This window comes from Embleya sp. NBC_00888 (assembly GCF_045207655.1).
Taxonomy (GTDB): Bacteria; Actinomycetota; Actinomycetes; order Streptomycetales; family Streptomycetaceae; genus Embleya.
The window spans coordinates 288,358-346,028 of sequence record NZ_CP108785.1 but is presented as its reverse complement, the minus strand read 5'-3'; the positions used below and the strand labels follow the sequence as shown (position 1 = coordinate 346,028).

At 70.3% G+C, this 57,671-nt stretch carries 48 protein-coding genes and 4 pseudogenes (2 of these 52 only partly in view); 27 read left to right on the top strand and 25 right to left on the bottom strand.

The annotated features are described in order from the left end of the window. The 3 genes from OG948_RS35600 to OG948_RS35590 form a co-directional block, all read right to left on the bottom strand. A protein-coding gene (locus tag OG948_RS35600; protein ID WP_331769127.1) for an ABC transporter ATP-binding protein crosses the window boundary here: on the bottom strand, positions 1–252 show its beginning. It extends 537 nt beyond the left edge of the window; only the first 252 of its 789 coding nucleotides appear in the window; it begins with the start codon at positions 250–252; the stop codon falls past the left edge of the window. After that, positions 249–1,274: an ABC transporter substrate-binding protein gene (locus tag OG948_RS35595; protein WP_331769126.1), complete on the bottom strand. Its 1,026-nt coding sequence runs from the start codon at positions 1,272–1,274 to the stop codon at positions 249–251. Before OG948_RS35595 ends, OG948_RS35600 begins: the two co-directional genes overlap by 4 nt. A 156-nt stretch (positions 1,275–1,430) precedes the next feature. Continuing rightward, positions 1,431–2,891, bottom strand: a complete 1,461-nt coding sequence (locus OG948_RS35590) for an aldehyde dehydrogenase family protein (protein WP_331769125.1) — start codon at positions 2,889–2,891, stop codon at positions 1,431–1,433. A 139-nt stretch (positions 2,892–3,030) separates the two neighbouring features. Here OG948_RS35590 and OG948_RS35585 point away from each other — a divergent pair, with 139 nt between their 5' ends. Beyond that, the gene (locus tag OG948_RS35585; protein WP_406300446.1) at positions 3,031–3,687 is read left to right on the top strand and encodes a GntR family transcriptional regulator; all 657 of its coding nucleotides are present in this window, start codon (positions 3,031–3,033) and stop codon (positions 3,685–3,687) included. A 600-nt stretch (positions 3,688–4,287) separates the two neighbouring features. Here the strand turns inward: OG948_RS35585 and dmpG are convergent. From dmpG to OG948_RS35570, 3 genes are read right to left on the bottom strand one after another with little or no spacing between them, the layout of a single operon-like run. Then, the gene (gene dmpG / locus OG948_RS35580; RefSeq protein WP_331769123.1) at positions 4,288–5,310 is read right to left on the bottom strand and encodes a 4-hydroxy-2-oxovalerate aldolase; all 1,023 of its coding nucleotides are present in this window, start codon (positions 5,308–5,310) and stop codon (positions 4,288–4,290) included. After that, positions 5,307–6,254: an acetaldehyde dehydrogenase (acetylating) gene (locus OG948_RS35575; protein ID WP_331769122.1), complete on the bottom strand. Its 948-nt coding sequence runs from the start codon at positions 6,252–6,254 to the stop codon at positions 5,307–5,309. The genes dmpG and OG948_RS35575 overlap by 4 nt, the downstream gene beginning before the upstream one ends. After that, positions 6,247–7,080, bottom strand: a complete 834-nt coding sequence (locus tag OG948_RS35570; protein WP_331769121.1) for a fumarylacetoacetate hydrolase family protein — start codon at positions 7,078–7,080, stop codon at positions 6,247–6,249. The genes OG948_RS35575 and OG948_RS35570 overlap by 8 nt, the downstream gene beginning before the upstream one ends. Before the next feature lie 139 nt (positions 7,081–7,219). Between OG948_RS35570 and OG948_RS35565 the strand changes: the two genes are divergently transcribed. After that, positions 7,220–8,041 carry an IclR family transcriptional regulator gene (locus OG948_RS35565; protein ID WP_331773401.1) on the top strand — a complete coding sequence of 274 codons (822 nt, stop codon included), beginning with the start codon at positions 7,220–7,222 and terminating at the stop codon, positions 8,039–8,041. A 393-nt stretch (positions 8,042–8,434) separates the two neighbouring features. Here OG948_RS35565 and OG948_RS35560 read toward each other — a convergent pair whose 3' ends face one another. The 3 genes from OG948_RS35560 to OG948_RS35550 all read right to left on the bottom strand — a co-directional run bounded on the left by OG948_RS35560 (position 8,435) and on the right by OG948_RS35550 (position 12,033). Continuing rightward, on the bottom strand, positions 8,435–9,460 hold the full coding sequence (locus tag OG948_RS35560; RefSeq protein ID WP_331769120.1) for a hypothetical protein: 1,026 nt from the start codon (positions 9,458–9,460) through the stop codon (positions 8,435–8,437). 1,078 nt (positions 9,461–10,538) lie between these two features. Further along, positions 10,539–10,853, bottom strand: coding sequence for an integrase core domain-containing protein (locus OG948_RS35555; protein ID WP_406300445.1), 315 nt, complete (start codon positions 10,851–10,853; stop codon positions 10,539–10,541). Next, positions 10,834–12,033: an IS30 family transposase gene (locus OG948_RS35550; RefSeq protein WP_331773381.1), complete on the bottom strand. Its 1,200-nt coding sequence runs from the start codon at positions 12,031–12,033 to the stop codon at positions 10,834–10,836. Before OG948_RS35550 ends, OG948_RS35555 begins: the two co-directional genes overlap by 20 nt. Before the next feature lie 527 nt (positions 12,034–12,560). On the opposite strand from OG948_RS35550, the pseudogene OG948_RS35545 reads away from it, so the two are divergent. Next, positions 12,561–12,821, top strand: a pseudogene (locus tag OG948_RS35545) (tyrosine-type recombinase/integrase); the annotation flags it as partial. Between the two features lie 523 nt (positions 12,822–13,344). On the opposite strand, the gene OG948_RS35540 reads toward OG948_RS35545, so the two are convergent. Further along, a complete protein-coding gene (locus OG948_RS35540; RefSeq protein ID WP_331769119.1) occupies positions 13,345–13,704 on the bottom strand; it encodes a hypothetical protein in 360 nt (119 codons plus the stop codon). A gap of 14 nt (positions 13,705–13,718) precedes the next feature. Between OG948_RS35540 and OG948_RS35535 the strand changes: the two are divergent. Then, a pseudogene (locus OG948_RS35535) lies at positions 13,719–14,021 on the top strand (transposase); the annotation flags it as partial. A 183-nt stretch (positions 14,022–14,204) separates the two neighbouring features. On the opposite strand, the gene OG948_RS35530 reads toward OG948_RS35535, so the two are convergent. Beyond that, a complete protein-coding gene (locus OG948_RS35530; protein ID WP_406300867.1) occupies positions 14,205–15,245 on the bottom strand; it encodes a LacI family DNA-binding transcriptional regulator in 1,041 nt (346 codons plus the stop codon). Between the two features lie 448 nt (positions 15,246–15,693). Between OG948_RS35530 and OG948_RS35525 the strand changes: the two genes are divergently transcribed. Further along, entirely contained in the window at positions 15,694–19,236 is a 3,543-nt protein-coding gene (locus tag OG948_RS35525; protein ID WP_331769118.1) for an endo-alpha-N-acetylgalactosaminidase family protein, read from the top strand. A gap of 97 nt (positions 19,237–19,333) precedes the next feature. Here the strand turns inward: OG948_RS35525 and OG948_RS35520 are convergent. After that, positions 19,334–20,017, bottom strand: a pseudogene (locus tag OG948_RS35520) (tRNA (adenosine(37)-N6)-threonylcarbamoyltransferase complex transferase subunit TsaD); the annotation flags it as partial. Between the two features lie 92 nt (positions 20,018–20,109). Here OG948_RS35520 and OG948_RS35515 point away from each other — a divergent pair. From OG948_RS35515 to OG948_RS35505, 3 genes are all read left to right on the top strand, one after another. After that, complete coding sequence (locus OG948_RS35515) at positions 20,110–20,646, top strand: hypothetical protein (RefSeq protein WP_331773661.1); 537 nt, start codon at positions 20,110–20,112, stop codon at positions 20,644–20,646. A 97-nt stretch (positions 20,647–20,743) separates the two neighbouring features. Then, a complete protein-coding gene (locus OG948_RS35510; RefSeq protein WP_331769117.1) occupies positions 20,744–20,965 on the top strand; it encodes a hypothetical protein in 222 nt (73 codons plus the stop codon). 539 nt (positions 20,966–21,504) lie between these two features. Continuing rightward, positions 21,505–22,002 (top strand): GNAT family N-acetyltransferase, encoded by a 498-nt coding sequence (locus OG948_RS35505; protein WP_331769116.1) that lies wholly within the window; start codon positions 21,505–21,507, stop codon positions 22,000–22,002. An 89-nt stretch (positions 22,003–22,091) separates the two neighbouring features. Here OG948_RS35505 and OG948_RS35500 read toward each other — a convergent pair whose 3' ends face one another. Beyond that, entirely contained in the window at positions 22,092–22,700 is a 609-nt protein-coding gene (locus OG948_RS35500; RefSeq protein WP_331769115.1) for a hypothetical protein, read from the bottom strand. Here OG948_RS35500 and OG948_RS35495 point away from each other — a divergent pair. Together OG948_RS35495 and OG948_RS35490 are read left to right on the top strand one after the other, a co-directional pair. Then, positions 22,699–23,157, top strand: coding sequence for a TIM barrel protein (locus tag OG948_RS35495; protein ID WP_331769114.1), 459 nt, complete (start codon positions 22,699–22,701; stop codon positions 23,155–23,157). The genes OG948_RS35500 and OG948_RS35495 overlap by 2 nt on opposite strands. A gap of 1,117 nt (positions 23,158–24,274) precedes the next feature. Then, positions 24,275–24,826: a hypothetical protein gene (locus OG948_RS35490; RefSeq protein ID WP_406300444.1), complete on the top strand. Its 552-nt coding sequence runs from the start codon at positions 24,275–24,277 to the stop codon at positions 24,824–24,826. Positions 24,827–25,092: 266 nt separating this feature from the next. Here OG948_RS35490 and OG948_RS35485 read toward each other — a convergent pair whose 3' ends face one another. From OG948_RS35485 to OG948_RS35460, 6 genes are all read right to left on the bottom strand, one after another. Continuing rightward, a complete protein-coding gene (locus OG948_RS35485; protein WP_331769113.1) occupies positions 25,093–25,935 on the bottom strand; it encodes a MaoC/PaaZ C-terminal domain-containing protein in 843 nt (280 codons plus the stop codon). Then, on the bottom strand, positions 25,932–26,843 hold the full coding sequence (locus tag OG948_RS35480) for an SDR family oxidoreductase (RefSeq protein WP_331769112.1): 912 nt from the start codon (positions 26,841–26,843) through the stop codon (positions 25,932–25,934). The genes OG948_RS35485 and OG948_RS35480 overlap by 4 nt, the downstream gene beginning before the upstream one ends. A 41-nt stretch (positions 26,844–26,884) precedes the next feature. Beyond that, positions 26,885–29,059, bottom strand: a complete 2,175-nt coding sequence (locus tag OG948_RS35475) for an acyl-CoA dehydrogenase (RefSeq protein ID WP_331769111.1) — start codon at positions 29,057–29,059, stop codon at positions 26,885–26,887. A 47-nt stretch (positions 29,060–29,106) separates the two neighbouring features. Then, positions 29,107–30,279 carry an acetyl-CoA C-acyltransferase gene (locus OG948_RS35470; RefSeq protein WP_331769110.1) on the bottom strand — a complete coding sequence of 391 codons (1,173 nt, stop codon included), beginning with the start codon at positions 30,277–30,279 and terminating at the stop codon, positions 29,107–29,109. 53 nt (positions 30,280–30,332) lie between these two features. Further along, positions 30,333–31,115, bottom strand: coding sequence for an SDR family NAD(P)-dependent oxidoreductase (locus OG948_RS35465; RefSeq protein WP_331769109.1), 783 nt, complete (start codon positions 31,113–31,115; stop codon positions 30,333–30,335). Between the two features lie 86 nt (positions 31,116–31,201). After that, positions 31,202–32,026: a crotonase/enoyl-CoA hydratase family protein gene (locus OG948_RS35460; protein WP_331769108.1), complete on the bottom strand. Its 825-nt coding sequence runs from the start codon at positions 32,024–32,026 to the stop codon at positions 31,202–31,204. A 214-nt stretch (positions 32,027–32,240) separates the two neighbouring features. On the opposite strand from OG948_RS35460, the gene OG948_RS35455 reads away from it, so the two are divergent. The 7 genes from OG948_RS35455 (at position 32,241) to OG948_RS35425 (ending at position 40,457) form a co-directional block, all read left to right on the top strand. Further along, positions 32,241–34,145: a class I adenylate-forming enzyme family protein gene (locus tag OG948_RS35455; protein ID WP_331769107.1), complete on the top strand. Its 1,905-nt coding sequence runs from the start codon at positions 32,241–32,243 to the stop codon at positions 34,143–34,145. Further along, a complete protein-coding gene (locus OG948_RS35450; protein ID WP_331769106.1) occupies positions 34,142–35,134 on the top strand; it encodes a phosphotransferase family protein in 993 nt (330 codons plus the stop codon). Before OG948_RS35455 ends, OG948_RS35450 begins: the two co-directional genes overlap by 4 nt. Beyond that, a complete protein-coding gene (locus tag OG948_RS35445; RefSeq protein WP_331769105.1) occupies positions 35,134–35,610 on the top strand; it encodes a DUF6285 domain-containing protein in 477 nt (158 codons plus the stop codon). Before OG948_RS35450 ends, OG948_RS35445 begins: the two co-directional genes overlap by 1 nt. 1 nt (position 35,611) lies before the next feature. Beyond that, on the top strand, positions 35,612–36,820 hold the full coding sequence (locus OG948_RS35440) for a cytochrome P450 (RefSeq protein WP_331769104.1): 1,209 nt from the start codon (positions 35,612–35,614) through the stop codon (positions 36,818–36,820). A gap of 83 nt (positions 36,821–36,903) precedes the next feature. Next, positions 36,904–37,992 (top strand): NAD(P)-dependent alcohol dehydrogenase, encoded by a 1,089-nt coding sequence (locus tag OG948_RS35435; protein WP_331769103.1) that lies wholly within the window; start codon positions 36,904–36,906, stop codon positions 37,990–37,992. 123 nt (positions 37,993–38,115) lie between these two features. Continuing rightward, positions 38,116–39,582 carry an aldehyde dehydrogenase gene (locus tag OG948_RS35430; RefSeq protein WP_406300443.1) on the top strand — a complete coding sequence of 489 codons (1,467 nt, stop codon included), beginning with the start codon at positions 38,116–38,118 and terminating at the stop codon, positions 39,580–39,582. A gap of 164 nt (positions 39,583–39,746) precedes the next feature. After that, positions 39,747–40,457 (top strand): TetR/AcrR family transcriptional regulator, encoded by a 711-nt coding sequence (locus OG948_RS35425; RefSeq protein ID WP_331769102.1) that lies wholly within the window; start codon positions 39,747–39,749, stop codon positions 40,455–40,457. A 66-nt stretch (positions 40,458–40,523) separates the two neighbouring features. Here OG948_RS35425 and OG948_RS35420 read toward each other — a convergent pair whose 3' ends face one another. After that, on the bottom strand, positions 40,524–41,477 hold the full coding sequence (locus OG948_RS35420) for an enoyl-CoA hydratase-related protein (RefSeq protein ID WP_331769101.1): 954 nt from the start codon (positions 41,475–41,477) through the stop codon (positions 40,524–40,526). Between the two features lies 1 nt (position 41,478). Then, the gene (locus OG948_RS35415) at positions 41,479–42,585 is read right to left on the bottom strand and encodes a hypothetical protein (RefSeq protein ID WP_331769100.1); all 1,107 of its coding nucleotides are present in this window, start codon (positions 42,583–42,585) and stop codon (positions 41,479–41,481) included. Between the two features lie 290 nt (positions 42,586–42,875). Between OG948_RS35415 and OG948_RS35410 the strand changes: the two genes are divergently transcribed. From OG948_RS35410 to OG948_RS35400, 3 genes are all read left to right on the top strand, one after another. Beyond that, positions 42,876–44,582 carry an MFS transporter gene (locus OG948_RS35410; protein ID WP_331769099.1) on the top strand — a complete coding sequence of 569 codons (1,707 nt, stop codon included), beginning with the start codon at positions 42,876–42,878 and terminating at the stop codon, positions 44,580–44,582. A gap of 50 nt (positions 44,583–44,632) precedes the next feature. Beyond that, positions 44,633–44,833, top strand: a complete 201-nt coding sequence (locus tag OG948_RS35405; RefSeq protein WP_331769098.1) for a hypothetical protein — start codon at positions 44,633–44,635, stop codon at positions 44,831–44,833. Positions 44,834–44,944: 111 nt separating this feature from the next. Next, positions 44,945–45,403 (top strand): hypothetical protein, encoded by a 459-nt coding sequence (locus OG948_RS35400; protein ID WP_331769097.1) that lies wholly within the window; start codon positions 44,945–44,947, stop codon positions 45,401–45,403. Between the two features lie 169 nt (positions 45,404–45,572). On the opposite strand, the gene OG948_RS35395 is transcribed toward OG948_RS35400, so the two are convergent. Both OG948_RS35395 and OG948_RS35390 read right to left on the bottom strand, forming a co-directional pair. Then, on the bottom strand, positions 45,573–47,669 hold the full coding sequence (locus OG948_RS35395) for a SpoIIE family protein phosphatase (protein ID WP_331769096.1): 2,097 nt from the start codon (positions 47,667–47,669) through the stop codon (positions 45,573–45,575). 565 nt (positions 47,670–48,234) lie between these two features. Continuing rightward, on the bottom strand, positions 48,235–50,019 hold the full coding sequence (locus OG948_RS35390) for a helix-turn-helix domain-containing protein (protein WP_331769095.1): 1,785 nt from the start codon (positions 50,017–50,019) through the stop codon (positions 48,235–48,237). Between the two features lie 796 nt (positions 50,020–50,815). Here OG948_RS35390 and OG948_RS35385 point away from each other — a divergent pair. The 6 genes and pseudogenes from OG948_RS35385 to OG948_RS35360 all read left to right on the top strand — a co-directional run bounded on the left by OG948_RS35385 (position 50,816) and on the right by OG948_RS35360 (position 55,157). After that, entirely contained in the window at positions 50,816–52,345 is a 1,530-nt protein-coding gene (locus OG948_RS35385; protein ID WP_406300442.1) for an APC family permease, read from the top strand. Positions 52,346–52,725: 380 nt separating this feature from the next. After that, positions 52,726–53,550 (top strand): annotated as a pseudogene (locus OG948_RS35380) (transposase); the annotation flags it as partial. A gap of 12 nt (positions 53,551–53,562) precedes the next feature. Beyond that, positions 53,563–53,964, top strand: coding sequence for a transposase (locus OG948_RS35375; RefSeq protein WP_331773397.1), 402 nt, complete (start codon positions 53,563–53,565; stop codon positions 53,962–53,964). Beyond that, complete coding sequence (locus OG948_RS35370) at positions 53,873–54,133, top strand: transposase (protein ID WP_331773396.1); 261 nt, start codon at positions 53,873–53,875, stop codon at positions 54,131–54,133. Before OG948_RS35375 ends, OG948_RS35370 begins: the two co-directional genes overlap by 92 nt. Before the next feature lie 55 nt (positions 54,134–54,188). Continuing rightward, the gene (locus OG948_RS35365; protein ID WP_331769094.1) at positions 54,189–54,842 is read left to right on the top strand and encodes a hypothetical protein; all 654 of its coding nucleotides are present in this window, start codon (positions 54,189–54,191) and stop codon (positions 54,840–54,842) included. Between the two features lie 174 nt (positions 54,843–55,016). Then, entirely contained in the window at positions 55,017–55,157 is a 141-nt protein-coding gene (locus OG948_RS35360) for a hypothetical protein (RefSeq protein ID WP_406300441.1), read from the top strand. Positions 55,158–55,440: 283 nt separating this feature from the next. Here the strand turns inward: OG948_RS35360 and OG948_RS35355 are convergent, their stop codons facing one another. Both OG948_RS35355 and OG948_RS35350 read right to left on the bottom strand, forming a co-directional pair. Then, positions 55,441–55,665: a hypothetical protein gene (locus OG948_RS35355; protein WP_331769092.1), complete on the bottom strand. Its 225-nt coding sequence runs from the start codon at positions 55,663–55,665 to the stop codon at positions 55,441–55,443. Positions 55,666–56,033: 368 nt separating this feature from the next. Further along, on the bottom strand, positions 56,034–56,870 hold the full coding sequence (locus OG948_RS35350; RefSeq protein WP_331769091.1) for a PhzF family phenazine biosynthesis isomerase: 837 nt from the start codon (positions 56,868–56,870) through the stop codon (positions 56,034–56,036). Between the two features lie 337 nt (positions 56,871–57,207). Here OG948_RS35350 and OG948_RS35345 point away from each other — a divergent pair, with 337 nt between their 5' ends. After that, a protein-coding gene (locus tag OG948_RS35345) for a helix-turn-helix transcriptional regulator (RefSeq protein ID WP_331769090.1) crosses the window boundary here: on the top strand, positions 57,208–57,671 show its 5' end (the start). Its footprint extends 2,008 nt past the window's final position; 464 of the gene's 2,472 nt are visible here — the first part of the coding sequence; the start codon lies at positions 57,208–57,210; its stop codon lies beyond the right edge, outside the window.

Genomic DNA, 57,671 nt, shown 5'->3' with positions numbered 1-57,671 from the left:
GGCTGGGCGCTGGAACATCACCGAGACGTCGGGTCGTGGCGCGGTGACGAGCTCCCCCGCCACCTGCACCCTGCCCTGTGTCGGCGTCAGCAGTCCGGCCATCAGCCGCAGCAACGTCGACTTGCCGCAACCCGAGCGGCCGATCAACGTGACGAACTCCCTTTCCCGGACGTGCAGGTCGATGCCGTCGAGCGCGTGCACCGACCCACCGCGCGACGCGAAGACCTGGGTGACGTTCTCCACCCGGATCACGAGGCCGACCCCCTTGGCAGCAGATCGAAGGAGACGTAGTCGTTGATGCCGAACGCGTCCTTCTTGATCGCCGTCGAGTCCTCCAGGATGCGCACGATCGTCGACACGCGATTGCGGTCCATCGAGCCCAGAGGCTCGGTGAAGCCCGGCGGCTTCACGTAGTCCGCCATCAGCCTCAACTCCGCGGCGGCGACCTCGACGTCCTGTGTGGGGTTGTACTTCTTGAGGGTCCGCGCGGCGGCCTCCGGGTCGGCGACGGCATCGGCCAGGCCCTTGAGCAGGGCGGCGCTGAACTTCTTCACCTGGTCCGGGTGCTTGTCCGCGATGTCCTTGCGGGTGAAGAGGGTGTTGCTGTACAGGTCGGGCAGCAGATCGCCGTACCGCAACACGACCACCTTCTTGCCCTTGGTGGCCTTCTCGATCAGGGGCTTGCCGACCGCGAACTGGCCGATCCCGTCGACCTGGCCGGACACGAGCAGTTGCGGCAGTGCCGCCGGCGCCGACGGCACGAACTCGACCTTGTCGGCGGGGATGCCCGCAGCCTTGGCATAGACGGGAAACATGACCTGGTTCGTCGACCCGGGCTGATCGGCGATCTTCTTCCCGACCAGATCACCCGGCTTGCCGATGCCGCTGCCCTCCAGGGCCATGATCCCGGCCAGTGACCGCTGGTGGATCGCTCCGACCACGGTGAGCGGGAACCGCTCCTTGGCGGAGGTGATCGCGTAGGTGGTGAAATCGCCGACGCTGTAGTCCGCCCGCCCGCCGGCGACCATCTTCATGTCGTCGACCGTGCCGCTGCCCACGGCGATGGTGACGTCGAATCCGGCCTCGTCGAAGTACCCCTTCTCCAGCGCGACGTAGGCGTAGGCCTCGCGGCCGAACGTGCCGAAGGACGTGAGGTAGGTGACGTTCTCCTTCTTCCCCCCGCCGCTTTCGGAAGCGGATTCGGTCCCGCCGCATCCGCTGACGACGAGCGCCACGGCCACGGCCAGCGGGGTGACCAAGCGTCTGGGTCTCATTGATCCTCCTGATATTTGATATACCAAATTGTTGACACGGCCGGACTCGTCGCCGGCGATGGAGAAGTGCTTCAGCCCGTCACGGGGCCTGCCTGGAGCCGGTCACCGCAACACCGTCCGGCCGCGGTGATCTCCGCGGGTGTTCCCGCCGGCCGGTCAGAAGGGATAGGTGGGGGCCTGGCCGCGCACGGTCACCCACCGGGTTTCGGTGAAGGCCTCGATATTGGCCTCCGCGCTGCCGAACCGGCCACCGGTGCCGGAGGCTCCGACACCGCCGAAGGGCACGTTGGCCTCGTCGCTGACGGTCTGATCGTTGATGTGCACGATGCCGGTCGACACGCGGTCGGCGAGCGCGAGACCCTTCATGACGTCCCGGGTGACGATGCCGAGCGACAGCCCGTACTCGGTCGCGGTGGCCAGGCGGACGGCTTCCTCGACGTTGGAGAACCGGGCCACCGGGGCGACCGGTCCGAAAATCTCCCGCGCGAACGCGGGAGTGTCCGCCGAGACGTCCGCGAGGACGGTCGGGGCGTAGAACAGTCCGTCGAAGCGGCCGCCGGCCGCTATGCGCGCTCCGTGATCGGTACTGGCGGTGACGACGGCGTGGACCCTGTCGCGCTGCGCGGCATCGATCAGCGGCCCGAGGGCGACCTTGTCGCGGGCCGGGTCACCGACCGCAAGCCCGGCGGCCTTGGCCGCGAGCCGCTCCACGAAGTCGTCGTGGAGCCGTTCGTGGACCAGATGGCGGCCGGTGGTCATGCAGATCTGGCCCTGGTGGAGGTAGCTGCCCCAGGCGGCCAGGTTGACGGCCCGGTCGAGGTCGGCGTCGTCGAGGACGATCAACGCGGAGTTTCCGCCGAGCTCCAGGTGCGCGCGCTTGAGGTGCCTGCCCGCCAGCTCGCCGACCCGGCGTCCGGCCTCGGTGGAACCGGTGAAGGCGATGACCCGGACCAGAGGGTGGGTCACCATTGCCTCGCCGACGCCGGCCCCACCCGGCAGCATCTGCAGCACGCCGGCGGGCAGCCCCGCCTCCTCGAAGATCCGGGCGATGGTGACACCACCGGTCACCGCTGTTCGCGGGTCGGGCTTGAGGATGACGGCGTTGCCGAGCGCCAGCGCGGGTGCGACCGCCCTCACCCCGAGAATGATCGGCACGTTGAACGGCGAGATCACCCCGACCACACCCACCGGAACCCTGCGGGTCATCGACAGCCGGGGCTGCTCGCTGGGAATCAGCGCGCCGTGCGGATGGCCGGGCAGTGCGGCGGCTTCGTAGCACTCCTGCTCGCCGACGTGCAAGGCGAACTCGGCCATCGCGGGTACGGCCCCCACCTCACGGATGTTCCACCAGGAGACCTCGTCGGCGTGCTCGACCCAGAGCGCGGCCGCACGGCGCAGCACCGCCGCCCGCTCCACGTGGGAAGTGGCGGCCCACTCGAGCTGCGCGGCCGCGGCGCTCTTCGCTGCCCGGGCGAGGTCGCTGGCGTCGGCCAGACCGATCCGGCCGAGGACCGCACCGGTTGCGGGCTCGACCACGTCGGTGGTGCCACCGGAGCCGGGCACCCATGTCCCATCGAGAAAGATCTTGTTCTGCCATTGTGTCGCGTCCAAGAACACTTTGAAGGTCCTCTCACTCCATGGAGCGCGGCAACACACCGGTTCGGGCCGCTACGACACGGATTGCCTGCGTCGTTGCGGCGACCGTAAGGGTCGGTGTATTGTCTGTCAAGCATGATATACCAAATATCGACGAGAGATGGCGGTGACCCCCTTGTTCACCTACAAGACTAAGGCGGACCTGGTGGCGGACTCCATCCGTGAGCTCGTGCGGTCCGGCGAGATCCGGCCGGGCGATGTGCTGCGGCAACGCGACCTGGCCGAACGGTTCGAGGTGAGCGCGACGCCGGTCCGGGAGGCGCTGAGCCGGCTCGAGGCCGAGGGGCTGCTCGTGGTGCATGCCCATCGAGGGGCGAGCGTGGTCAAGCCGGCAGCGGAGAACAAGGCCGAGATCTATGGCATCAGGGCTGCACTCGAGGGCTACGCGGCGGAGCTCGCCTGCGCGCGGATCACCGACGAAGAGCTCGCGAGGGTGGTGGAACTGAACGAGCATATGAAGGGTTTGAAATCGGATGATCCCGACGTGGTCCGATTGAATCGGGAATTCCATGAGCAGGTGTTCCTCAGCAGCCACTGCGATCACTTGACGTCACTGATCAGGCAGACCTGGAACGTTCTGCCCAGTCGAGGCCCGCAGGTGGTCTGGAGACCCCACGCGGAGAGCATCCAGCAGCATCAGCAAATGGTCGACGCCTTGACCGCGAGAGATCCCGAACGGCTCGGTGCTTTGACGCGAAACCACATCCTCGGGGCCATCGACCACATGAATCGGGCGCTTGGCCAGGGCGGAAGCTGAAGACTCCCGATCGCGTCGGGAACGCCTCCGACGAATCCGACGCACCCTTTGACCGAAGTCTTCTCAATGGTCATCATTTTCCGGGTGGTCCCGGACGAGCGCGGCGTGCGCGATGCCGCCGGGGCCGGGAGTGACGTACGGCGGGCTCCGCCGGCGTTGGTGTGGGCTCGGCGGCGCGTTCGCCGAGGGCCCGGAGCGCCGCACCGGCGCGTGGCACACGTGATGGCCCAAGTGCAAGTGCCTGCTGGGGGCCTGCCTTGCGGCGGCGGTGCGGGCGAGTGTGTCGATGCCCGCGCCGACGCTGCCCCTCTCCGTCAAAGTGGGCAGGCCGTCGCCAGCCGCCCGGCGCGGTGCACCACGCCCCGCCCGAGAACTCGGCCTGGCCCCCGCGCCCGGCCACCGACTCACGAACCCCACGCCGCCGAGCCGGGCTGACGACATGGTCATCGAACCGGGCCGAGTACCCCGGTCACGGTCCCGGCGCGGGCGGAACGGGCGGCCGGTACTCATCTTCGGCCTCCGCAACGGCAGTCGACTCCTGCCACCGCCCTACGACCGACCGTCCTGCCTGCGACCCACACCATCGCCGGGATTGTGGAACTACCGGTAGCCGGTGGCCGCGGCGGCAAGGTCGAGTGCGATGTCGGTGATCATGTCCTCCTGGCCGCCGACCATGCCGCGGCGGCCCACCTCCACAAGGATCGCTCGTGTGTCGAGACCGTGGCGTACTGCGGCCGCCTCGGCATGGCGGAGGAAACTGGAGTACACGCCGGCGTAGCCGAGGCTGAGGGTCTCGCGGTCCACACGAACCTCCCGGTCCTGGAGCGGCCGGACGAGGTCGTCGGCGGCGTCCATGAGCGGGAACAGGTCGCACGCGTGGTCCCAGCCCATGAGATCGGCCACGGCCACGAATGCCTCCAGAGGGCAGTTGCCTGCTCCGGCACCCTGCCCGGCGAGGGAGGCGTCGACGCGGACGGCGCCGTTCTCGACGGCGACGACGCTGTTGGCGACTCCGAGAGCGAGGTTGTGGTGGGCGTGGATGCCCATCTCGGTGGCGGGGTCGAGGACCTCGCGGTAGGCGCGGAAGCGGTCCCGGACGGCATCCATGGTCAGGCGGCCGCCGGAGTCGGTGATGTAGACGCAGTTGGCGCCGTAGGACTCCATCAGCTTGGCTTGGCGCGCGAGTTCGGAGGGTTCGGCCATGTGGGACATCATGAGAAAGCCCGCTACGTCCATGCCGAGTTCCCGCGCGGCAGCGATGTGTTGGGCGGAGATGTCCGCCTCGGTGCAGTGTGTGGCAACCCGCACCGAACGGATGCCCAGTCGGTGCGCCTGCCGCAGGTCGTGCGTCGTACCGATGCCCGGCAGCAGCAAGGTGGTCGGGACGGCCTGCACGGTGACGTCGCAGACCGCCTCGATCCACTCCCAGTCGGTGTGCGCTCCGACACCGTAGTTGATGGACGAGCCGGATAGGCCGTCACCATGGGCGATCTCGATCGCTGCGACGCCCGCCGCGTCCAATGCGCCGGCGATCGCCCGCGCCTGTCCTACGGTGTACCGGTGGCGGACGGCATGCATGCCATCCCGAAGAGTCACGTCCTGCATGTACAGACTGCTGGTCATCGGGTGGGCTCCTCGGCGCGGTGGGCGGCGATGCGCTCGGCAGTGCGCAGGGCTGCGGAAGTCATGATGTCGAGGTTCCCGGCATAGGCGGGCAGGTAGTGCGCCGCGCCCTCGACCTCGAGGAAGACGGACACCTTGGTCGCGGTGCCGGCCACGTCCCTTGGCAGCAGGGTGCGCGCCGGATCGTCGCTGGTGACGGTCTCGAACTGGACCTTGTGCTTGAGCCGGTAGCCGGGCACGTACGCCTGAACCCGGCCGACCATGGCTTCCACCGACGCCGTGATGGCCTCTGTGTCGGCGACCGAGACCAGGCAGTGCACCGTGTCACGCATGATCAGCGGAGGCTCGGCCGGATTGAGGATGATGATCGCCTTGCCCCGCGTCGCGCCGCCGACCCTCTCGATGGCAGCGGACGTGGTTTCGGTGAACTCGTCGATGTTGGCCCGGGTGCCGGGGCCGGCGGAGCGTGACGAGATGGACGCGATGATCTCGCCGTAGTGCACGGGCGTGACAGCGCCCACCGCGGCCACGATGGGAATCGTGGCCTGGCCTCCGCAGGTGACCATGTTGACGTTGGGCGCGTCGAGGTGCTGGTCGAGGTTGACCGGCGGCACCACATAGGGACCCACTGCCGCCGGAGTCAGGTCGACAACCGTCCGGCCCAGGCCGCGTAGCACCTTGTCGTGGCGCCGGTGCGCACCGGCGGACGTCGCGTCGAAGACGTACTCCACGTCGGCGAACTCGTCCATTCCGACGAGGCCGTCGATACCCTCGTGCGTGGTGGCGACCTTCAGGCGCCGTGCCCGGGCCAGGCCGTCGGAGTCCGGGTCGATGCCCACCATCGCCGCGATCGCCAGGCGCTCCGACCGTCGCAGAATCTTGATCATCAGATCGGTACCGATGTTGCCCGACCCGATGACGGCCACCTTGGCGCGGTCACTCACTGGTCTCTCCCTTGCCGGCGGATTCCGGGGCGAACCGGACGGATACGTTGCCCAGCCCGGAGATCGAGGCAGCGAAGGTGTCTCCCGGTGCGGCGGCGGCCATCGGCCCCAACGCGCCGGTCAGGACGACATCCCCTGCTTTCAGCGGATCACCCAGGTCGGCCAGGGTGCGGGCCAGCCACAGGGCGGCGTTCAGCGGGCTGCCGAGGCAGTCGGTGCCACTGCCCCGGGAGACCACGTCGAGGTTGCGGGACATGCTCATCCGGACCGTGCTCAGATCGACCTCGTCGAGGGGCACACCTTGCTCCCCGAGAACGTAGAGGCCGGAGGACGCGTTGTCCGCGACGGTGTCGACGAGGGTGATGTCCCAGCCGGTGATTCGGCTGTCCACTATCTCGAGCGCCGGGACAGCGAAATCGGTGGCTGCCATGACGTCCTCGATCGTGCACCGGACATTCGGTAGATCGGCGTTCAGGACGAGCGCGACCTCCGCCTCCACCTTGGGCTGCAGCAGCCGGCCGCAGGGCACGACGCCGTTCCCAGGCACTGCCATGTCGGACAACAGGGCACCGAAGTCGGGCTGATCGACACCGAGTTGGCGCTGCACGGCCTCGGAAGTCAATCCGATCTTGCGCCCTACCAGCCGATGTCCCGCAGCCACCCGGCGATCGGTGTTCAACCGCTGCACCGCATACGCGATCTCGACATCGGGCGTCGAAAACAGATTCCGGACAGGGGAACAGGGCACCCCAGTCACGGCCGCACCCGCCAGAAGGTCCGCAGCCTTCCGGACGGCGGCCCAGGAGTCGTGGACGACCTTGCTCACGACAAACGCCCAGGCAGGCTGGAAAACGACATGGAAGACCTCCGAGATGAGGGGGAACCGTGGTGTGGCTCAGGTATAGGTGGCTTCGGCTTCGTGTGCAAAGATCTGTTCCATGTCGCGGAACAGTGCGAGTGGGAACATGCTCGACAAAGCCGCCCTCATCCTCGACGTCTTCCACCCAGCGGGCGGTGAATTCCGCCTATCGGAAATGGCGTCCAGGGCCGGCCTTCCCAAGACCACGGTCTTCCGTCTCGCGGGCAACCTCGTCCGGCTGGGGTTCCTGGAGCGCACCGGCGAGTACTACCGGCTCGGCAGCCGGCTGTTCGAACTCGGCTCCCTCGTCTCCCGTCGGCTGGACCTGCGCGAGACCGCCCTTCCGTTCCTCCAGGACCTCTTCGAGAGCACACGCCAGACCGTGCACTTCGGAGTAAGGGACGGCGCCGATGTCGTCTATCTCGAACGCATCCACGGACACGACTCGCTGGCCCTTCCCTCACGGATCGGCGGCAGACTCCCCTTGACCTGCACCGCAATCGGTAAAGCCCTCCTGGCCTTCTCCGCCCCCGAAGCCGCCGAAGAACTACTCGCGGGACCGCTGCCGCAACTCACTCCGCACTCGATCACCGACACCGCACGCCTGCGCACGGCACTCGAGCAGACGCGCGTATCCGGACTGGCATACGAGGAGCAGGAGGCGGCCCCCGGTGTGAGCTGCATCGCCGCTCCCGTCTTCGCCGGCGCCGTCGCCGTCGCGGCCCTGTCTGTCGCCGTCCCCCAGGAACAGTTCCGGCCGGCCCACCTCGCGCCCGCTGTACGGACGGCCGCACTCGGCCTGTCCCGGGTGCTGCGTAACGGTGGGGGACCGCTATGGAAGGGAACGGCTGACGGAATGGCCGATGCCAAGGGGACTCGCCTTCCGCGAGGTCAAGACACGCATCGTCCGCGCCGAGAGCTTCTCTGAACTACTCGCATGGAAGGTTCGCGGTCCCGGCGCGCCCCACGGCTATCCCACGTGTCGATGACACGCCTGCGACCGGGTAAGGCCCGAAGCGCGGCGAAGGTATGTCCGGGATCGGCCAGGCGCGTTGCCTCCTGCTGCAGAACGCGCCCGGGGTGTGGGGCGGTGCGACGGGGGTGGTCCGCTCGAGGAACCAACGCATTCCGGAGCCCGCATCGGATGCAGCGGAGGAGACGGCCAGATCGACGAGGCTCGCAGCGATGACGGCCTGCGCGTGCGCGTCGCCGGTGGCGACGAGGGCATCCGCGCGAGCGCGGTGGCGGAGTTGGCAGCGGACACCGCCTCGCCTCGGCCGCTGCCCTGGTCGACGGTGTGGTGTTCAGGCGCGTACCGGTATCAAAGTCTGGGCGGCGGTGACCTCGCGGCGGTCCCGGTCGCCGCGCACAGGCGTGGAGCCGTGGCCGTACGGGTCGCGGCCGTTGGAGGCATCGGCGGTCCATGGAACTGGCACCCCGCCAACCCGACCGCGCCCGAACCGAACAGTTCACCCACCGAAAGCCGTAAGGAGGGTTCGCCGCAGGGAGGCCGGGGCCGTCTGGTCGGGCGCCGAAGCGGTGGGCTGTGCTTCGGCTGCCGGGGTCGGCCCGCCCGACGCGGTGTCGTCGGGCGCGTCCCGGGTGAACAGGTGGAAGGGAAAGGCGGCGGAAATGACTCGGCCGGCGCCGGTGGCACGACGCCCAGCCTGGGCCAGGTGTCGCGGACCTCGTCCAGGAAGGCCCGGTGATCGGTGCCATGGGTCACCGCGGCGGCGTCCAGGGCGTCGAGGGCGACCTGCAGGGAGTCCGGCTCGGCGGCGCCGAGCAACGCCGGCAGGGCGAAAGCCTGTTGGAGCGCGTTGTGGGTGGTGCCTTCCGGGAGGGTGATCGTGGTGCGTGGAACGTTCGGGTCCTCGAGCAGGCGCCGCAACGCCGGGGCGATCCAGTCGACATCGGCCAGCCCCGCCAGGGCGTAGGCCCGGTGCGCCGCCCAGCGGGCGATCTCGCGTCGCGTCCCGTCGTCGACCCGCGCGATGGCGTGAACCAGGTGCACATCGAGCATGCGCATCCCGTGTACGTTCCCGCCCACGCGCCGCAGCCGCTCGGTCGGCAACCGGCCCGCCCACATGCGGAGTTCGCAATTCCGGACGATTTCCGCGTGCGCGCGGGCCTCTTCCTCGCGGGCCGCGCGCGCTGCCGCGGCCCGCTCGCCGGGCGTCGGCGGCGGTGGCCGGTCCCGGGCGACCTTGTGCCAGTAGGCCGCCTGGTCGCTGGTCCGCCGCACCACGCGGTCCGGTTCCGCGGGCGCGGGCCAGAACTGCAGCAGGTAGCGGTCGACCGGCGGCTCGCCGTCGAACACCACGCCGTGGGCGTTGGCCTCGTCCATCCCCTGCCCACGCTCATCGACCCACACCTCGAGGAACTGCTCACCCCACTGTCGGCACCAGGCGTCCGCGTTGGCGAGGCTGGATCGCGAACCACGTGCTGACCACCCGCGGCGCGGGCGACCGGTGCGCGACGAACCGCTTGAAGGCTCGGGCCCAGTGATCGAGAGCCCGGGAGTTCGTCCACGATGGCGTCGCCGAGCACGTTGTCGGTGACCGGCAGGCATTGCAACCGGGTCCGCCTCGCCGCGACTGGGTCGTCAATCCAGGAGGACGGGCCGGCCAGCACGGGCTGGCGAACAACCGCTGCATCGCAGGTGGGCCGCACGGCCGGTGTCGGACCGCGTTGCCCGGTGCCGCCCGACCCCGGCAAAGGGGGCGGATGACGAGCGTGTCTGGTGGGCGAGGACGAGGTGTGGCGGCCCGCGCCGCAGGCATGGCGGTGCTCGACGTGCGCGGCCGGGTGGCGTCGCAGCGGCGAGTCAGCACGCGGTCGACGCGGCCAACTCGTTCGCGAACCGGCGGACGTCGTCGAGGCGCGGGTAGTCGCGGTGCAGTCCGGCCGCGAGTTGGTGGGCGCGGACGCGGACGGACTCCACCGGGCGGGGCGCGTCAGGGCCTCGCGGGCGTACTCCACGGCACCGTCGGGTGCGCCGAGTGCGCCGAGTGCGCCGAGTGCGGCGTGGGCGGCGTGGGCGGCGGCGAGGTCGAGTTGGGCAATGCCCCTGAGGGTGGGTGATCGGTGCGGGTCGACGATCGGGACGCATGCGACGCCGAACCCCTGTGCTCTCATCCCAGCGCACGCGTCCTCGCGGTCGCCGAATCACCCACGTCGCCTGGGCCTGCCCCGGCCTGCGGACGTCGCCGCAGCCCTTCGCAAACCGGCACCTACTCTGGCAAACACGCCGTCGCCATGACCGACGAGATCAACGACCTTCTCACCGGCAGCGATGGTGCCGCACACGCGCGCCCCGTGCCGTCCGGGCAACTCGTGTCCGGACGAGTCGCGTCCGCACGAGTGCACGACCCTTTTGGATGTTGAGGGGCCTCGCGTTCTTCGGACAGGGCCCGGCTGTCAGTTCATGCGGCCAGTCGCAACTCTTCAAACTCGGCATGTACTTCGCGTGGAGGGCGGTAACCCACGGCCGAGTGAAGGCGTTTGCGATTGTACCAGAATTCTATGTACCGGGTGATATCCCGTCGGGCTGCGTCGCGAGACGGGTAACTCACGCGTGAGACCCGCTCGTTCTTCAATACCCCGAAGAAGGATTCGGCCATTGCGTTGTCGAAGCAGATCCCGGTACGGCCGACGGACCGGCGCAGGCCGGGTTCACCGAGCAGGCTCGCGTACTCGACCGACATGTAGTTGGCGAGTTCAACCGGTCGTTGCAACACCGGGTTGTTGTAGTGAGCGTAGCTGTTCCTCGAAGACCTCGGCCGGGGTCTTCCAGCCGAGGATCTTGCGGGGTCGGTTATTGATGGCCAGGGCAACGGCTTCGAGGTCCTCGGCGGACCACCGGGACAGGTCGGTGCCCTTCGGGAAGTACTGACGCAGCAGCCCGTTCGTGTTCTCGTTTGTGGGTCGCTGCCAGGGCGAGTGCGGATCGGCGAAAAACACCTTCGTCCCGGTCTCGAGCGCGAACTGGGCATGCCCGGAGAGTTCCTTCCCGCGGTCCCAGGTCAGGGTCTTGCGGAGCTGCTCGGGTAGCTTCGTCATCGACTCAGTCAGGGCAGTGTTCATCGCGACGGCGCCGTAACCGCCCAACGGCGGGCCGTTCTTCACCGGCGGCACCTCGCCCCAGCCCTCCATCCTCGGCAGATGCACCAGGAGTGTAGATCGGCTGCTGCGCTCGACGAGCGTGCCGATCGCGGACCGGCCCGTCCCAATGATCAGATCGCCTTCCCAATGCCCCGGGACCGCGCGGTCCGCGGCCTCCGCAGGACGTTCACCGAGGACGACATCCGCGGTGACATGCCCCTGCGGCTTGTTCCGTGACCTCGACCGAGGCTCTCGAAGTGCCCGCCCGGTGCGCAGGCAGGCGACCAGCTCCCGCTTGAGCGCGCCACGGCCCTCAATGAACAGCGACTGGTAGATCGCCTCGTGGCTGATGCGCATGGACTCATCCTCGGGGAAGTCGGCCTTCAACCGGTGCGAGATCTGTTCCGGGCTCCATGCTGTCGCCCACCGCCTGTCTTGCCGGTGCGGCTTGTTCAGCCCCTTCCACGGAGGCGTCCGCGGTCCCGCGACGACCGTCCCGTCAGGCCGGTGAACGTTCCCCGAAAGCCTCTCCTGCACGTACTCACGCAACCGGTCGTTGCCCAGGAGCTTCGCGCTCTTCGGGCGCTTGGCCGCCTGCTGAGCCTTCCACTGGGCGACCGTCGCGCGGTACTCCTGCTTGCCGCCGCGCGTGGCGGCGTTGCGGCGCAGTTCGCGAGAGATTGTCCCGGGGTCACGCCCCAGGGCGCGGGCGATCTCGCGCACGCCCTTGCTCGTCGCCCTGAGGATCGCAATCTCCTCGCGCTCCTCGAACGTGAGGTACCGGCCCGAGGGCTCGGCCAACGAGATCGGCGGCATGCCGCCAGCGTGACGAAACCACCTCGCGCCCACCGGCCACGACACGCCGACCGCCAGCGACGCCTCCACCGTCGTGACCCCCGTGGCGATAAGTCGCCAGAACTGGCGCTGCACGACCCGAGACGGATCAGGCCGCCCGGGCGAACGCATCGCCGGCCGCAACGCACGGTCAGCGCGCCACTGCCGACGCCGCCCCTCCGGAACATCGCTGGTCTTCAAACTCCAGTCCGCCGTGGCCACGCCGCACACCTCCGAGATCAGGGTGTTGCGACGACCGGTTGAATCCACCAGCCCGACTTGGCGGCCGGAGTACAACAACGTCGCCTGCGACTCTGGGTACGTAGCCGAGACCATCTCGATCCACGTACTGCAGAATTGACGCCACCGTCGGCGAGGAACGAGCGCGGGCCCCGGGAGCCGAGTTCGGCTGCCGGGGCCCGGGCTGATGTCGGGTCCGCGTCAGAGGGGTGGCAACCCGGCCGGAAAGGGGCCGTGGCAGGCGATTGTGGGATATCCCATGAGTTCCCGAGGACGTCTGGGGCCAGTTCGGCGACGACCACACCCGGCTGGGCGCCCCGTTGTTCCCGTCCGAACGCAAGAACGCGGACGGCTCCTCGCATCGGGTCGGCGACGACGCCCTGCGGGCCGGACTCGTCGCCGCGGCCGAGAGCCATCTCCCGGCGTGGGCGGACACGCTCACGCCGCACGTCCTGCGGCACTTCTGCGCGTCGGAGCTCTATCTGAACGGCCTGGACCTGCTCTCGATCCAGGAGATCCTTGGTCATTCCTGTCGTCGCCACTGACATCTCATGTCGCTTCCGGCGCCATCGAGATGTCGTCCGACACACCGACCACGACTGCTGCGGCCGGTGCACACGCTCGCAGCGGAACGACTGCCTCGGAGCCGCACTACACGATTGCGACGATCCCGGCGGCTTCGCTCACAACTACTTCGAGGGGGTCCTGTACCCAGGCATCTGCGCCGACTGCGGCGAACCGCCCGAAGCACACCTGTGGGTATACGACTCCCGCGCCGGGGTCGCACGCCCGGCGGTACCCCGACCTAGCCGCGCCTTTGCCTCGAAGCGTTGCCCGCTGCTCCTCCAACTCGCGCTGCCGCTTGGCCTCTTCCACCATGGCTGCATAACTCTCAACGAGTGTCGTTTGTCGATGAGTTCGGACGTCTTCAGAGGGCCTGTGAGCCTCTGAATGTCGGCAAGTTTTGATGGCACGCGGGTGCCCGTTGCTGCTATTGCTGCTCCGTCACGGCCCGCGTTTCTCGGAAGCCAAAGCCAGCTGCGGTGCGGGTGGTCAGTCCGTTCGGATGAGGAAGCGCTGGTCGGCTGCTCCGGTACATGGTTCTTCGATCGCTTCGGCACCCTCGGTGGTGTCGTTGTCGAGGATGCCGATGCACCGGCTGCTGTGGGCCGGGCGAAGCCGGAAAGCGCCGGCGCTGTCAGCGGTGGTGGGTTCCAGGCGGAACAGGGTGCCTTGCGTGCAGTCCTTGCGTGGTTCGAGCATGCCCTTGACCTGGTCGGCGCCCATGACCGTCAGGCATCCCTTTCCCATCTGGGGGTGGTGCCACTGGATGCGATAGCGGCCCTCGCCGACCGGTTCGAGGTACGTGCGCGGCACGGCGGCTTGGGCGCAGGGGAGTTTCGAGCCGGCCATGACCGCCCCGCTCGTGGGAGACGACGTATCCGGCGATCGTGCGGTTGTGGGAACGCAGTTGGGCCGAGATGGTGCCCTTCCTCGCGTTCGACCGCGAGATCCGCACCATCATCTGCACCACCAACGCGATCGAGTCGATCAACGCCCGCTACCGCCGCACGGCCAACGCCTCGGGGCATTTCCCCAACGAACAGGCCGCCCTCAAACGCCTCTACCTGGCCACCCTCGCCCTCGACCCCACCGGCAAGGGACGCGTGCGCCGGTCCAACAAATGGAAAGCCGCACTGAACGCCTTCGACCTCGCCTTCGACGGCCGCGTCACCGCCGGCCGCCGCTGCGATCCTCGGCTGTGCTCCGGGCGCCAACGGCGGTATGGCGAGTCGGCCGGGGGCGGTCCGGCAGGTGTCCGCCATGTCAAGGGCGACATGGCGGACGCTCCGGAGCCGTAGGGGCCGGGCGCGCACGCCGCCGCCATCGCGGCGGCGTGCTGGACGAGTACGTCAGCCGGTGGCGCCGGTGCGCGCCGGGGCCGTGCTCGTACGGACGATCAGGGTGGGTTCCACCGACATGGATTCGGGCGCGGCTTCGGGGTCGGCGATATGGCGCAGCAGGTGGCTGACCGCGAGTTCTCCCATCTCGGCGAACGGCTGGGCCACTGTCGTCAGGGACGGCGAGCAGTACTCGGCCAGCGCGATGTCGTCTACGCCGACGACGGAGATGTCCTCCGGCACCCGGCGGCCGAGTTCGTGCAGTGCCCGGATCACGCCGAACGCCATCTCGTCGCTGGCGACGAACACCGCGGTCGCCTCCGGGATCCGGCCGAGGATCAGGCCGTTGCGGTATCCGGACGAGGGGGACCAGTCGCCCTTCAGCACGGGAGGGGCAAAGCGCCCCTCCGCCTCCAGCGTCTCGCGCCAGCCCTTCACCCGGTTGGCTGCTTCGAGCCACTCGCCCGGGCCGGAGACGTGCCAGACCGTTTCGTGGCCGAGGTCGAGCAGGTGGCGCGTCGCGAGGCGGGCTGCCAGGGACTGGTCGATTGCCACGACGTCCGACGCCGCCGTGCGTGAGCCGTCGACGGTCACGGTCGGCAGCGAGCGGGTCAGTTGCTCGATGCGGTCACTGACGTGGATCAGCGGGATCACGAGGATGATGCCTTCCACCCGCTGATCGGCCAGTCGTGACAGCGCGACTTCGACGGCGGAGGTGTCCAGCGACGCCGTCGAGACGGTTGTCACCGAGTAACCGGCCGTGCGTGCGGCGCTTTCGATGCCGAAGGCCAGGAGGAGTTGCGAGTAGGACGTCGTCTGCAGGGTGACGACGCCGATCGTTCGGGTGCGCCCCGATGACAGGATCTGTGCGGCGTTGTTCTTGCGGTAGGCGAGCCGGTCCACGGCGGCGATCACTCGCGCACGGGTGGCCTCGCGCACATTCGGATGGCCGGCGAGCACGCGTGAAACCGTTTGTGCCGAGACGCCTGCGGCCCGTGCCACATCGATCATCCCGGGTGGCCGTTCCGGTCCCTCGCCGTTGGTGGTCTGCATGCGATCCGGCCCTCTCTCGTCGCGCTCATCGCCGATGATAGCGGCCCCATGGCCGTGGCGTCCTGCCAAGGGAAGCATGAAGAGCAGGTATTGGCATCGATAACATTCTCTGCCATAGTTCCGGCCATCGGCACGAGGGTGACGCTCGCCACAGACCTCCATCCCATGTGACCGCCGCCCGCCGTGCCCACATCGACCGGTATCGCGTTCCCTCCCTGTACGCACCCACATATCCGCCGCGAACCCGGACATCCGGGCCGGCCGTCGGGGCCTGGGTCAATTCGGTCCCTCGACGTTCGAGCCATATCGCGCGCATTCCCGTCAGCGTTCTCATTCCGCCTGTGTCGGCCGTGCGTGGTCGCCGGGCTTGGGCATCAAGGAGGTTGCAGTGCAAGCACCATTCGGCCCTCGGCGGGCACAACCCAGGAGACGGCTCAGAACAGGCCTGATGCGGTTCGTCGGTACCGCCGCGATCGTGGCCCTGACCGCCGCCGGCGGTCTGACACCGACGCTGACACCCGCCGTGGCGCAGACCGCCGACGAACCGGCACCGGACGCGGCGACGGCCGACGCCAAAGCGGCGACGATCTCCTCCCACGCGCTCAAGGTGATCGTCGACCGCAGGTTTCCGCGGGTGGTCTCGTACACCGACAAGGCCGGCGGGGCTGTGATGCACGGCAACGAGGACCCCATCACGCAGGTCGTGCTCAACGGCACCACGTACACGCCGGTCGTCACCGGCAAGCTGTCCAAGGACCACGCCGACTACGTCATGAAGTTCCCGGACTACGGCGGCGTCGAGATCAAGGCGACGTTGCGGGTCGAGGGGGCCGCAGTCGACTTCGCCGTCACGAAGATCGCCGACAGCGAGTCGAACCCGGTGAACACGCTGTCGATCCCCAAGCACAACCTCGTGTCGGTCCGGAGCACCGACGGCGGGGCGGCGTTCGCCGGAGCGCGGATGAAGGAGGGTGGCGGCACCAGCGGGGACACCTTCGGCGACCTGGGCGCGGGCACGCCGGCCGATCCGGCCCCCACGGGCTGGCTGTACGCCATCGTCAACAACGCCGGGCTGGCCGCGTCGATCACGACGAACTCCGAGTACGACGATCCCTCGGGTCCGACGGCCGACGAGAACGGCCGGATCATGAAGCAGGTGGTGGCCAAGGGCGGCTACAACCGCCTGGGCCTGTGGAGTGGCGACTGGCTCTACCACCCGCGAGGGGCGGCGTTCAAGCAGACCGAGCCGCTGCCCCACACCAAGGTGGTCATCACCGGTGACCGCAACGGTGACGGCACGGTCGACTGGCAGGACGGCGGGATCGCCTTCCGGGACATCATGACCAGCCCCCAGGGCTGGCAGAGCGTGGCGCAGCAGCCGGTGTCGCGGATCTCGTTCAACTTCGCCTCCACCGCCACCCATCCGTTCCTGCAGGTGTTGGACGAGACCAAGCGGATCGCGTTGAACACCGACGGTCTGGGTCAGTCCGTGCTGCTCAAGGGCTATGCGAACGAGGGCCACGACTCCGGCCATCCGGACTACGGCGGGGTGGGTGCCAAGCAGGGCGGAGTGGCCGATCTCAACACTCTGGTCAACGCCGCGCACAAGTACGGCGCGGACATCGGGGTGCACCTGCAGGGCCACGAGATGTACCCGGACTCCCCGGCCTTCGACCCGGCGTTGGCCATCAACGTGGAGAAGGACCTCGGCTGGGACTGGCTGGGCCAGAGCTACCTCATCAACAAGCGCTACGACAGCGTGAGCGGTCGGCGGCAGGCCCGGCTGGCCGAGCTGAAGCGCGAGGTGCCCAACCTCGACTTCCTCTACATCGACACCTCGCCGGGCGATGGATACGTCGCCAACAAGTTCGCCCGCGAGGTCAACGGCCTCGGATGGACGATCGCCACCGAGAACGCCTACTCCTTCGAGACGCAAACGACGTGGACGCACTATTCCCGCGAGGGCGGCGGCCACTTTGTGAATTCCCAGATCGCCCGGTTCATCCGCAACCACCAAAAGGACGCCTGGGGTGACGACCCGCTGCTCGGCAGGGCCAATTTGTCCCTGCTGGAGGGCTGGCACAACGGCACGGACTACAACGCCTTCATCAAGAACACCTTCGCCACGAACCTGCCGACCAAGTACCTGCAGGGGTTCCCGATCATGAAGCGGACCTCGGACACGGTCACCTTCACCGACGGGGTGTCGGTGTCGAACGCGACCGGCACGCGGCAGATCACCAAGGACGGCCACCTGGTCCTCAACGGCGGCTCCTACCTGCTGCCGTGGAGCCAGACCGACGAAACCAAGTCGAGCGAGACCGAGGAATCCAAGCCCGGCCAGAAGGGGGAGGCCAAGCTGTACCACTGGAATCCCGCCGGCGGCGACACCACATGGACTCTGCCGACCAGTTGGGGCCGCCGGCAGTCGGTGAAGCTGTACAAGCTGACGGACAACGGCCGCACCCTGGTCAAGGACCTGCCGGTCACCGACCGGAAGATCACCATCACCGCGGAGGCGAACACACCGTACGTGATCTACAAGTCCAACCCCGGCGCGGTGCCGGACCCGCACTTCGGTCAGGGTACGCCTGTGCGCAACCCCTCATTCGCAGCGAAGGACCTGTCCGACTGGAAGATCGGCGGCGACACCTCGAAGGCATCGGTGATCAACAACACCCGGGGCCAGCGGATGCTGCAGATCGCCCCGGGCGACGGCACCACCGTCTCCCAGAAGCTGACCGGGCTGACGGGCGGACAAACCTACTCGGCGACCGTCGACGTCCAAGTGCCCACCGGCACTCGGCGTACCCGAATGTCGGTCAAACCGGCCGGTGGAACCGAAGTCACCAACTACACCGACAACTCCACGTTCAAGAACTACGACGGTGCCAGCGACTACAACGACACCACCATGCAGCCGATGAAGGTCGTGTTCAGGCAACCGGCCGGACAGACCACCGCGACGCTGACCCTGTCGGCGGACAGCGGTTCGGTCGCATCCTTGTTCGCCAACGTCCGGGTCGTCGCGACCGGCTGGACGGAACAGGCAGGCCACACCTACTACACCGACTTCGAGCACGAAACCGGCCGGATGTGGGGCCCGTTCGTCTATGCCGGATCCGGAGGCGGCCCGAACAACGGCAGAACGCACCTCGCGCCGAAGAACGCACCGTATACGCAGGCCGGCTGGAACGGCCAGCTGATCGACGACGTGATCGACGGCAACTACTCGCTCAAGTCCCACGGCGACGGGGGTTTGATATACCGCACACTGCCGCAGACCCTGCGGTTCACGCCTGACCACACCTACAAGGTCACCCTCACCTACGAGGCCAGCAACGGCGGCGAATACGCGTTCGTCACCCCAGGCGGTTCCACCGCTTTCGCCGCGGCGCACACCCCGACCACGTTCACCACCACCTTCGCCGCAAACGCGGACGGCAGCGCGTGGATCGGCGTGCAGCGCGTCGGCAACTCCGGCTCCCAGCACGACCTGTCGATCGACAACCTCGCAGTCGAAGACCTCGGATACACCCCCGAAGGAAAGGTCCGCGTCCCGCAGGAGAATATGTCGGTGGCCTACGCGGACAGCCAGGAGACCGTCGGCGAGAACGCCCCTGCCACCAACGTCCTCGACGGCAAGCCGGACACCTTCTGGCACACCAAGTGGTCCGGTACCGCCGACCCGATGCCGCACGAGATCCAGCTCAACCTCGGCGGCGACAGAACCGTGTCCTGCCTGTACTACCTGCCACGCCAGGGCGGCGGCAACGGCCGCATCGCCAAGTACGAGGTGTACACCAGCAAGGACGGCACCAACTGGGGCAACCCGGCCGCCACCGGAACCTGGGCCAACACCTCCGCGGAACAGAAGGCCTGCTTCACACCGGTCAGCGCGCACCACATCCGGCTGCGTGCGCTCAGCGAAGTAAACGGCAACCCGTGGACCACGGCTGCCGAGATCAACGTCAGCCTCGCCGAGGACTGACGGCCCAACCGGTCCCGGCAGGGCGCAGGCATCACGCCGGCCCTGCCGGGCCTTCACCCCAACCGAAGGCGTCCCCGCGCCGGGCCCACCCGGCGGAGCGGATCCCGTACCGGTCCAGGACTTCTTGCGCCGCGTACTTCGACGGCAGCCGGTCCCGGCTCCATGCCACCGGACCGCACACGGCGGAAGCGACCGGAGACAGGCCCTGCACTTTCCGGCTCCGGTCGGCGACCACTGCCTCCTGGAAGGAGGCCGCGACGGCGGCCACCGGCACCGTCTCGCCGGCCCGCTGCCGGGCCTCGACCCAGCGCGCGACCGAGGTCTTGAGGCCGGAGAAGGAGAAGTCGAAGGGCGCGTCGCGCGGTCCGGTCAGCCCGCGTGGGAAGGCGATCGCCGTGCGGTCGCCCTCGCGCGCCCGCCGGTCGATCACCGGTCCGCCCGGGAAGCCGAGCCCGAGCACCCGCGCGACCTTGTCGAACGCCTCGCCCGCCGCGTCGTCGATGGTCGACCCGAGCGGCCGCACGTCGGCGGTGATGTCGGGGACCAGGAGCAGCGAGGAGTGTCCGCCGGAGACCAGCAGGGCCATGCACGGCTCGGGCAGCCTGCCGTGCTCCAACTGGTCCACGCACACGTGCGAGGCCAGGTGGTTGACGCCGTACAGCGGCTTGTCCAGCGCGATCGCGTAGCCCTTCGCCGCCGCGACGCCGACCAGCAGCGCCCCCGCCAGGCCGGGGCCGGAGGTGACCGCGATCGCGTCGATGTCGCCCGTGGTGACGCCCGCAGTGCCTGGCGACGGCTGGCCCGGCGTTCGGCGCCACGGCCTCGGGTGGGGGCTGCGGACGCAACCGGGACGAGCCTTGGGGATGGGTGCGGATGAACGACGATGTCGACGTCGAGGCGTTGCACGAGGCCTGGACCGATTCGTTGCGGGAGGCCCGGGTCGGTGAGTCTTCGCGGGAGGCCTGGATCGGGGAGCCGTTGCCGGTGGGCTGGTCGGAGGAGTGGCGGGGGACCGAGCGGGACGTGCGTGTGGTGGTGGCGCGGATGCCGGTCGAGGTGCGGGACGGCTTCGCCTACGACCGGGTGCCGTGGGGCCGGTTCTCCCACGCCTACGGCTCAGGTGAGAACGTCCCCGAACACCCGGAGGAGATGCGTTGCGCCGACGCCGTGACGGCGGAGCGGGGGCTCGGGTCGTTGTGGAGCTCGATCTCCCACCAGGGGTCGCGGTGTTCGGTGGGGCCGCCGGCGGTGCCGTTCCTGTTGCGGATCGCCACGGATCGCTCCACGCACCACCGGGCGGACACGCTCGAGCTGGTCGCGGTCGTGGCGCGACGCAAGTGCTGGGACGACGGGTCCCGTACCGTCTGCTGCAGGTCGCCGATTCCGACGACGACTGGCACTTCGACATGAGCGGCTACTTCCAGAACTGGACCGTCGAGGCGGCGCGCGATGCGATCGCCGCCGACGCGCACATCCCGATCGCGCTCCTGGCGACCCCGACCCCGACGTGCGCGAGGCGGCCGCGTACGTGCTGGCGGCGTCCACGGGACGGGCCGGGGAGATCTCCGCCGCCCTGCACGACCGCTTCCGGACCGAGGACCACGCGCGGGTCGGCGCGAGCCTGGTCCCGGCGATCGCGCAACTGGCCCGCGAACACCGCCACGAGGACGCCGCCGCCCTCACCCGCGCCCTGTGGTCGGACCCCGTACGCCCCGCCGAGGCAGGGTGAGAGCCTGCCAGGGATGACACGCTGCGCGCCGTCCTCGACGAGTGCGTCACCGACGAACTCGGCCGATCGATGGCCTCGGTGCCCTGGATGACCCAGGTCGACCACGACGGCGACGGACTGACCCACACCCTGCGGGAGATGTTCGGCCCCTGCCGACTTTGGGTGAACCCGGGGGATGTACCGACGGCCCGCCCTTTTGACGATTCGGCGGCGGGCGCGAGCCCGAGGGCGTGTGGACCTGTCGAGCGCCGCTGTCGACGAGCGGATGTCGCCCGGCCCGGAAGCCCGCGCGGGGGAATCAGGTCTCCGGGTCTCCCTCGGCGGTGACGCGAGGGTACAAGGGCGCCTGCTAAAATCCTGTCGTCAGCCTTTCGGGCTCGGATGCGTATCCGACCGAGAGGCTTTTTTGTGCCCTGACCCGCCTTGTCCTTCGGGCCGGTGCTCCCGCCCGTGTGGGTGCCATGTTTCGTGCCGCCGCGTGCCGGCAGTTTTGGCATGCGGTGCCGACAGCCTTGTTCTTCGTCCCGCAAAGGAGTTTCATGCCCGAGGTAGCCGTGCACCGTGCGGACGATGCCGACCGTTTCGTGATGGAACGTCTCTGGCTGATGTTCCGCCATGACTTGTCCGAGTTCGACGGCCGGCTTCCCGACTCGGACGGGACGTTTCGCAGCGAACGGCTCCGGGCGTCCTTCGAGGACATCCACTGGGCGCCGTACCTACTGACGAGTGGCGAACACGCCGTCGGTCTCGCCCTCGTCCGCGGCCTGGTCGGCCCCACGCGCGTACTCAACAGCTTCTTCGTGGTGCGTGGGGCGCGGGGATCCGGGATCGGGATGCGTGCCGTTCGGGAGGTGGTCGCCAGGCACCCGGGCCCGTGGGAAGTCGCCTTCCAGGACGCCAACATGGCCGCCGTGCGCTTCTGGCGCCGTGTCGCGGCCGGGATCGCCGGCGACGCGTGGACGGAGGATCGCAGGCCGGTCCCCGGGCGGCCCGATCTGCCACCCGACGTATGGGTCTCGTTCGACGCGTGCGCATAAGGGTGTTCCTGCCCCGCCCGCCTCACCGCCCGCGTCGAGTCCGGCGCCCTCCCGCTTCGAACGCCGAGCAAGCGGCGGCCCCAACGACGTCAAGGGATGACCTTGAGGTTTCGAAGTCTGACGAAGACTTCCTCGACCTCCTCTGGCTGCACGGCGACTTCTTGGCGCCTGGTGTCCGGTGCGGTTGCATCGCCTGCGCGCCAGGTCACGGTCTCCGATTGGCTGTGCCATTGGAAAGAGCAGGGTCGCACGGCCGGGCCGCGGACGAAGAGGGTGACCGTGTCCGGGGCGACCGTTGTCGATGACAGGTCCATGTCCGAGCTCTGAAAGTAGTAGTCCCCTTCCCCGAGGGGGAAGATACCGGTGACCTTGAACTCTGTGGAGTCGATCGAACTGCCGACTGGTTCGCTCCCCAGAGGAATGTGCCGATCGAATTGCGTGAATCCATGGGGTGGTGCAAGGTCTTGGCCCGTCGTATATGTCGTGTGCTCGTAGCCGCCCGACAATATCCTGCTCGCGTAGGAGAAGCGATGCTGGTGCGGTGTATCGGCGAATCCGTGGCGCCACACGTGCAAGCGGAGGCGGAATCCGCGGTGCAGGGCATCGTACAAGACCATCTTGAACCGGAACTCGTCACTTTCGCACCTGGCGGCAAACTCCGGCATCTCGGCGACGTGATATACGAGTTCCGCCAGCATGTTCCGATCGTCGGCCAGCCGCTCGAGGATGGCTCTGGTCGCCGTGCTGTCCCTCCAATCTACGATCGGAAGGGAATTTGCCGTGCATACGGCCGACCGCGCGATCCGGGACGCCTCTCGGCGGAGGGTCCAGGAGTCGTTGGCGTGGGCTCGGCGAATCGGCGCCGCATTCCTGATTCTGCACAGCACCCATCTCCCCATGATCAACGAGGCTCGATACGACCGGCAGTGGCTTAGCGGATGGCTCGACTTCCTCGGCCGGCAGGATTTCGGGGACGTCACCGTGGTGCTGGAGAACATGTGGGACCGCACTCCCGATCTCATGGTCCGACTGGTGGAGGAGTTCGGTTCACCCAGGCTGAGACTCTGTCTCGACGTTGCCCACTGGAATGTCTACGGAGCGGTGTCCCCGGTGTCCGAGGCCCGTTCCGCGCTCGAACGGCCGGCGGCGGATTAAGGAACGGACGTACGCAACGCCGCGCTTGAGGTCCTTGGACTCTCACCGCGTTCTGTCTGAATCGTCGCTGAGCTTCCCGGTGTCCTCGCAAGTCAGCGCGGTTCTGCCGACAGTGGTCCCATTTCGGACCGACAGACGGGGCCGGTTCAAGGTTGCCGAAGACACCCTGCGCGAGGCACAGCCCGCACGGCACGCCACGAGGCGAGATGTGTGGACCGGGCGAAGGGCACCCGCCCACCCTTACACCAACGCGGCCCCCGGCGCGGGCGGTTGTCCGGAACGAGACGAACGCCGTCGTTGGACGGAGGCTCTCGCCGCGATCCTTCGCGTCGATCGACCGCGGCTGCGCGGTGGTGTGGCCGATTCAGTCGAGGACGTTGCCCGAAGGCCCCTGCTCCGGGGGTGATCGTGGCGGGTTCACGTCCGGCTGTCGTCCCCCCGGTGGCTGTACAAGTCCTCGACACGTGCTGCGCCTTCGGGTGACCAGCGGAACTCGGTGTCGCCGATGCCCTCCCGCCGTTCCACGGCTCCGATGTGACCGGGTGCACCGCCCGTCGCCGCGCCGCCTCCCGCGGTCCCACCGCCTTGGACGAGGCATCCGGCGGCGGTGCGCTGCCCGGCCGCTTGGTCTTGGTCGTCGGCGCGCCCGGCGCCGGCCTGCTCGCGGCGGGCACCGTCCTGTCCGCGACCTTCACCCCGGCCGACGACCTCGACGCGCCGAACGCGATGCTCTCGTGCACACCTGGCCGCCCACGCGCCGACATCGCGGCCCGGTTGACGGCCGCAGCCGCAGGGGTGGACCACCGCAGGTTGCGCCCGGGCACCCTCACCGAGTCCGAACGCCACGCTGCCGACGCCGCGTCTGGCCGCCGGGGGGCTGCTCCTGGACGACGGCGCCGACCTGATCCCGGACTTGCTCCGGAAGACCGGAGCCGATATCGCGGGCCTGCGCCTGGTTGCCGTCGATCCGCTCAACCACCTCCTGGCACCGCCGGCTTGCCGGTCCCGATGTCCGCCATGGTGTGGCCGCGTTGCGGCGTCTGGCAGCGGATCCGGACGTGCCTGTGGTGGCGGTGTGGGAGACCGTTGTGGGTGAACGCTTGAGGTCGCTGCGGCGTTGGCCGAGGCGGACACCGTGGTTCGTCTGACGCGTGAGGGTGAGCAGGCGTTCGCGATCGTCGCCGAACGCGATCTGGGCCCGGTCGTCAGGGCGGCTTTGCGCGCAGACCTGGCCCATGTCTGCTTCACCGACCCCCTGCCGGCCTCGACCGCCTCGACCGAGACCGGCCCGGCCGGCGTGGCCCCGGGCGGCACCGCCGAGACCATCGTCCCCGTTCCTGGCGAACGAGCCGAGGGCCGACAGGAACGGCTGAACACAGGTTTCCAGTACGAGCCGGTGGCCTCCATGCCGACGGCGGTGACCTGTTCGGCGAGCAACCAGTCCCGCATCGCCAATGGATCGCGTGTCATGGTGGTGAAGGTGCGGACCTCCTTGCGGCGTCGCTTGCCCGGGCCGGGAACGCGGACGCAGAACCTTCATGTCGACCGTGCCGATGTCGATCCCGGCGCATCGTTCGTGGACGACGTCCATGCCCCGGCACCCCCTTCGCGCTTCGTGCGGTCGAACGACGACCGTCCGGCGGGGGACCGGGCAGGCAAAAGAGTCTGATTCACGTGCTTGAGGGAACAATTCCGGGTGCCTGACGAAGAGTCCCCAGTGTGCTCCTCCGTATCGGGTTCCGGTGGCGCCAAGAATCAACGACGTCAGCCGGACGGCCGTAACCCGATTTTCTCCCCTCTGGGGTGTCGCCGTCGGGCAATCGGACTACTCGGTGCTTCGCAATGTGATCTTGCGGGGGTTGGGGTGGCGGTGTCGTGGGCACGGCTGGCCTTCTTCGGTTGCGACGGAGCGGAACGGGGTGCGGGCGGGCGGTGTCAGGCGCGTGGGGTGAAGGTGCCGCGGTCGAGGACCGTGGTGTTGCCCACCCGCGCCCGGAAGAGAATGTGATCACCGTCCTTCCATATGTCCGTGGTCAGTTCCTGGCCCGGCAGGACCGGGGCGGCGAACCGGGCGGTCATGCCACCGAACCGGTCCGGGTCTCCGTCGCAGACGGTGCGCAGCAGGGCGCGCCCGACGAATCCGTAGGTGCACATGCCGTGGAGGATGGGCCGGGGGAATCCGAGTTTGTGGGCGACCGTCGGGTCGGAGTGGAGCGGGTTGCGGTCGCCGCTCAGCCGGTAGAGCAGGGCTTGGTCTGGCCGGATGGCGTCGCTGACGGTGTGGTCGGCCGTGCGGTCGGGGCGCGTCCAGAGCGGGGCGGTCCCGCGCTCGCCGCCGAATCCGCCCTGCCCGGGGAGGAAAAGGGTGCTGCTGCTGTGCGCCAGTTCCTGCCCGTCCGCGGCGTCGACGAGTGTGGACTCGATGACCGCCAGTGCGTCTTTGCCCTTGTCGTGGAAGGCGGTGACACGCGACCGGGTCCGTGCCGCGCCGGATACCGGGAGGGCGCGGTGCAGCGTGACGGACTGCTCGGCGTGCAGGATCGTGCCGTGGTCGAAGTCTCCCAGTATGGGTCCGGTGCCGGCCGCCAGGGGGATGGCGAACGTGGGCAGGACCCGTTGCGGGTGGCCCTGGGAGTTCTCGGTGGTGAAGGGGAGTTCGACACCGGCGTCGGCACCGCCCGCGCCGACGCCGAGGGCGTAGACGATCGCGTCGTCGGCGGTCCAGGTCCGTTCGGGGGTTCCCCAGGGCTTGTCGAGGAGTTCGAGGTCGACGCTCATGCCGTGCCGCCGCGCGGAACCAGTCCGGTCATGTCCATGTTCGGCGCGGCCTTCGCCACCAGACCGGGCATGATCTCGGTGAGTTCGGCGGCATCCCAGATGCCGGCACGCTGGACATGCGGGCCCATCCTCCAGGGTTCGACGACGCCGACGAGGCCTCCGCCCGCGCAGAAGACGCGGCCTGTCACCGCGGCGCCACCGGGGCCGGCGAGCCAGGTGACGAGCGGCGAGATGTGCTCTGGCCGCAGGTCGATGCCCGGGGTGTCGGCGATCAAGTCCTCGGTCATGCGGGTGCGCGCGACCGGCGCCACGGCGTTGACGGTGACGCCGTAGGGCGCGAGTTCGATCGCCGCGATGACGGTCATCGCGGCGATTCCTGCCTTGGCCGCGCCGTAGTTCGCCTGGCCGAAGTTTCCGTACAGGCCGGACGCGGAGCTGGTGTTGACGATCCTGGCGTCGACCGGGGCGCCGGTCTCCTTGGCGACTGCGCGCCAGTGTCGGGCTGCGTGGTGCGTCGGGCCCGCGGTGCCGCGCAGGTGGACGCGGATGACGGCGTCCCAGGCCTGGGGCGTCATGGAGACGAGACTGCTGTCGCGCAGGATGCCCGCGTTGTTGACGAGGACGTCCAGGCGGCCGAAATCGGCGACGGTTCGGGTGACGAGTGCGCCCGCGCCGTCCCAGTCGGCGATGTCGTCGGTGTTGGCGACGGCGGTGCCGCCCGCCGCGGTGATCTCGTCGGCGACCTGCTGGGCGGCCCGCATGCTGCTGCCGGTGCCGTCGGTGGCGCCGCCGAGGTCGTTGACGACGACCGAGGCGCCGTGGCGGGCGAGTTCGAGGGCGTGGGCGCGGCCGATGCCGCGGCCTGCTCCGGTGACGACGGCCACCCGGCCGTCGAGGATGCCGCTCATGTGGGTGCTCCTGTTCTCGTGGGTGATGGGGGAGGGGGCGTTCAGACGAGCAGCGGGTCGCGGGGCAGACCGAGGATGCGTTCGGCGATCTGGTTGCGGGTGATCTCGGACGTGCCGCCGGCGATGGCCATCCCGCGGGCGCTGAGCACGGCCAGGACGGCTGTGGCCGCGGGTCCGTCGGTGCAGGCGGTCTCGGGTCCGCACAGCGCGGCGGCGAGCGCCGATTGGTGCAGCAGGTGTTCGGCGAGGACGAGCTTGCTGATGTTGCCCTCGGGGCCCGGGGCGGCGCCGGACACGGCACGTTCGGCGCCGCGGACGTTGAGAAGGCGGAGCACGTGTTCTTCGGCGAGGACGGCGCCGCAGCGGGCGGCGGCGCCGGGCAGCCGGTCGCCGTATCGGTTGGTGAGGTCGAGAACGTCGATCGCCACGGTTTTGCCGCCGTGGCCGCCGCCGATGCTCACGCGTTCGTTGCCCATGGTCGCGCGGGCGACGGTCCAGCCCTGGTCGATCTCGCCGATGACGTCGGCGTCGGGGACGAACACGTCGTTGAGGAAGACCTCGTTGAACTCGCTGTGGCCGGTGACCATGCGCAGCGGCCGCACCTCGACGCCGGGCGCGTGCATGTCCACGGCCATGGTGGTGACGCCGCGGTGTTTGGGGGCGTCGGGGTCGGTGCGCACGGTGGCGAGTCCGAACGCGGCGGTGTGGGCGCCGCTCGTCCAGACCTTCTGGCCGGTGACCAGCCAGCCGCCCTCGGTGCGGCGGGCCCGGGCGCGGATGCCTGCGGCGTCGGAGCCGGCGTCGGGCTCGCTGAACAGTTGGCACCAGTGGTGTTCGCCGCGCAGTGCCGGGCGGACGAGGCGGTCGATCTGATCCGGGGTGCCGTGCTGGACCATGGTGAGCAGCACCCACTGGGTGATGCCGAGGGCGGGCCGGGCGATCCCGGCATGCTCGAACTCCTCGTCGATGAGGAGCTGTTGGGCCGCGGCGGCGCCGAGGCCGAAGGGCTTGGGCCAGTGTGGGACGAGGTAGCCGCTCTCGGCGAGCGCCCGGTGGCGGGTTTCCTCGGGCGCGGCGGCGATGGCCGCGAGGTCGGAGCGGATGCCGGCGCGGGCTTCTTCGGCCTCGGGCGGCAGGTCGAGGGAGTGGGCCCGGGTGACACCTGCGGTGCGCAGCCGGTGGATGTCGACGAGGGCGGCATCGGATGCGGTGACGGCGGCCAGGGTCAGAGCGCGGCGTTGGTAGAGGTGGGCGTCGTGTTCCCAGGTGAAGCCGATGCCGCCGTGGACTTGGATGTTGAGGCTCGCGTTGCCGGTGAAGGCGGGGATCGCGGTGGCGGCGGCGACCGCGGCGGCGAGCGCGAAGGCTTGTGGGGTGTCGTCGGCGGCGCGTGCGGCGTCCCACACGGCAGCGGCGGCGAGTTCGGCGGCGACGAGCATGTTCGCGCAGTGGTGCTTCACCGCCTGGAACGTGCCGATCGGGCGGCCGAACTGTACGCGTTCCTTGGCGTAGGTCGTGGCGGCGTCGGCGCATTCGCGGGCGCCGCCGGCGGCTTCCGCGGTGACGAGGACGCGCCACAGGTCGGTGGCGCGGGCTTTGGCGCCGGGCAGGATCTCGTCGGGTGCGAGGCGGACGTCGCGAAGGACCGCCTCGGCGTTCGGCCACGTCGGGTCGAGGCTGGGGCGTGTGGTGACGGCCACGCCGTGGCGGTCGGTGTCGACGACGATCAGGTCCTCTCCTGCGGCCAGGACGAGGATCTGCGCGGTGGCGCCGTGCGGGACGACGGCGAGGACGCCGTCCGCGCGGGCCAAGCCGTCGGCGGCGCGGGTGAGGGTGATTCCGTCGCCGAGGGCGAGTGCGGCCGTGGTGGTGCCGGCCGCAAGGCCGGGCAGGACGCGGGCGGCGAGGGTGTCGGACCCGGCGTCGGCGATGGTGGCGGAGGCTGCGGCGGTGGGCAGCAGTGGGACGGGAGCGAGGTGGCGTGCGCACTGCTCGAGGACGACGGTGAGCTCGGGCAGGCCGAAGCCCGAGCCGCCGTGCGCCTCCGGCAGGTGGAGTCCGGGCCAGCCCAGGGCGCATATCGCGGCCCACAGGTCGGCGTGTTCGGCGCCTGTGTTCAGGGTGGCGCGGGCGGCGGTGCGGGCCTTGCGGCGGGTCAGGAAGTCGTGCGCGGTGGCGGCAAGTTGCTGGTGTTCGGGGGTGACGGCGATGGCCATGCGGGTCCTCCGGTGGTGGGTGGGGCGGCGCGGGGCTGCGGGCGGGGTCAGAGGAGTTCGAGCACCGTTGCGTTGGCCATGCCGCCGCCTTCGCACATGGTTTGCAGCCCGTACCGGATGCCGTTGTCGCGCATGTGATGAACGAGCGTGGTCATCAGGCGTGCGCCGGATGCTCCGAGCGGGTGGCCGAGCGCCATGGCGCCGCCGTTGGGGTTGAGCCTTGCCGGGTCGGCGCCCGTCTCGCGGAGCCAGGCGAGGGTGACCGACGCGAAGGCCTCGTTGACCTCGTAGGCTCCGATGTCGGCGAGGGAGAGTCCGGCGCGGGACAGGGCCTTGGCGGTGGCGGGGATCGGGCCTTTGAGCATGGTGACGGGGTCGGTGCCGACGACGGTGCCGGTGTGGAAGCGGGCGATCGGTGTCCAGCCGCGGGCCGCGGCGATTTCGCTGGTGGTGACGAGCAGGGCGGCGGCGCCGTCGGTGATCTGCGAGGAGTTGCCCGCCGAGATGCGGCCGTCGGCCTTGAACGGGGTGGGCAGGCCGGCGAGCTGTTCGGGGGTGCTGCCGCGCCGGATGCCCTCGTCGGCGTCGACCACGCGGTGCGTGCCGTCCGGTCCGGGGGCGATGACGGGGGCGATCTGGCCGTGGAAGAGCTTCGCGTCGACGGCGGCTGCGGCGCGTGCGTGCGACTCCAGGGCGTGGGCGTCGAGTTCCGTGCGGCTGAGGCCGTATTCGTCGGCGATCATCTCGGCGCCGGCGCCCTGGTTGAAGGCCGTGCCCGGGTAGCGGGCTTGGATGCGGGGGCTGAACGGCGTGCCGAGGGCGCCGCCGGCGAACGACGAGCCCATCGGCACCCGGGACATCGACTCGACGCCGCCTGCCACGGCGATGTCGTACTGCCCGGCGATGACGCCCGCGGCGGCCTGGTGCACGGCCTGCTGGGAGGATCCGCACTGGCGGTCGACGGCCAGGCCGGGGACGTGCTCGGGCCAGCCGGCCGCGAGGACGGCGTAGCGGCCGATACCGCCCGCCTGTTCGCCGATCTGGGAGACGCAGCCCCAGACGACGTCGTCGACCTCGGCGGGGTCGAGCCCGACGCGGTCGGCGAGGGCGGTGAGGATCTGCGCGGACAGGTCCACGGCGGACAGGCCGGACAGGGCACCACCCGCCTTGCCCTTGCCGAGGGGGGTCCGCACGGCGTCGACGATGACGGCGTCACGCATGGTCGCTCCTTTTGTTCGTTCGATGGTTCGGGTCGCCAGGGTGAGCGGGCGGGCTACTTCGGGCTCATACGGATGGCGCCGTCGAGTCGGATGACCTCGCCGTTGAGGTAGTCGTTGCCGACGACTGCGGCGACGAGGTCGCCGAATTCCTCGGGGAGACCCAGGCGTGCGGGGTGCGGAACCTGGGCGCCGAGGGCGTCGCGGACCTGCTGCGGCGCGCTGCCCAGGAGCGGCGTGTCCATGAGCCCGGGCGCGATGGTCACCACGCGGATGCCCGCGGCGGCGAGATCGCGGGCGGCCGGGAGGGTGAGGGCGGTGATCGCGCCCTTGGACGCCGCGTAGGCGACCTGGCCGATCTGCCCTTCGTACGCCGCGACCGAGGCGGTGTTGACGATCACGCCGCGGCTGCCGCCGTCGGCGGGCTCGGTGCGGGTCATCGCGGCGGCGGCGAGCCGGAGGACGTTGAAGGTGCCGAACAAGTTGATCGCGACGAGGAATTCGAAGGCTTCCTGCGGGTGGGGAGTGCCGTCCTTGGCGACGGTGCGGATGGCGCTTCCGGTACCGGCGCAGTTGACGGCGACGCGCAGCGTGCCGAGTTCGGAGGCTGCCTCGACGGAAGCGGCGGCGTCCTCCTGGCTGCGGACGTCGCCGGGCACGAACCGCACGGGGTGCCCGGATTCGCGGGCCAGCGCCTCGGCGACGTGGGCGCCGGCCGAGGTGGGCAGGTCCAGCAGGACGGCGCCGGTCGCTCCCCGGGCGAGCAGGCGTGCGGCGGTGGCCCGGCCGAGGCCCGAGGCCCCGCCGGTGACGAGGACGGACGCGTTGTCGAGGTGCATCGGTGGCGCTCCTTGGCTGATCGTGGCGGGCCGACGGATCGGCGCCGGGGGTGTGGGGCGGTTGGGGAGGGGCGGGACGCCGGAGGTCAGCGGCCCTGCCAGCGCGGGGCGCGTTTCTCGGCGAAGGCGGCCGCGCCTTCGCGGGCGTCGTGGGAGGCGAACACCGGTGTGGTGATCGCCTCTTGCCGGGACCACATCTCGTCGGCGGGCCAGGAGCCGGAGTCGGTGACGATGCGCTTGGTGGCGCGCACGGCCAAAGGCCCGTTCGCCGCGATGACGGACGCGAGCGCGCGGGCGGCGTGCAACGCGCCGCCGGCCGGGGCGAGTTCGTTCACCAGGCCGAACGCGTGCGCCCGCGTCGCGGTCAGCGGCGCTCCGGTGAGCGCCAGTTGCATGGCCACGTGGTACGGAAGCCTGCGCGGCAGCCGCAGCAATCCTCCTCCGCCCGCGACCAGCCCGCGCTTGACCTCCGGCAGCGCGAACACCGCGTCCTCCGCCGCGACGATGGCGTCGCACGCCAGCGCGATCTCGAATCCGCCCGCCAGCACATGGCCCTCGACCGCCGCGATGAGCGGCTTGGCGGGCGGCGCCTCGGTCAGACCGGCCAGCCCGCGGCCCGGCAGCACCGGCAGCTCGCCCCGCAGGAACGCCTTCAGATCCATGCCGGCGCAGAACGTGCCGCCGGTGCCGGTGAGCACGCCCACCACGAGGTCGTCGCGGTGGTCGAGTTCGTCCAGCGCGGCGGCGATGCCCGTGGCGACCGCCAGGTTGACGGCGTTGCGCGCCTCGGGCCGGTCGATCGCGATGACCGCGATGCCGTCGGCGCAGGCGACGGAAACGGCCGGGCGCTCGGCCGAGCCCGTGGGCGTCGGTTCGGGCGGGGCCGGGGTGGATGAGGCGGTGGGATGCATGTGGTTCCTCCTGATGGGCCGGGGTGGTCCGGCGGGGCGGGGCATTTCCGGTGCCCGCAGGGACGCGGTGCGGTCCAGGCGGTGCTGGGCGAGGCGCTCGAACCGGCCGGCCGGCAGCGCCCAGGCTTGTACCTGAGCCTGACGTCAGGTTATAACAGCCTACAGGGCGGCGGCGTCAAGCCCCCGCCGATGCCCACGGCCCAGGGAGCCCTCGATGGCACACACACAGCCCGACCCACCGACATCGGAGAACCGGTCCCTCGACACCCTCGCGGCGACGCGAGCGCGTGCGGGCGTACCGAGCGCCGCCGAGCGGCTCGCGACCGAGCTCACCGCACCGGAGCAGCCGTTCGAGGTGGTCGAGGCGACCGTCCACGGCCGAAGCACACGGGTCTGGCGCAACGCGCCCGCAACGCTGGCCGACCTCCTGGTCTCCGGGAACGCCTGGGGCGAGCGCGACTTCCTCGTGCACGGCACCGAGCGCTGGACCTACGCGCGCCACGGCAGGGCAGCCGCGAGCCTGGCCCGGTGGCTCGCCGGCGACGGCGCGGTGCGGCCCGGCGACCGGATCGCCATCGCGGCGAGCAACCGGGTGCCCTGGAGCATCGCGTTCTGGGGCGCGGCCTGCGCGGGCGCGGTCGTCGTGCCGCTGAACGCCTGGGGCACCGGCGAAGAGCTGGGGTACGCCCTCGACGACAGCGGCGCCACCTGGCTCTTCGCCGACCGCGCCCGGCTGGCCCGGCTGACCGGACAGCTTGCGGGCATCCACCTGGTCACCCTCGACACCGGATCCGACGCCCCCGAGGCCGCGGCCACCGGCGCCGCAAGCGTGCGGGCGCTGGTCGACCTCGCCGACCCCGAGGCGGAGTTCGCGCTGCCTGAGGTTGCCGTCGACACCGACGACGACGCCACGATCCTCTACACCTCGGGCACGACCGGGCGCCCCAAGGGCGCGGTGGGCACGCACCGCAACATGACCACCAACGTGATGAACCTGCTCTACTGGGGCGCCTTCGAATTCGCGCTGGCGGCCATGGAGCAGGAGGCGGCCCCGCCGGACCCCGTCGACCCCGCGGACCCGGCCCACTCGACCGACCCGCTCCCGGACCAGCCCAGCACGCTGGTCACCGTCCCGCTGTTCCACGCGACCGGGTGCCACGCCACCCTTGTGGCCGGCATGGCGCAGGGCGGCAAGCTCGTCCTGATGGACAAGTTCGACGCCGACATCGCGGTCGACCTCGTCGAACGCGAGCGCCTGACCCGGCTCGTCGGCGTCCCCACGACCATCCAGGCGATCCTGGAGGCCGGGGCCGGGCGCGACCTGACCAGCGTCACCTACGTCGGCTACGGCGGCGCGCCCGCGGCCACCTCGCTCCCGGCACGCATCCGCGCCCAGATGCCCCACGCGGTATGCGGGGTCGGGTACGGCCTCACCGAGAGCTCCGCGAACGCCACCACCAACATGGGCGCCCGCTACGCGGCCCACCCCGACAGCGTCGGCACGCCGTGCCCGATCGTCGACATCGTCGCGGTCGACGACCGCGGCGCCCCGCTGCCCACCGGGCAGGTGGGCGAACTCGTCGTCCGCGGCCCGAACGTGGTCCGCGGCTACTGGAAGCGCCCCGAGGACACCGCCGCGACGTTCACCGACGGCGGGCTCCGCACCGGCGACCTCGGCTGGGTCGACGCGGACGGCCGGGTCTACATCAGCGACCGCAGCAAGGACGTGGTCATCCGGGGCGGCGAGAACGTCTACTGCGCCGAGGTCGAAGACGTCGTCGGCGAGCACCCCCAGGTGGCCGAGGCCGCCGTCGTCGGAGCGCCGCACCCGCTGCTCGGCGAAGAGGTCGCCGTGTTCGTCGTGCCGCGGCACGCGGTGGACCGCGAGCCCGGCGGCACCGGTTCGGTGGACGCCGACGACCTGCGGCGACACGTCCGCGAACGACTGGCCGGATTCAAGGTCCCCACGATCGTGGAGGTCAGCACCGAACCGCTGCCGCGCACGCCCACCGGGAAGCTGCGAAAAGACGTGCTGCGCCGCCTGCTCGCGGACCGCCTCGCCGCCGCCGCGGAATCGGGCACCGTGCCGCCCGCGGCCGGAGCGGAGACCGGCCGATGAGCACCGCATCCGCCCCACGCGCCCTCGCCGCCTCCGTCGCCGCACGCCTGAGCGAAGCGCGGAACACGCCGGTGACCGTGTCGAATCCGCGCCGGCTCTCCGGCGGCGCGTCGATGGAGACATGGGCCGCCGAGATCGACGGTGACTTCCCGGCGGCGCGGATCATCATCCGCCGCGACCGGCCGGGCACGCCGCTGAGCAGCCGCCACGACGAAGCGGCACTGCTGCGCGTCGTGCACGCGGCAGCGGTGCCGGTGCCGCAGGTGCTCGCACAGAGCGCTCCCGACGAAGCTCCCGCCTACCTGGTCATGGAATTCCTCAAGGGCGAGACGATCCCCCGGAAGCTGCTGCGCAATCCCGAGTTCGGCCGGGCCCGCGAGGTGCTGGTCGAGCAGGTCGGCCGGACGCTCGCCGCGATCCACACGGTGTTCGCCGAGCGCGTCCCCTTCCTCGGGCCCGCGCGCGACGCCGCCGAAGCCGTCGCCCAGATGGACACCTGGCTCACTCGGCTGGACGTCGGCTCGCCCATCCTGGAACTGGCCGCGCGGTGGCTGGCCGCCAACGCCCCGCCCGCCGGGCCGGCCTCTCTCGTACACGGCGACGTCCGCACCGGAAATCTCCTCGTCGCACCGGACGGCCTGGTCGCGGTGCTCGACTGGGAGTTGGCACACGTCGGCGCGCCGGCCGAGGACCTGGGGTGGTTCTGCACCCGGGCGTGGCAGTTCGGCGCGGACGCGAAGCCCGCGGGCGGCTTCGGCACTCGCGAGGAGCTGCTGGCCGCCTACACCGCGGCCGGAGGCAGCCCGATCACCCGTCCGGAGCTGCACTTCTGGGAGGTGTTCGGCACGTTCAAGTGGGCGCTGACCTGCGTGACACAGAGCCGCCTGCACCTGTCGGGACAGGTCCGCAGCGTCGAACTGGCGGCCATCGGACGCCGCCTTGCCGAGGCGGAGTACGACCTCGTCGTCCTCCTCCAGGAAGGCCCGTGATGCAGTACACCCCCACCGCCGCCCAGCTCGTCGACGCCGTCGCCGAGTGGCTCGAAGCCGTCGGAGGCACCTCGCCGGCCGGAACCGACCGCTACCACGCGCGGGTCGCCGTGCGCGTGCTGCGGATGGTCGAACGCGAACTGGTCGTCGGGACCGGGCACCACGCACCCGACCGGGAGGCCGTACTCGCGCTGATCGTCCGCGCGGCGCGACCCGACGCGGACGACGCCGGCAGGCCCACCGGCGCCACCGTCGACGAGGTCGATGCCTCAGCCGACGACGCACAGGCGATGCGCGAGGCCGCCGCGGCAATCCGCGACGGCGTGCTCGCACCGGACGCGCCCGGCCTCGTTCCGGCGCTGCGTGCCCACGCCGTTCGCCGGCTGGAGGTCGTCAACCCCGACTACCTGCTGCCGAAGGACCGGCCGTCGAAGGAGCCCGTCCTTCCTGCGCCCGCATCCCACCGAAAGGCCTGACGTGCCCGCCACCGACATCACGGACCTGACCCGGCTCGACCTCTACAGCGACGAGTTCAGGGAGGACCCCTACCCCTTCTACTCCCGCCTGCGGGCCGAGGCCCCGCTCGTACGCCTCGCGCGGCCGGACGTCTGGTTCATGACCCGCCACGAGGACGTCAGCGAAGCGCTGCGCAACCCCGGGCTGTACTCCTCCGCGCAGGGCGTCGCCTTCGGCCCGGGCGGCGGGAACGGGTCGCTGGTCGCGATGGACGACCCCGACCATCGGCGCCTGCGCGGCGTGCTCAGCCGCCAGTTCACCCCGCGCAATGTGCGGACGCTCCGAGACCGGGTCGACGGCGTCGTCGACGGCCTGGTCTCCCGGATAGCGGCCGAGTCGTCGGACGCCTTCGACTTCGTCCCGGCGTTCGCCGACCCGCTGCCCACCCGGGTCATCGCGCACTACCTGGGCATCGACCACGACGGCTGGCGCGACTACCGTCGGTGGAGCCACGCGCTGACCGCATGGCCGTGGGCGCGCCGCGAAGACCCCGTGCTCGCTGCAGAGATCGGCACGGCAGTGACGGAAGCCGTGACCTGCTTCCGGACAGCCGTCGCCGACCGCCGCGTTCGACCGGGAACCGACCTCATCGGCCGCATGGTGTCCGCCGCAGACTCCGAGGAGGTTCTCACCGACGACGAGATCGTCAACTTCTGCAGCCTGCTCATGATCGCCGGGAACACCACCACCGCCTCGGTGCTGGGCCACGCCGTGCACCTCCTGCTTGCACACCCGGAGCAGCGCCGCGCCCTGCGCAACCGTCCCGAGGGCATTCCGCAGGCGGTCGAGGAGATCATCCGCTTCGAGCCGCCGATCCAATGCTTCGCGCGCACGCTCACCGCCGACCACCGGTTGCACGGGCAGGATATGCGGGCGGGTGACCGGGTGATGCTGGCGTTCGGCGCCGCGAACCGCGACGAGGACGTCTTCCCGGACCCCGACCGGTTCGACATCACTCGCAACCCGGCCGGGCATCTCGCGTTCGGCTCGGGGCCGCACTTCTGCCTCGGTGCCTGGCTGGCCCGGATGGAACTGGAGTCCGCCCTCACGGCGTTGCTGCCGCTGATGGACGACTGGGCCCCCGATCCGCACCGCCCCCTGGTACGCCGCTCCGAACTCCCGTCCTTCCGCGACATCACCTCGCTGCCGCTGCTTCGGGCCAACGCCTGATCCCCGACCCCATCGTCCACAACCGCCCGTCGCGCCGTTGCATCCTGCACCGCGCATCGCGAGAAGAAGCAAGGAACACACTCGTGAGAATCACCGCCGCCGTGCTGCGCGCACCCGACGCGCCCTACCGCATCGAGGAGTTGGAGCTCGCAGACCCCGGCCCCGGCCACGTCCGCGTGCGGATCGCCGGTGCGGGGCTGTGCCACACCGACCTGCTGGCCCGCGTCCCCGGGCACACGCCCCATCCCATCGTCACCGGCCACGAGGGCTCCGGCGTCGTCGACGCCCTCGGCCCCGGGGTCGCGGGCCTCGCCGTCGGCGAACCGGTCGTGCTGTCGTATGACGCGTGCCGGGCATGCCGGAACTGCCTATCCGCCCAACCCGCGTACTGCGCGGAGTTCACCGCGCGGAACCTGACCGGGACGAGTGCGGACGGGGATGCGCTGCTGCGTGACGCCGAAGGCGACCCGGTGGCATCCCGCTGGTTCGGCCAGTCGTCGCTGGCCAGCCACGCGATCACCGCCGCGGCAAACGTTGTCAAGGTGGACCGGGACCTGCCTCTGGAACTGCTGGGCCCGCTCGGCTGCGGCGTGCAGACCGGGGCGGGCGCGGTGTGGAATTCCCTTGCGGTGCGACCGGGTTCGTCGATCGCGGTGTTCGGGTCCGGGAGCGTCGGGCTGAGCGCCGTCATGGCCGCCCGGGTGGCCGGGGCGGGCGTGGTGGCCGCCGTGGACGTCAATCCGGCCCGCCGGGAACTGGCCCACGAGCTCGGCGCGACGCACGTCTTCGACGGCGCCGACCCGGAACTGCCCGCCGCACTGGCCGAGGCGAGCGGGGGAGGGATGCAGTACGCACTCGACACCACGGGGCTGCCCGCGGCGATCACCACGGCCGTGTACGCGCTGCGCCCGACCGGCGTGTGCGGACTCGTCGGCATCCCGCACGGCGACCTGGCCCTGCCACCCGACGCCCTCGCTCCCGGTCGGGCCCTGGTCGGGATCATCGAGGGGGGCGCCGTTCCGCAGACGTTCGTGCCCGACCTGATCGGGCTGTGGCGGCAGGGGCGGTTCCCGTTCGACCGGTTGGTCACCACGTTTTCACTCGACCGGATCGGCGACGCGGAGCGCGCGTGGCTCGAGGGCACCGTCGTGAAGCCGGTCCTGCTGCCCTGAATCTCGCACCGACCCCCGCCCCCGACCACCCTGCCCCGACTGTCACGCTCCGGCGTGCTCCTGCGCGATCCGGCCCGGCCTTCCGGCGCCGACCGCAGGCCCACTTCTCCCCGAGGACTCGCCTTGCACCATCACGACACGCTGTTCATCGGCGGCCGGTACATCCCCCCGGACGGCCCCCACGCCACGATCGAGGTCGTCAACCCTGCCGACGAGTCGCCCGTCGGCTCCTTCCCGGCCGCGACCCCCGCCGACGTGGACCACGCCGTCGCGGCCGCCCGCCGCGCCCTCGACGACCCCGCCTGGGGCGGGCTGGGCCCCGTCGAGCGAGCCGCCCTGCTCATCCGCTTCGCCGACGCCCTGGAAGCGAACCTGGCCGAACGCGCCACGCTCACCACCCTCCAGAACGGCATGCCGATCGGGCTTGCCCTCGACGCCGAGGGCGCAGGCCCGGTCGGACTGCTGCGCTACTACGCGGCGCTGGCGGGCGCCGTCCTCGCGGAGGAGACGCGCCCGCGCCTGGACGGGAACGGCCACACCGTCGTGACCCGCGACCCGGTCGGCGTGGTCGCCGCGGTCGTCCCGTGGAACTTCCCCCAGACCCTGACCATGTTCAAGCTGGCTCCGGCACTCGCGGCCGGCTGCACGGTCGTCCTCAAGCCCGCACCGGAGACGACCCTGGACGCGTACGCCCTGGCGGACGCCGCGCTCATCGCGGGACTGCCGCCCGGCGTGCTCGGCGTCGTCCCCGGCGGCGCCGACGTCGGCGAACTCCTCGTCGCTCACCCGGGTGTCGACAAGGTCGCCTTCACCGGCTCGACCGCCGCGGGACGTCGGATCGGCGAAGTGTGCGGGAAGCTCCTGCGGCCGGCCTCGCTCGAACTGGGCGGTAAGTCCGCGGCGATCCTCCTGGACGACGCGGATCTCGAGGTCTTCGCCGGCCGGGTGGCGGCGGTGTCGCTGCTCAACAACGGCCAGACGTGCCACCTGTCGACCCGGATCCTCGTGCCTCGGGCCCGTCACGACGCGGTGGCCGATGCCGTGGGCGCGGTGGCCGCGTCACTGGTCGTCGGCGACCCGATGGATCCGGCGACCGGACTGGGGCCGTTGGTCAGCCGGCTGCAACGCGACCGTGTGGAAGCGCACATCGCCGCGGCCAAAGCCGCGGGCACCACCGTGGTGACCGGCGGCGGCGCCCCGCCACGCGACCGCGGCTGGTTCGTGGCACCGACGGTCTTCGCCGATGTCGACAACAGCGCGCCGCTCGCCCGTGAAGAGATCTTCGGGCCGGTCCTGGCGGTCATCCCGTACGACGACACGGACGAAGCGGTGCGCCTGGCCAACGACTCGCCCTACGGTCTGGCCGGAACCGTGTGGACACGAGATCCCGAACGCGGGCTCGCCGTCGCGCGCCGGGTACGGACCGGCACGATCGGCGTCAACGACTACAGCATCGACGCCGGGGCACCGTTCGGCGGCGTCAAGGCGAGCGGGATCGGACGTGAACTCGGCCCGGAGGGTCTGGCCGCGTTCACCGTCGCGAAGTCCGTATATCTGTCGGCCATCGCCGAACCCCCGACGCGCACGTGAGCGCGGGCCGCCGGGCGACGTTGCCCGTGAACCCCATATGATGCCGACGTCAGGTTCGGGTCGCGTCCCGCCTCCGCGACCCGACCACGCGTCGCGCAGCGCCGCCCGGCATCCGCGGCTCATTCCCCGGCCCCGTCGTCCTGACCCCTGATCTGGAGAACACCATGCCTCCCCCTCCGAAGGCCGTACGCAGGCCCAAGAAGGCTGCCGCCCACTCCCCGGCAGCGGACCGTCCGGGCACCCCCGCCGAGCCGACCCGCCGCGAGGACGGCAAGGAGGTGCGTCTCGGCCCACGCGGTGCCGCGACGCGCGCCAAACTCATGGTGGCCGCGCGCGAGGCCTTCGAGGAACGCGGGTACGGTCAGGTCTCGGTGGCGCAGATCAGTGAACGCGCGTCCGTCAGCCAAGGCACGTACTACCAGTACTTCCGCGACCGCAGCAACGTGATGTCCGCGCTGGTGGACGAGTACGTCGGCGCGTTGCTCGAGACCGCCGACGGGGTGTGGCACCTGGAGGACGGGCGCACCGGTTTGGAGCTGCTGCTGCGCTTCTACGTCGGCCACTACGCGGAGAACTCGGCCTTCGCGGGCGTCTGGGAGGAGGTCACGCAGCTCGAACCCGCGCTCGCGGACGCCCGGCGCCGGCTGACGAAGGTGATCGAGGAGACGGTCGAGCGGCAATTGCGCCGCGGCCTCGAATCCGGCGCGCTGGAACCGCTGGACGACATCGCCGGGACCGCGCGGATGCTGACGGCGATGGCGGACCGCTACTGCTACCTCACCTATGTGTTCGACCGCCGCGCGAACCCGCCGACCGCGGACGCCACGGCGCGCCTGCTGCTCGAAGCGTGGGCGCGGCTGCTGAAGCTTCCCTAGTCGCGGGGTTTCGGCCACACGCCCGTCCGCCCGCCCGCGGCTCCCGCCGCGGGCGGGCTCGTCCCGTCAGGGGCGCGCCGGGCCCCGCGCCGGGTCCGCGGGCGGCCAGGGAGCGAAGCGCGGCGCTCGCCGCTCGCCGAGCGCGGCCAGCCCCTCGACGAGGTCGGGGCGTGCGAACGACTCGAGCATCAGCGCGAACGACGAGGCCAGCGCGGCATCGGCGCCTCGGCGGGCGTCCGCGTCGACCTGCGCCTTGATCACCGCCATCGACGTGGGAGCGCTCAACCGCGCCAGTTCACGGGCGTACTCGAGGGCCGCAGGCAGCAGTTCGGCCGCCGGCAGAACGCGTTGTACGAGCCCCATGCCCCGAGCCTCGGCCGCGTCCACCGTCCGCCCCGACAGGAGCAGGTCGAGGGCGTGGCCTCGGCCGACGAGGCGCGGGAGGAGCCATGCGGTGCCGTACTCGGCGATCAGGCCGCGGCGCGCGTACGCGGTCGCCAGCGTCGCGCGCTCGGACGCGAAGCGGATGTCGCAGAACAGCGCCTGGGCGAACCCGAGTCCGATGCAGGGCCCGTCGATCGCGGCGATCAGGGGCTTGGCGAACGTCAGCGGGTAGCCGGGATCGCGGGTGGCTCCGACTGTCGAGTCTTCCGGGGGCGGGCCGTCCGTGTCCCGTGCGGTGTGTCGCGAGTCGTCCGCGGCACCTGCGGACAGGTCGTGGAGGGCCGATAGGTCGGCTCCCGCGCAGAACGCGTTCCCTGCGCCGGTGACCACGACGGCCCGCACGCGCGGGTCCGCCTCGCCGGCGCGCAGCAGCGCGAGGTAGGCGGACTCCAGGTCGGCGGTCATCGCGTTGCGACGCTGCGGGCGGTTCAGCACGACGGTCAGGACGCCGTCGGCGTCCACGGCGGCGAGGAGTTCGCCGGTTCCGGTCGGCACCACGGTGCCGTGAGGAATCCCGTCGCCGGCGACCGGGGGCGGGCAGTCCTCGGCACGCGAGGCATCCGTCTCGGCGGTCATGTCAGCCCTCCTCGGTGATCCCGACGGGCAGGCCGTCGAGGACTTGGTCGAGGTACTCGCTCATGCCGCCTCCCGGCGCGGAGGACAGTGCGGGACAGCTCCAAACCGTCAGCCCCTCGGCGATGCGGGTTGTCAGGAGGTCGCCGTTCTCATCGGTGCGGCGGTTGCGGAGCGGCACCATGCCGATCACGTCGCCGTGGATCTCGTACGTGTCGGTGTCGGTGGTCAACGTCAGGTCGAGCGCGGTCTGAGTGCCGGTGGCGTCGTCCCACACGGTGCTGACGCGCACGCCGCGGACCCGGTCGTAGCGACCGTCGCGGAAGACGACGCCGCCGACCTTGCGGCCTCCCGCGCGATCGGCGATGACGCTGGCGACGAATCCCGCGTCGGGGCCGAGATTCCCGGTGAGCCAGCGGTACCACCAGGGGGACTGCCAGTGCCTGGGGCCCCACGAGTGGTCGCGCAGGCCGGGGGCACCGATCTCCCAGGCGGTGCCCCCGACACGCACGGATCCCCTGGCGAGGACGTGCTGTTCGTAGTGGCCGCGGGCGAAGTCGCCGCCGTGAATGTCCTCCAGCGGCCGGCCGTCCTCGTATTCGGCCTCGCCGCCGAGCATCGGGGACACGCCCTCGTAGGCCAGTTCCAGCGCGGCGTGTACCCGCGGACCAGTGCGGTACGCGGTCTTCGGATCGGCCATCGCGTGGCCGTCCGCCAAGTGCAGGAGTTCCCCCTCGAACCGCACGGCGAGGCGTTCGAAGGGCTTCACCACGGTGAACGAGAGCCCGCCCGCATCGAAGCGCTCGTTGTCGGCTATCGCGGGTCGCGCATAGTCGAACGCGACGCTCCCGTCCGGAAGGTACAGACAGACCGACCGCTCCGCGTGGCCCTGGTTCGCGCGGTTGCCCAACCGCACCCAGCCTCCCAGACGTGTCCGGGGATCGTAGAAGTTGAAGTACATGGACTCGTTGAAATGCTCTTCCGGACCGAGGACGTGCATGCCCTCGTCCTCCGGATCGAGCCGCAGCCGGACACCCGGAGCGGGTTCCGGCCACGACCCACTCCCCACCGCGGCGTCCTGTGGCCCCTGCGCGGGTTCGTCGACTCGCATGACTGCTCCTCTTGACATCGATGGCGAAGTGGCCAGAATCTGAGCCTGACGTCAGGTAACAAATCATGCAGGCTCACCCGCCGTCAACAGGCCGCACGCCCCGACGCGGCCGCCGACGCACCACACCCGCGCAGCGCACCGGCGTCTGCGTCACCGCACACGTTCGGACAGCGCCCGCCAGGCCTGTCCATCCACGGCACGACGCACCCGAGAACCGGGCCGGTTCACAACTCCGGCCCCACCCGCCCAACCCTGACCCCAGGGACCGACGACCCCGTGCAGGAGCTGTCATGGTCGCGCCACCCTCGTCCGCGTCGCCCGCCTCCGCGTCCTGCGACGCGCCCCCACGACCAGATCCCGCAGCGGGGTTCACGCGCCTGTGGCGACGCGAACTCCACCGCTACCCGACCGGCGCCACCCGCCACGCCCAACTCGCCCTCGTCGTGGCCGCGACCGTGGTCGTGTACTACCAGCTCTACGTGCAGACCGCGATCGCGACGTCGATCATGAACCACTACGGCATGTCGTTCGGGTACTTCTCGATGGTGGCCGTCGTCGGCAACATCACCGGAGCCTGCGCCGCACTGATCGCCGGATTCGCAGACCGGTGGGGACGCGCGAACCTGGTCGCGTACGGACTCCTCGCCACGGGCGTGCTCACGCTCGCCGCCCTGCCGAAAGCACCCAACTCGACCGCGTTCCTGCTTCTCACAGCCGTGATCGCCTTCGTCGAAGGACTGGTCCTCGTCGCAGCCCCCGCCCTGGTCCGCGACCTGTCGCCGCAGGTGGGACGCGCCTCGGCCATGGGCCTGTGGACGATGGGCCCGGTCCTGGGGAGCCTCATCGTCACCGGGGTCACCAGCACCACCCTCGACGACATCGGCTGGCGCAACGAAATCCGCTACGCCGGCGCGGCCGGCATCGTCGTCGCCCTCGTCGTCGCCGTCTTCCTCCGCGAACTCGCCCCCGCCCTGCGCAACCAACTCATCGTCGCGTTCGAGGAACGCGCCCTGCTCGAGGCCCGCGCCGCCGGGCTGGACCGCGCACAAGCCCTCGACACCGGCGGACGCCGCGTGCTGCGTACCGACGTGGTCGTCCCCGCCATCGGCGTGGGCCTGTACCTACTGTTCTACTTCACCGTGGTCGGCAGCTTCGTGGTCTTTTTCAGCACCGTCCACGGCTACAGCGAGCAGCGTGCCAACGGGCTGGGCAACTGGTTCTGGTCCGCCCAGGCAGTCTCCCTGATCCTCTTCGGACTGCTGTCCGACCGGCTGCGCGTCCGCAAGCCCTTCATCGTGACGGGACTGATCGGCTCCCTCATCCTGATGATCGTGTTCGCGTCGGTATCCACCCGGGCCACGACCGGCTTCGACACCTTCGCGCTACTCGGCTGCTGTATGGGCGTGTTCGGCGGCATGGCGTACGCCCCCTGGATGGCGGGATTCACCGAGAACGTGGAACGGCACAGCCCGTCGGCCACGGCAGCCGGACTGGCCGTCACCGGCAGCGCAACCCGCCTGATCGTGGCAGCGACCGCCATCGCCCTCCCGTTGGTGGCGACCTCGGTCACCACCTTGGTCGACCACGGGAAGGACGTCGCCGAAGCCCAGCGGCAAGCCACGCCCGCCCTCGCCGTGATCGCCGCCCACCCGGCCCTGTTCGCCGAACTCGATCGCCACCCCTCCGACGCCATACCGCCCGAACTCGGCGCCCGCGCCTACGCCGAGGTCGGCCCCGCAGGCCTCGCCCTCGTCACTCAGGCGAAACCCGCCCTGGACATCGTCAAGCGCCACGGAGCCGACGTCGCCCAGGCATCGAAGGACGCCCCCGACCAATGGCGGATCTGGTGGTGGGTCTGCGTGGCCGGACAGGCCATCTTCCTCCCCACCGCCTTCCTCATCCGCGGCCCGTGGAGCCCCCGCCGAGCCCGCCTCGACGCGGAAACCCGTGCCGCCGCCCTCGCCCGCGAGAACGATGCCACCCCTACCACCTACTAGAAACCGCACGGCAGTTCGCATCACCACCCGACGCACCCGAAAGGTTTGACATGGCCATGCCTCTGCTGCTGACCCGCCGCCTCGCGGCCCCCGCCGGTGGTCCGCCTCCGCTGCCGGACCACCACTACGATCCCGAGCTGTGCGCGAACGTCGTCGCCGACGGCACCCTGCTCGTCCACAGCGCGGACCCGGATCTGGTCGCGGACTACACCGGTACCCAGGAACCCTCCGGACTCAAGGCAGATGACTGACTCTCACCCCACCGTCGTGGCCGCCGAGACCGACCTGACCGCCGACCTGGTGGTGTCACACCTCGGCGGCCACGCCACCTGCGTCCGGACCCCGGCCGCCTGGACGGGGAGTTGCAGGCGACCGCTCGCTTCCACGCGGGCCGGTGGCGCAGCGAACTGCGACCCCGCGAGCGCGCCGCGCACGTGGACGAGAACTGCGCCGTCTACTGGCGCAAGCCCACCCACCCCGATCCCGACGAGCGGTGGCGGGCCGACGAGAACACCACCGCACTGTTGGGCCTGCTCAAGGCACAGTCCCTGCGTGTGTGGGTCAACGACCCGAACGTGGTGAGTGCCGCCCGCCTGAAGCCCGCGCAACTCGCCGTGGCGGCCCGAGTCGGATTCGCGGTGCCCGACACGAGTCCCCAGGGGGCGATGCAGGTCTCGCCGGTGCCGCGCCGGGCATCACATCGCCGGCCTCGGACCGGGGTCGGCGAACTCTGTCGGCCGAGGCGCGCGTTTCGCCGGTCCGCCTGCGGGGTTGTCGGTCGGGCTCGTAACGTGGGTGGGTGTTCTCGCCGATGCCGGTGACGCCGCCTTTGCCCCGGTCGGGGTGGGGACGAGGAGTACGAACTGCGCGAACTCTTGCCCCCACGCGGCTTCGGGATGGGCTCGGTCGGATCTCAGGAGCCCCCGAGTTGATGAGGCCGCCGCGGAGGTCAACCAATGTGCCGGGTTGCCGGTGGTGGTCTCGTCCCGGTTACGGCAACGGTCGGCGTGATTCGGTGACGGGCATGCGCTGTTCGGTCCAGATGCACTTTCCGTCGGGCGTGTAGCGGGCTCCCCAGCGCTCGGCGAGCATGGCGATCAGTTGCAGGCCGCGGCCGTCCTCGTCGGTCTCCGCGGCACGGCGGATCCGGGGCAGGCTGGCGCTGCCGTCGGTGACCTCGCAGATCAGGGTCCGGCTGCGCAGCAGGCGAAGTGACACGGGTCCCTTGGCGTGCCGTACGACGTTGCCGACGAGTTCGCTGACCAGGAGTTCCGTTGTCGGGGACAGTTCCTCCAGGCCCCAGGCGCAGAGTTGGTCCCGTACGTGGTGGCGGGCCGTGCCGGCGGCTTGGGGCTCGGTCGGCAGGTGCCAGGTGGCGATGTCCTCGGCGGCGTGTCGGCGGGTGCGGGCGACGAGCAGCACGGTGTCGTCGTCGGTGGGCCGGCGGTCCGCTCCCATCGTTTTCAACAGGTCGTCGCAGACGGCGTCGAGGTCGGTGTGTCCCTTCGCCGCGATGGCTCGGAGGCGCTCGGCGAGGCGGGCCATTCCCCGTTCGATGTCCTGCGTGCTGGATTCGACCAGTCCGTCGGTGTAGAGCAGGAGCAGGCTGCCGTCGTCGAGGTCGAATTCGCTCGTGTCGAAGGGTGGTGCCGCCGCACCGAGCGGCGGGTTGGCGGGTATGTCGAGGAGTCGGACCCGTCCGGTGGCGTCGGCCACGGCCGGCGGTGGGTGGCCGGCGGTGGCGATGGAGCAGACACCGCTGGTGGGGTCGTAGACGGCGTACAGGCAGGTGGCGTAGAAGTCGTCGCCGAGTCCGCCGACCAGGTCGTTGAGGTGATACAGCAGTTCGTCCGGGGGCAGTTCGAGGTCGGCGAGGGTGCGCACGGCGGTTCGCAGTCGCCCCATCGTCGCCGCCTCCGACAGTCCGTGGCCCATGACGTCCCCGACCACCAGGGCGACCCGGTCCCCCGACAGCGGGATGACGTCGTACCAGTCCCCGCCGACCTCCGTTCCCTCGGTGGCGGGCAGGTAGCGGGCCGCCGCGGTGAGGGCCGGCGTGTCGGGAAGGGCACGAGGCAGCAGCCCCTGCTGCAACCGACGGGCCCGGTCGTGCTCCGCGTCGTAGAGCCGGGCCCGCGCGAGGGCCTGGGCGACCAGCGCGCTCAACGCCGTGAGCAACGTGCGTTCCTCGTGCGGAAACAGGTGCGGCCGACTGTAGGAGATGACGGCGCAGCCGATCACACGTCCGGAGGCGATCAGCGGCAGGAACGCCCACGCCTTCTTGCCGCTGAGTGCGAGGGCGTGCGCAAGGCCGGGATAGCGACGCAGGTACTCCTCGGGCGACGAAACGAAGATCGGAACGCGATCCCGCTTGGCCTCCAGCGCCGGCGGGGTGTCCTCTTTGGGGTGTCCCTCGAAAAGATCGATGAACTCCTGCGAGTACCCGGCGGTGCCCACCGCGTACACTCGCCCCGCTTCCTCGACCCAGATGCCCACTCCGGTCGCGCCGAACAACGGGAGCATGTGGTCGTGCACGACGTTCACCACGTCCTGCCCGGTGATCGCCGAGGCGAGTGCCAGGGTCATCGCGGCGATCCGATCGGTACGGTCCGCAGCCAATCCGTGCGCTTCGTCCGGCAGCACTCGGGGGAGACCGCCGTTCGGTTGCTGTTGCGGAGCCCATGCCGCCGCGTCGTGCGCAGGCTGCTCGGCGACCTCGCTCACAGTGCCGAACAGGCGATTCGACGCGCCCTGCCCGTCGAGCGCGCAATGACCGCGGAACTCGACCCGGCGGTAGCCGCCGCCGTGCCGCCGGATCCGGCACACCACGCTGTAGGCACCGTGCGTACGGGACGCCTCCTCGACGCACTTCAGCACCCGTGGCAGATCCATCGGGTGAACCAGACGCTGCCAGGCCGCGGCCTCCCCCTGCCAGTCACCGGGCTCCACGCCGAACACATCCAGAGCGGAGTCGTCCCAGGCGACTGCGCCATCGGCCACGTCCCAGTCCCACGCGCCGACGCGGACCCGACTGCCGACGTCCTCCGCGTTCGACCGCCCTTGTGGGCTCCGTTCGTCCGGACCCATCACCTCACCTGCCCGGTCGCGCGCAGCGGTATGGATATGTTTAATTGACTAAGTCACTTATGCTTAATAAAAGGTACCTTCTATCATAGATCACCGGGTTCCGGGGGAGAGGTGCTCCAGCCGTACTACGGTGATCCGCCCGGCTTGTGGTCCGTGTCGTGATGTGTGTCGGGGTGGCGACGGGGGCGGGTGGGTTCGTCCGGATCGTTCCGCGAACCGCGCGTCGGCGAACACCGGATCGAGCGCGTCCCGCAGCCGCATTGCCGGGCAGCCCTTCGGGAACACCGCACGCGCAGGACGCGTCGCCTCCTCCGGGAACGCTCCCAAGTCCACCCTTGACCAACCGGCCGGGCAGGCCGCGGTCACACGGAGCGGTGTTCGAGAACGAGGGGGTGGTGGTCACCGGCGGTCCCAGCCTTTCCGGAGCTTCTGCTCGTCGATCTTGCCGACGGCTGTGACCGGCAGGGCGGGCACGAGTTCGAGCGCCTTGGATCGCTTGCGCGGCTGCCGGTGGCGTCCAAGGCGCCGACATGGGTGGTGCCGTTCGCGACGAACGTGATGAGCTTCATGGGGCCCTCTTCTCGGATGGGGCCCCAGCGTGCCGCGCGTGACCCACCTCACCACAAGGCGCGCCGTGACACCGTGGGGGCCCGGCACTGTCATGCCGTGACAGGGGTGCGGGTGCGGTGTATCCGAGGGCGTGGGTCAGGGCGTGCATGCGCAGCGCCGTCTCCAGTCGGAAGCGGTCGTCGACGTCGCGGACGTCGATTCCCAGCAGGGTCTCGATGCGGGCGATGCGGTTGCGCACGGTGTTGTAGTGCACGTGCAGCGCCGCCGCGGTCGCGGCCAGGTGTCGGTCGTGCACGAGGTAGGCGCGGAGCGTGGCCACGAAGTCCGTGGCGCGTTGTTCGTCGGAGTCGATGAGCGGGCCGAGCAGGTCGCGGACGGTGGTGCGCAGATGGGCCGCCGGGAGACTGGCCACGCCGAGGATGCCCAGGTCGTGGGCGCTCACCACCCGGGCCTGGGGCGAGGTGCCCGGGGGCGCGCCGCGTCGGCCGAGTTCGCACGCGGCGCGGGCCTCGTCGTAGGACATGGAGAAGTCGATGAGCTCGGTGCAGATCCGGCCCGCGCCGATCACGACGTCGTGGCCGTGCCCCTGTCGGAGCACGGCGCTCAGCTGTTCGCGGAGCGCTGTCGTGGAACGGCCGGCCAGATCGACGACGGCAACCAGCCGGCCGGCCCGCTCGGTGGTGACGCAGCCGGCGAGGGTCCGCTGCAGGGTGTCGGCGAGGCGGTTCAACGCACCGGCCGGGGCGTCGGGGCGGGTGGGGCCGGCCACCAGCACCTGTGCCCGGGCGGCGACGCTCACGCCCATCAGCGCCATGCGCCGACGGAACGCCTCCGGGTCGCTGATGCGGCCGGTGAGCAGCCGGTCGAAGAGTTCCCCGCTCAGCCGTTCGGTGGTGCGGTCGCCTTCGCGTATCCGGAGGAACTGCAGCCGGAACATACCGACCGCCAGATCGATCATGGCGCGGCCGACGTCGTCGAGATCACCGGTCCGGACGACGACGAGGATCAGGCCGTCGGTGCCGGCGATTTCGGAGCGCGAGACCGTTCGGGGGTTGCCCTGCCCCAATTCCCCCGCGGAGTGCAGCAACCTGCCGTCGGGCCTGCGCAGTTCGATGCGGCCCCCGACCTCGAGGGCGAGCATGTCGAGGGCGACGCCGGCGTCCGCCTGCCCGGTCAGGTTGCCCGCGAGACGGGCACAGACATGCTGACCGTGCAAGGCCCGCCGAAACCGTTGTTCCGCCTCGCGCGCCTGTGCCGCGTGGCGTCCCTCGACGTCGAGTCGGTGCAGCCGGACCGCCAGGTCGTGGGCGACCTCCTCGAGCAGACGCACCTCGGTCCCGGTCCACGGGTGGGGTCGGCGGCGGGCCGCGTACAACACGCCGAGCGCGGTGTCGGCCGAGAGCAACGGCACGGCCATGGTCGCGTGGATGCCCTCGTCGTCGATGAGGCGCTTCAGGAGACGCTCGCGGCGCGAGTCGTGCCGATAGTCGCGACTCGTCTGGGGCCTGCGCTCGGCGGCGGCGCGACCTCCGATGCCTTCGCCCACTCTGAGCCGCCAGGCCGAGGCCATCTCGCTGGAGACGAGGCCGTGGTGGGCACCCATGACGAGATAGCCCGCGTCGATCAGGCCGGCCCACGAGACCTCGCATCCGAGGAGGTCGACCACGTGACTCACGGCCACCTGGAGGGCCTGGGTGATGTCGTTGCTCGCCAACAGGCGGTGGAGGTAGGGCACCATCACGGCCGGCTCGGCCACCGGGCCGGTTCTCGGCTTGCTCACCGCGCCTCCCAGCGCACTCGGGTCCATCGTCGATCCCCGAGCCGAAAATTGATGGATAGTACCCCACATTGCCCTGGGTAGCGGAGGAACGAGCCGTTTCACCGACGCGTCCAGCGCCTGTCCTCGGGGGTACCGACGGCAGACCCGACGCGGAGAGTTTTGGGAGCGGGCGGCCCAAGCGGCTTCGATTCCCACTGCGGCGAACCGAGCGAACCCTTACCCCCGGCACGGGTTCGCCGCAGGGGAACACCGAGACCGTCGAATTCGCGATACCGGCGGCGCGCTGATTTGGTCACAGCCCGGCTCTGCCGTGTTTCCAGTAGTCGCGGAAAGTGATGTCGAACCTCGGTGTCCTGCGTTCGCTGAGCAGATGCCTTTGGATACCGGTGGCCAGTGATCGTGCGGCGCACCACGGCGGAGCCGCGTCGGGCCGAGGTCGCCCCTGGGCGAAGCGCGTGTACCCGACACTTCGTGGGGCGCGAAGCTCGAGTGCGGTGTCGATACCGCCTCGGGCGGCGCAATGGTCCCGATGGCGTCGGAATCCGGGCATCGGTGCAGATGGAGGCTTTGTGCGGCCGGCCCGGATACTCGCCGCCGGGCTTCGCGGTGGTCTGTGGCAATGATCACAGTGTCGATGTCTCGGGGTTTCTTCTGACGCATTGCCCGTTGCGGGGTTTTCCGGTCCGGAGGGACGCTTGCGGCCTGTCGGATCACGCACCGTTCGACGATCGGCCGTGGATCAGGCGTCCGTCACACGCGCCGTACCCATTTCGGCCATACCCCTCCTGGAGGTGGGATGTCCACCCAGCAACAGCCCCTCGACAGTGCCGAGGTCGACGTGGCCGTGCCGATCCCCGGCGAACAGGTCAACCGGCTCAAGGCCAACTCCGTCGGGTTGGTCGGCGTCGTCTTCATGGCGGTCGCCACCGCCGCCCCGATCACCGCGATGACCGGCAACCTGCCGATCATCGCCGGGTCGGGCAACGGCATCGGCGCCCCCGCCGCGTACCTGTTCGCCACCCTCGTGCTGACCGTCTTCTCGGTCGGGTACGTCGCGATGGCCAAACACATCACCGCCGCCGGCGCCTTCTACGGCTTCATCTCGCACGGCCTCGGCCGGGTCGCGGGCATGGCGTCGGGCCTGCTCGCGGTCCTGGCGTACGTCGTCTTCGAAGCCTCCATCATCGGCTTCTTCGCCGCCTCCTTCAAACAACTCGCGAGCGACCAGTGGGGACTCGACCTGCACTGGGGCCACTACGCGATGTTCGGACTGCTGGCCATCGCGGCGATGGCGTTCTTCGACATCCACCTCACGGCCGGGTTCCTCGGCGTCGCACTGATCCTGGAGATCGCGGTACTCGCCGCCGTCTCCCTCGCGGTGCTGTTCACCGGCGGCGGACCGGACGGCATCCTCGGCGAGGCGGTCGACCCGCTCAAGGCCTTCGACGGAGTCAACGGCAGCATGGGCGCCGCCGGCCTCGGACTGTTCTTCGCCTTCTGGTCCTGGGTCGGCTTCGAGTCGACCGCGATGTACGGAGAGGAGTCCCGCGACCCGAAGAAGGTCGTCCCCCGGGCCACCCTCATCTCGGTGGTCGGCGTCGGCCTGTTCTACATCTTCGTGTCCTGGATGATGGTCTCCGCCGCCGGCAGGTCCCACCTGGCCGAAGCCGCCTCCGAGGGCACCCTGTTCTTCGCACCCCTGGGCGAGCACTTCGGCGACACCTCGGTCGAGATCTTCCAATGGCTGGTGGTCACCGGCTCCTTCGCCTGCGCGATGGCCTTCCACCAATGCGCCTCGCGCTACCTCTACGCCATCGGCCGCGAGGGCTTCATCCACCCCGCACTCGGCAGAACCCACCCCAGGCACGGCTCCCCGTACATCGCCTCCTTCGTCCAGTCCGTCATCGCGATCCTCCTCGTGGCGGCGTTCATCGTCGCGGACATGGACCCGTCGGTACACCTGTACGGCCTGCTCGCCCTACTCGGCACAATGGCGATCCTCATCGTCCAGACACTGTGCTCCTTCTCCGTCGTCGGCTACTTCCACGTACAGAACAGACACCCCGAGACCAGGCACTGGTTCACCACCCTCACCGCGCCGATCACCGGCGGCGTCGCCATGGCCGCCGTGGTCGGCCTCCTCGTCTACAACATGGACACCGCCGCCGGCGCAGCCGCGGACACCCTGCTCTTCAAACTCATCCCCTACATCGTCGGCGGCTTCTTCCTCGCCGGCATCGCCCTCGCCCTCTACATGAAACACCAACGCCCCGAACGCTACGAGCGGATGGGCCGCATCATCCTCGAAGACGCAGCCGAACGCTGACCCCCTCCACCCGGCCCCGGGCGGGCCCCAGCGACCCCGCGCAGGCCGGTCGGTGGGTTGCGAGATCCGCGACAAGGCCGCTCGGGACCGAACCGAGCCGTCGTGTATCGATCAAGCCCGCCAAGTCCCGGGCGTCGGCCTCGTCTGCCGTCCGCCCGCCGTGCGGGCGCGACACGGAGGGAAGGCGCGGGCACACCGGTTGCCCACGCCACAGCCACCGGGCTCACCCCTCGTACGCTCCCGTGGCGAACACTCCGGCCGCTACCCCGAACTACTCTGCTGTGGCAGCCTGTTCGAGCAGCGGAGCTCCTGTGGTGAGGACGTCTCGGAGTGACGGACCTTTTGCACAGCAGCTCCACCGCCTCGTTCACCGGCCTTGACGAGCAACCCCCAGGCCTGTCCGAACGGCTTTGCCGCTAGAAGGTCGGCTCCGCTCGCTGCTGCGGGAGTACCACCCGGCCGCCCTGGCGGCCTTCGAGTCCTGGCGGAACGGTCTATGCCGCCCGGAGGCCCACGCGCTTCTCAAGGCCGCCCCGACACCGACCCGGGCCGCGCGGTTGACCCGCACGCAACTGGAGGCCGCGCTCAAGCGGGCCGGCCGACAGCGGGGCATCGCGGCCGAGGTTGAGCGGCTCCGTGAGGTCTTCCGGGCCGACTGGGCCCACCAGCCGTCGTTGGTCGAAGAGGCGTTGGGCAGGCAGATGCTTGCGCTCCCGGTCCAGTTGCAGGCCGCCTGCACCGCTGCCGCCGACCTTGCCGAGGCGGTGGAAGAAGCTTTCCCTCAGCACCCGGACGCACAGATCATCGTCAGCTTTCCCGGACTCGGCATCCAGATCGGCGCCCGGGTGCTCGCCGAGATCGGAGACGAGCGCAACCGCTTCGCCGACGCTCGCGGGCTCAAGGCGTACGCGGGAGCTTCGCCCATCACCAGAGCCTCCGGGAAGAAGTCGAGTATCACCCGCCGGTGGGTGAAGAACGACCGGCTCAACCACGCGGGCTACCTGTGAGCGTTCTCCGCGATCACCGCCTCACCCGGCGCCAAGGCCCACTACCGGCGACGCCGCAACGACCACGGAGACTGGCATGCAGCCGCTCAGAGGAACCTCTTCAACCGCATGCTCGGACAGCTCTACCACTGCCTGCAGAACCGCGCACTGTTCGACGAACAGAGCGCGTTCCCCATCGAACTCGCCGCCGCGGCTTGACGGGTTAGGGGCCTGAGGTGTCAGCCTGGCCGGAGCCGAGCCGGTGATCGGCGCGCAACACCCGGCGGCCAGCGGCTCCAGTTCTTCCTGTCCGAGTCGACCTGGGACCACGAGCGGGTCAACACCCGCCGCGTGGAGTTGTTGCTCGCGGATCCGGTGACCGCGCCGCACGCGGGCGGGGTCCTGGTGATCGACGATTCCGGCGACCGCAAGGACGGGACGGCGACCGCGCACGTGGGCAAGCAGTACCCGGGATCCGTCGGGAAGATCGACCGCGGCGTCGTCACGGTAACCACTTGTTGGGCGGACGAGCGCCTCTACCATCCACTGCACGCCGTCCCATCACTTCGCGAAGGGGAAGGACGACCGCGGGTTCCGCACGAAACTGCAAATCGGAACCGCTCTGGCCCGTGAGGCGAAGCACGCGGGCGTGTCCTTCCGGGCGGTTGCCGCGGACTGCGCGTACGGCGACCAGGACGGCTTCCGCTGTGAACTCGCCGACCTCGTGGTGCCGTTCGTGATGGCGTTGAGGCCGCGGCACGGATCTGGGCACACGCGCCGACCAGGCCCACACTCCCGTTGACGCCGCCCGCGTCCCGGCCTGGGGCGGACCACGGGATCCCGGCGACTGGCACGCGGTGCCCCGCACCTTCCGTGACGGCAACACCGAGACGTGGTGGGCCGCCGACGCGACACTCGGGTGGTGGGGCCCGGACGGAACGACCCGACTGGTGGTGGCGACCGCCGACCCGGCGACACTGCCGGCCAAGGCCACCTGGTATCTCGCCACCAACCTGCCCTGCCCCTGCGGGCCACGCGAGGACGAAAGCCCGCATCCCGCAGCCGACCTGACGGAGATCGTCCGCATCCACGGGATCCGTCATTGGATCGAACAGAGTTACAAACAGGTGAAGCACGAACTCGGCTGGGCCGACTTCCAAGTCCGCTCCGACACGGCGATCCGTCGCCATCAGACCCTGGTGAACTGCGCGTTCTCGTTCTGTTGGGAGGCCTGGTTCACCGAACGGGAGCCGACGAACACCCCGGCGCCGCAGCCCCGCGACGACGCCGGAGAGAGGGGGACCCGAAACCACCCCGCCGCCCCCGCCGCCGTCCTGGCCCCGGGCGATCCGGGCCGTCCGCGCCTGGATGACCCCCTGGATCGTGCTGCAACGCTACTGGCGGGCCTGGTCGAACGCGCCCCCACCCACCCAGTTACAGGCCCTGATGAACTCGGTCGGAGCAGGCCATGGCCTGCACCTGTATCTCCCGAACTAACAAACCACCGGTAGCACATGCGTGGCCTGGCTGTCGTGGGGATGCGCATTCCTGTGTCGCTCGGCGCGGCCGCAGGATGTGCTGGCGGTATGAGCGCGAAGTCGTCTCCGCCGCCGGTGTCTTCGGCCTCGGGCGGGCCCCGCACGCCGCCGCCGTCCGCCGCCGCACAAGCGTCGTCCCTCGCGTCCGTGTCCCAGGACCGTGCCCTGACACGCCGGTTGGTGGTGGGCCGTCTTCTCGCTCTGGACGAGGCCCGGACGTTGGAGACGGTCCACGCCCGGATCACCGCCGCCACGGCAGGGGTGTCGCTGCGCACCATCTGGCGTTGACTGGCCGCTGCCCGACAGCCGGATCCACTCCCCGCTCAGCCCGCCGCATCACCCTGCACCTACACCGGCCCTGGCAGCACGCCTGGACACACCTCTTCGACAACACCGCCCACAGCCCACCCGGACAGCCCCTGCCCACCCCGCCCGCCAAGGCCCGACCGGAACCACACCGTGGAAGAGCTGGACAGACCAGCGGATACCACCTGCCCACCCCCAACACCGACCCGAAACCGGCCCAGAAACCGCCAGAAGATCACCCTCAGACCACGTCGGTGGATCGAGGCTAAGGCCACGCCTCGTGCAGGCCCAGCCCGGGCACGTGGATCCGCAACTGCCGATGGAACGGCAGAGCCACCGAGTTGCCGATGCGCGTTGCGCGCCGGATCGCGACCACGCAGGCCCGGCACAGGTCATCGCCGTCCACCACCGCCGGGGCCAGGTACCCCCGGGCACTGTCCGCGTGCGAACCGGCCCGCCCAGGACCGGCAGCCGACGCAGATGCCGTCACTGCCGATCTTCACATGCCCCCAGAGCAGGCAGGCGGCGCACTGTCGAACCAACGTCACCACACCGCTATGACCGGGTCAGTTCGGCGGCCGCAAACACCGCGGTCTGTCCTTGCGGACCACGGGCCTGACCGGGTCCCTACCGGTCGTCTCCGACCGCGGCGCGAGTCTGCGACTCGATGCCCTCCCGGGCAGCCGCAGCTTCCCGCTGACACCCGCGTCTGGCTGATCCGGGACTGACGCCGGCGAGCTCCCTTTTCGGCTGCTTCCTGCGCCGAAACCCCGGGTCCGCCTGTAGCGGGGCCTGTGCCCGTTTCGGCTCCCGCATGCCCTGGGTTCCTGCCCGTCCCGGCTCCCGGGGAGGCCTCTCTCACAGCAGCAGCTCGCCACGGGCGATTACGACGGCGGCACCCGAGACCTCCACGGAGGACACGGTGTCGCCGTCGCCGTGCACGGTCGCGTACATCGTGGACAACCGTCCCATCTCGACGCCCTGGCGGATCTCCACGCGCTCCCCGTAGCAGAGGCGACCGTGCCGGATCAGGTGAATGGCGAGCGGCCCGGCGGCCGACCCGGTGGCCGCGTCCTCCGCGACCCCGTACGCCGGGGAGAACATGCGCATGCGCCAGTGGGTGTCCGCGTCGGCGAAGCAGATGGCGGCCATGTCCGGCAGTGTCGCGAGCGCCCGCAGGTCCGGCTGCACCGCCTCCAGCTCGGTCACGCTGCCCAGCCCAACATATACATGGCGCGGCCCATTGCGGTAAGCGACCACCGGCAGAGAGGGGGACTCGACACCCAGAGCGGACATCAGTATCATTTGTTTTTCATATTGCTTCCAGGTCGGGATCGGCTGACGCATGGTGGCACGGACAATTCGATCGCCGTTCCTCTCAAATGCGAACGGTATGAGGCCGGCCGCAGTCTCCATGCGCAGTATATTTCCCTTCATCTCCGCACCGAGGACGAACGCCGTCCCGAGCGTGGGATGCCCGGCGAACGGCAGCTCGTTCACGGGGGTAAAGATGCGGACCCTTACATCGGCGTCGCCGCGTGGCGGCAACACAAACGTCGTCTCGGAGAGGTTCAGCTCTCTCGCGATCCGCTGCATTCGTTGTTCGGATATTTCCGAGGCATCGGTGAATACAGCCACCGGATTACCTTGGAGTGGCGTGCTGGTGAATACGTCCGCAACGGTGTAGCGATACATCGGGCCACGATATCCGGAGCATGCCTGCCAGGCAATGAACCCGAGCTGTGTCATTTCTCAGGATCGCTCGGGGGCCGATTCTCCGATCCCGAGGTGTAAGCACATGCCCCCATCTGCGTCACGAGCGCATCGAGAACCATGCCTGTTCGGGAGGGATGAAGAGCGCCGTCGCGCGGCCGCCTTTCTCGACCGGATTTCGCAGACCGCCGCAGGAGACGGCACCCTCGAGGAGGGACGACCGGAATCGGACGGGGAAGGGGGCGGGGACGGTTGCCTCGGCTCGCCCGCAGGCGGGCCGGGGGCAGGGCGCAGGGAGAGTGGCCAGACACACGTCCTGGTGATCGAGGGGCACCCGGCCAGCGGCAGGACCGAGTTCCTGCACGAGACCCTGCGGGCCGCCCGACAGCGCGGCTTGCGCACCTGGTCGGCGCCGCTCGGCACGCACGGCCGGGGACTGCGGCAGTGGCTCGACCAGGAGCGGACGCTCACCGGACTCACCGTCCTCGCGGTCGACGAGCTGCCGGACACCGCGGACATGCTGCCGGGCCCGGTGCTGAGGGCCCTCCGGCAATTGCGCGGCCGCCCCGTGGCGCTCGTGATCACCGCTTCGGCCGGCAGCCCGCTGCTGCGCGACCACGTGCCATCGCTTTGCCGGTCGGTCGACCGGGTGGAACTCGGCCCGCTCGGCCCCCGCTCAGTCACCGAACTGATGGTTGCCCTGCTCGGCGCAGAGCCGCACCCCGACCTGCTGGACTTCGCGGCCAGCGCCGGAGGCAGTCCGCACCTGGTCACCAGCCTCGT

Excerpts from the sequence above, each read along its gene's own strand:
- OG948_RS35595 (WP_331769126.1), bottom strand. The coding sequence starts at position 1,274 with ATGAGACCCAGACGCTTGGTCACCCCGCTGGCCGTGGCCGTGGCGCTC.
- OG948_RS35585 (WP_406300446.1), top strand. The coding sequence starts at position 3,031 with ATGGCGGTGACCCCCTTGTTCACCTACAAGACTAAGGCGGACCTGGTG.
- dmpG (WP_331769123.1), bottom strand. The coding sequence starts at position 5,310 with ATGACCAGCAGTCTGTACATGCAGGACGTGACTCTTCGGGATGGCATG.
- OG948_RS35565 (WP_331773401.1), top strand. The coding sequence starts at position 7,220 with ATGCTCGACAAAGCCGCCCTCATCCTCGACGTCTTCCACCCAGCGGGC.
- OG948_RS35560 (WP_331769120.1), bottom strand. The coding sequence starts at position 9,460 with ATGGACGAGGCCAACGCCCACGGCGTGGTGTTCGACGGCGAGCCGCCG.
- OG948_RS35550 (WP_331773381.1), bottom strand. The coding sequence starts at position 12,033 with ATGCCGCCGATCTCGTTGGCCGAGCCCTCGGGCCGGTACCTCACGTTC.
- OG948_RS35540 (WP_331769119.1), bottom strand. The coding sequence starts at position 13,704 with ATGGCCGGCTCGAAACTCCCCTGCGCCCAAGCCGCCGTGCCGCGCACG.
- OG948_RS35530 (WP_406300867.1), bottom strand. The coding sequence starts at position 15,245 with ATGCAGACCACCAACGGCGAGGGACCGGAACGGCCACCCGGGATGATC.
- OG948_RS35525 (WP_331769118.1), top strand. The coding sequence starts at position 15,694 with ATGCGGTTCGTCGGTACCGCCGCGATCGTGGCCCTGACCGCCGCCGGC.
- OG948_RS35515 (WP_331773661.1), top strand. The coding sequence starts at position 20,110 with ATGAACGACGATGTCGACGTCGAGGCGTTGCACGAGGCCTGGACCGAT.
- OG948_RS35505 (WP_331769116.1), top strand. The coding sequence starts at position 21,505 with ATGCCCGAGGTAGCCGTGCACCGTGCGGACGATGCCGACCGTTTCGTG.
- OG948_RS35495 (WP_331769114.1), top strand. The coding sequence starts at position 22,699 with ATGTTCCGATCGTCGGCCAGCCGCTCGAGGATGGCTCTGGTCGCCGTG.
- OG948_RS35500 (WP_331769115.1), bottom strand. The coding sequence starts at position 22,700 with ATGCTGGCGGAACTCGTATATCACGTCGCCGAGATGCCGGAGTTTGCC.
- OG948_RS35485 (WP_331769113.1), bottom strand. The coding sequence starts at position 25,935 with ATGAGCGTCGACCTCGAACTCCTCGACAAGCCCTGGGGAACCCCCGAA.
- OG948_RS35480 (WP_331769112.1), bottom strand. The coding sequence starts at position 26,843 with ATGAGCGGCATCCTCGACGGCCGGGTGGCCGTCGTCACCGGAGCAGGC.
- OG948_RS35475 (WP_331769111.1), bottom strand. The coding sequence starts at position 29,059 with ATGGCCATCGCCGTCACCCCCGAACACCAGCAACTTGCCGCCACCGCG.
- OG948_RS35470 (WP_331769110.1), bottom strand. The coding sequence starts at position 30,279 with ATGCGTGACGCCGTCATCGTCGACGCCGTGCGGACCCCCCTCGGCAAG.
- OG948_RS35465 (WP_331769109.1), bottom strand. The coding sequence starts at position 31,115 with ATGCACCTCGACAACGCGTCCGTCCTCGTCACCGGCGGGGCCTCGGGC.
- OG948_RS35460 (WP_331769108.1), bottom strand. The coding sequence starts at position 32,026 with ATGCATCCCACCGCCTCATCCACCCCGGCCCCGCCCGAACCGACGCCC.
- OG948_RS35455 (WP_331769107.1), top strand. The coding sequence starts at position 32,241 with ATGGCACACACACAGCCCGACCCACCGACATCGGAGAACCGGTCCCTC.
- OG948_RS35450 (WP_331769106.1), top strand. The coding sequence starts at position 34,142 with ATGAGCACCGCATCCGCCCCACGCGCCCTCGCCGCCTCCGTCGCCGCA.
- OG948_RS35445 (WP_331769105.1), top strand. The coding sequence starts at position 35,134 with ATGCAGTACACCCCCACCGCCGCCCAGCTCGTCGACGCCGTCGCCGAG.
- OG948_RS35425 (WP_331769102.1), top strand. The coding sequence starts at position 39,747 with ATGCCTCCCCCTCCGAAGGCCGTACGCAGGCCCAAGAAGGCTGCCGCC.
- OG948_RS35420 (WP_331769101.1), bottom strand. The coding sequence starts at position 41,477 with ATGACCGCCGAGACGGATGCCTCGCGTGCCGAGGACTGCCCGCCCCCG.
- OG948_RS35415 (WP_331769100.1), bottom strand. The coding sequence starts at position 42,585 with ATGCGAGTCGACGAACCCGCGCAGGGGCCACAGGACGCCGCGGTGGGG.
- OG948_RS35410 (WP_331769099.1), top strand. The coding sequence starts at position 42,876 with ATGGTCGCGCCACCCTCGTCCGCGTCGCCCGCCTCCGCGTCCTGCGAC.
- OG948_RS35405 (WP_331769098.1), top strand. The coding sequence starts at position 44,633 with ATGGCCATGCCTCTGCTGCTGACCCGCCGCCTCGCGGCCCCCGCCGGT.
- OG948_RS35395 (WP_331769096.1), bottom strand. The coding sequence starts at position 47,669 with ATGGGTCCGGACGAACGGAGCCCACAAGGGCGGTCGAACGCGGAGGAC.
- OG948_RS35385 (WP_406300442.1), top strand. The coding sequence starts at position 50,816 with ATGTCCACCCAGCAACAGCCCCTCGACAGTGCCGAGGTCGACGTGGCC.
- OG948_RS35350 (WP_331769091.1), bottom strand. The coding sequence starts at position 56,870 with ATGTATCGCTACACCGTTGCGGACGTATTCACCAGCACGCCACTCCAA.